At 50.5% G+C, this 57,671-nt stretch carries 39 protein-coding genes and 1 tRNA gene (2 of these 40 running past the window's edge); 15 read left to right on the top strand and 25 right to left on the bottom strand.

Going from position 1 to position 57,671, the window contains the following annotated elements; genetic code table 11:
* The 7 genes from M3090_RS02320 to M3090_RS02290 all read right to left on the bottom strand — a co-directional run.
* A protein-coding gene (locus tag M3090_RS02320) for an alpha-amylase family glycosyl hydrolase (protein WP_249053789.1) crosses the window boundary here: on the bottom strand, positions 1–357 show its 5' portion. The gene continues 1,719 nt to the left of window position 1, outside the view; the window shows 357 of its 2,076 coding nt (coding positions 1–357); the start codon lies at positions 355–357; its stop codon lies beyond the left edge, outside the window.
* 304 nt (positions 358–661) lie between these two features.
* Positions 662–1,480: a DNA-binding domain-containing protein gene (locus M3090_RS02315; RefSeq protein WP_249053788.1), complete on the bottom strand. Its 819-nt coding sequence runs from the start codon at positions 1,478–1,480 to the stop codon at positions 662–664.
* A gap of 96 nt (positions 1,481–1,576) precedes the next feature.
* Positions 1,577–2,722 carry a SusE domain-containing protein gene (locus M3090_RS02310; protein WP_249053787.1) on the bottom strand — a complete coding sequence of 382 codons (1,146 nt, stop codon included), beginning with the start codon at positions 2,720–2,722 and terminating at the stop codon, positions 1,577–1,579.
* 37 nt (positions 2,723–2,759) lie between these two features.
* Entirely contained in the window at positions 2,760–4,397 is a 1,638-nt protein-coding gene (locus M3090_RS02305) for a RagB/SusD family nutrient uptake outer membrane protein (RefSeq protein WP_249053786.1), read from the bottom strand.
* A gap of 16 nt (positions 4,398–4,413) precedes the next feature.
* On the bottom strand, positions 4,414–7,521 hold the full coding sequence (locus M3090_RS02300; RefSeq protein WP_249053785.1) for a SusC/RagA family TonB-linked outer membrane protein: 3,108 nt from the start codon (positions 7,519–7,521) through the stop codon (positions 4,414–4,416).
* Between the two features lie 246 nt (positions 7,522–7,767).
* Positions 7,768–9,957 carry a glycoside hydrolase family 97 protein gene (locus tag M3090_RS02295; protein ID WP_249053784.1) on the bottom strand — a complete coding sequence of 730 codons (2,190 nt, stop codon included), beginning with the start codon at positions 9,955–9,957 and terminating at the stop codon, positions 7,768–7,770.
* A gap of 184 nt (positions 9,958–10,141) precedes the next feature.
* Complete coding sequence (locus M3090_RS02290) at positions 10,142–11,995, bottom strand: glycoside hydrolase family 13 protein (protein WP_249053783.1); 1,854 nt, start codon at positions 11,993–11,995, stop codon at positions 10,142–10,144.
* Positions 11,996–12,526: 531 nt separating this feature from the next.
* Here M3090_RS02290 and M3090_RS02285 point away from each other — a divergent pair.
* On the top strand, positions 12,527–14,140 hold the full coding sequence (locus M3090_RS02285; RefSeq protein ID WP_249053782.1) for a DUF6377 domain-containing protein: 1,614 nt from the start codon (positions 12,527–12,529) through the stop codon (positions 14,138–14,140).
* 102 nt (positions 14,141–14,242) lie between these two features.
* Here M3090_RS02285 and M3090_RS02280 read toward each other — a convergent pair whose 3' ends face one another.
* Together M3090_RS02280 and M3090_RS02275 are read right to left on the bottom strand one after the other, a co-directional pair.
* Positions 14,243–15,604 carry an MFS transporter gene (locus tag M3090_RS02280; RefSeq protein ID WP_249053781.1) on the bottom strand — a complete coding sequence of 454 codons (1,362 nt, stop codon included), beginning with the start codon at positions 15,602–15,604 and terminating at the stop codon, positions 14,243–14,245.
* A 183-nt stretch (positions 15,605–15,787) separates the two neighbouring features.
* Positions 15,788–18,460, bottom strand: a complete 2,673-nt coding sequence (locus tag M3090_RS02275) for a 4-alpha-glucanotransferase (RefSeq protein WP_249053780.1) — start codon at positions 18,458–18,460, stop codon at positions 15,788–15,790.
* Between the two features lie 379 nt (positions 18,461–18,839).
* On the opposite strand from M3090_RS02275, the gene pulA reads away from it, so the two are divergent.
* From pulA to coaW, 3 genes are all read left to right on the top strand, one after another.
* The gene (pulA, locus tag M3090_RS02270) at positions 18,840–20,837 is read left to right on the top strand and encodes a type I pullulanase (RefSeq protein ID WP_249053779.1); all 1,998 of its coding nucleotides are present in this window, start codon (positions 18,840–18,842) and stop codon (positions 20,835–20,837) included.
* A 332-nt stretch (positions 20,838–21,169) separates the two neighbouring features.
* Complete coding sequence (locus tag M3090_RS02265; RefSeq protein WP_410553162.1) at positions 21,170–23,440, top strand: DUF5686 family protein; 2,271 nt, start codon at positions 21,170–21,172, stop codon at positions 23,438–23,440.
* A gap of 84 nt (positions 23,441–23,524) precedes the next feature.
* On the top strand, positions 23,525–24,349 hold the full coding sequence (gene coaW, locus M3090_RS02260; protein WP_249053778.1) for a type II pantothenate kinase: 825 nt from the start codon (positions 23,525–23,527) through the stop codon (positions 24,347–24,349).
* Between the two features lie 89 nt (positions 24,350–24,438).
* On the opposite strand, the gene folB is transcribed toward coaW, so the two are convergent.
* Together folB and M3090_RS02250 are read right to left on the bottom strand one after the other, a co-directional pair.
* Positions 24,439–24,816, bottom strand: coding sequence for a dihydroneopterin aldolase (gene folB, locus M3090_RS02255; protein ID WP_249053777.1), 378 nt, complete (start codon positions 24,814–24,816; stop codon positions 24,439–24,441).
* Positions 24,807–27,344 (bottom strand): adenosylcobalamin-dependent ribonucleoside-diphosphate reductase, encoded by a 2,538-nt coding sequence (locus M3090_RS02250; RefSeq protein ID WP_249053776.1) that lies wholly within the window; start codon positions 27,342–27,344, stop codon positions 24,807–24,809. The genes folB and M3090_RS02250 overlap by 10 nt, the downstream gene beginning before the upstream one ends.
* Positions 27,345–27,690: 346 nt before the next feature.
* Between M3090_RS02250 and M3090_RS02245 the strand changes: the two genes are divergently transcribed.
* Positions 27,691–28,425 (top strand): NADPH-dependent oxidoreductase, encoded by a 735-nt coding sequence (locus tag M3090_RS02245; protein ID WP_249053820.1) that lies wholly within the window; start codon positions 27,691–27,693, stop codon positions 28,423–28,425.
* Positions 28,426–28,547: 122 nt separating this feature from the next.
* Here the strand turns inward: M3090_RS02245 and dnaA are convergent, their stop codons facing one another.
* From dnaA to M3090_RS02230, 3 genes are all read right to left on the bottom strand, one after another.
* Positions 28,548–29,933, bottom strand: a complete 1,386-nt coding sequence (gene dnaA / locus M3090_RS02240) for a chromosomal replication initiator protein DnaA (protein ID WP_249053775.1) — start codon at positions 29,931–29,933, stop codon at positions 28,548–28,550.
* Positions 29,934–30,283: 350 nt separating this feature from the next.
* Complete coding sequence (locus M3090_RS02235) at positions 30,284–31,180, bottom strand: MlaD family protein (RefSeq protein WP_249053774.1); 897 nt, start codon at positions 31,178–31,180, stop codon at positions 30,284–30,286.
* Between the two features lie 33 nt (positions 31,181–31,213).
* Positions 31,214–32,353, bottom strand: a complete 1,140-nt coding sequence (locus M3090_RS02230; RefSeq protein WP_249053773.1) for an N-acetylmuramoyl-L-alanine amidase — start codon at positions 32,351–32,353, stop codon at positions 31,214–31,216.
* A gap of 280 nt (positions 32,354–32,633) precedes the next feature.
* Between M3090_RS02230 and M3090_RS02225 the strand changes: the two genes are divergently transcribed.
* The 3 genes from M3090_RS02225 to M3090_RS02215 all read left to right on the top strand — a co-directional run bounded on the left by M3090_RS02225 (position 32,634) and on the right by M3090_RS02215 (position 37,088).
* Complete coding sequence (locus M3090_RS02225) at positions 32,634–33,599, top strand: transporter (RefSeq protein WP_249053772.1); 966 nt, start codon at positions 32,634–32,636, stop codon at positions 33,597–33,599.
* 112 nt (positions 33,600–33,711) lie between these two features.
* Positions 33,712–34,251, top strand: coding sequence for an HDIG domain-containing metalloprotein (locus M3090_RS02220; RefSeq protein WP_249053771.1), 540 nt, complete (start codon positions 33,712–33,714; stop codon positions 34,249–34,251).
* Between the two features lie 80 nt (positions 34,252–34,331).
* Positions 34,332–37,088 (top strand): putative LPS assembly protein LptD, encoded by a 2,757-nt coding sequence (locus tag M3090_RS02215; RefSeq protein ID WP_249053770.1) that lies wholly within the window; start codon positions 34,332–34,334, stop codon positions 37,086–37,088.
* A 319-nt stretch (positions 37,089–37,407) separates the two neighbouring features.
* Here the strand turns inward: M3090_RS02215 and ung are convergent, their stop codons facing one another.
* Together ung and asnA are read right to left on the bottom strand one after the other, a co-directional pair.
* Positions 37,408–38,070, bottom strand: a complete 663-nt coding sequence (gene ung, locus M3090_RS02210; protein WP_249053769.1) for a uracil-DNA glycosylase — start codon at positions 38,068–38,070, stop codon at positions 37,408–37,410.
* Between the two features lie 11 nt (positions 38,071–38,081).
* Positions 38,082–39,119, bottom strand: coding sequence for an aspartate--ammonia ligase (gene asnA, locus M3090_RS02205; protein ID WP_249053768.1), 1,038 nt, complete (start codon positions 39,117–39,119; stop codon positions 38,082–38,084).
* A 203-nt stretch (positions 39,120–39,322) separates the two neighbouring features.
* Here asnA and M3090_RS02200 point away from each other — a divergent pair.
* A tRNA-Arg gene (locus M3090_RS02200) sits at positions 39,323–39,395 on the top strand.
* A gap of 293 nt (positions 39,396–39,688) precedes the next feature.
* Here the strand turns inward: M3090_RS02200 and M3090_RS02195 are convergent.
* The 3 genes from M3090_RS02195 to M3090_RS02185 form a co-directional block, all read right to left on the bottom strand.
* Positions 39,689–40,450, bottom strand: coding sequence for a carboxymuconolactone decarboxylase family protein (locus tag M3090_RS02195; protein WP_410553161.1), 762 nt, complete (start codon positions 40,448–40,450; stop codon positions 39,689–39,691).
* 269 nt (positions 40,451–40,719) lie between these two features.
* Positions 40,720–41,601 carry an immunoglobulin-like domain-containing protein gene (locus M3090_RS02190; protein ID WP_249053766.1) on the bottom strand — a complete coding sequence of 294 codons (882 nt, stop codon included), beginning with the start codon at positions 41,599–41,601 and terminating at the stop codon, positions 40,720–40,722.
* A 9-nt stretch (positions 41,602–41,610) separates the two neighbouring features.
* Positions 41,611–43,230 carry an energy transducer TonB gene (locus tag M3090_RS02185; RefSeq protein ID WP_249053765.1) on the bottom strand — a complete coding sequence of 540 codons (1,620 nt, stop codon included), beginning with the start codon at positions 43,228–43,230 and terminating at the stop codon, positions 41,611–41,613.
* Positions 43,231–43,420: 190 nt separating this feature from the next.
* Here M3090_RS02185 and M3090_RS02180 point away from each other — a divergent pair, with 190 nt between their 5' ends.
* Entirely contained in the window at positions 43,421–43,663 is a 243-nt protein-coding gene (locus M3090_RS02180) for a hypothetical protein (protein WP_249053764.1), read from the top strand.
* A gap of 233 nt (positions 43,664–43,896) precedes the next feature.
* Here the strand turns inward: M3090_RS02180 and M3090_RS15970 are convergent, their stop codons facing one another.
* The gene (locus M3090_RS15970) at positions 43,897–44,034 is read right to left on the bottom strand and encodes a helix-turn-helix domain-containing protein (protein WP_410553160.1); all 138 of its coding nucleotides are present in this window, start codon (positions 44,032–44,034) and stop codon (positions 43,897–43,899) included.
* A 118-nt stretch (positions 44,035–44,152) separates the two neighbouring features.
* Positions 44,153–44,821 (bottom strand): DUF6624 domain-containing protein, encoded by a 669-nt coding sequence (locus tag M3090_RS02175; RefSeq protein WP_249053763.1) that lies wholly within the window; start codon positions 44,819–44,821, stop codon positions 44,153–44,155.
* Positions 44,822–45,636: 815 nt separating this feature from the next.
* Between M3090_RS02175 and M3090_RS02170 the strand changes: the two genes are divergently transcribed.
* From M3090_RS02170 to M3090_RS02150, 5 genes are all read left to right on the top strand, one after another.
* Positions 45,637–45,909, top strand: a complete 273-nt coding sequence (locus tag M3090_RS02170; protein WP_249053762.1) for a co-chaperone GroES — start codon at positions 45,637–45,639, stop codon at positions 45,907–45,909.
* Between the two features lie 48 nt (positions 45,910–45,957).
* Positions 45,958–47,592: a chaperonin GroEL gene (groL, locus tag M3090_RS02165; RefSeq protein ID WP_249053761.1), complete on the top strand. Its 1,635-nt coding sequence runs from the start codon at positions 45,958–45,960 to the stop codon at positions 47,590–47,592.
* Positions 47,593–47,864: 272 nt separating this feature from the next.
* Positions 47,865–48,884, top strand: coding sequence for a threonine aldolase family protein (locus M3090_RS02160; RefSeq protein WP_249053760.1), 1,020 nt, complete (start codon positions 47,865–47,867; stop codon positions 48,882–48,884).
* 79 nt (positions 48,885–48,963) lie between these two features.
* Entirely contained in the window at positions 48,964–49,920 is a 957-nt protein-coding gene (locus M3090_RS02155; RefSeq protein WP_249053759.1) for a DnaJ C-terminal domain-containing protein, read from the top strand.
* 16 nt (positions 49,921–49,936) lie between these two features.
* Positions 49,937–50,233 (top strand): chaperone modulator CbpM, encoded by a 297-nt coding sequence (locus M3090_RS02150; RefSeq protein WP_249053758.1) that lies wholly within the window; start codon positions 49,937–49,939, stop codon positions 50,231–50,233.
* 96 nt (positions 50,234–50,329) lie between these two features.
* Here M3090_RS02150 and M3090_RS02145 read toward each other — a convergent pair whose 3' ends face one another.
* The 4 genes from M3090_RS02145 to M3090_RS02130 form a co-directional block, all read right to left on the bottom strand.
* On the bottom strand, positions 50,330–52,540 hold the full coding sequence (locus tag M3090_RS02145) for a HEAT repeat domain-containing protein (protein ID WP_249053757.1): 2,211 nt from the start codon (positions 52,538–52,540) through the stop codon (positions 50,330–50,332).
* Between the two features lie 135 nt (positions 52,541–52,675).
* Positions 52,676–54,886, bottom strand: coding sequence for a HEAT repeat domain-containing protein (locus M3090_RS02140; RefSeq protein WP_249053756.1), 2,211 nt, complete (start codon positions 54,884–54,886; stop codon positions 52,676–52,678).
* Between the two features lie 2 nt (positions 54,887–54,888).
* Positions 54,889–57,072 (bottom strand): HEAT repeat domain-containing protein, encoded by a 2,184-nt coding sequence (locus tag M3090_RS02135; RefSeq protein WP_249053755.1) that lies wholly within the window; start codon positions 57,070–57,072, stop codon positions 54,889–54,891.
* Positions 57,073–57,251: 179 nt separating this feature from the next.
* A protein-coding gene (locus tag M3090_RS02130; protein ID WP_249053754.1) for a DUF6850 family outer membrane beta-barrel protein crosses the window boundary here: on the bottom strand, positions 57,252–57,671 show its 3' end. 1,137 nt of this gene lie beyond the right edge of the window; 420 of the gene's 1,557 nt are visible here — the last part of the coding sequence; its start codon lies beyond the right edge, outside the window — the gene reads right to left on this strand; the stop codon is at positions 57,252–57,254.

Here is a 57,671-nt window from a genome sequence, read left to right as displayed (position 1 = left end):
GTATCCGTGGTAGGACATGGCGGGGTGGATGGGGCTGAGCCACAGGGCGCTGATGCCCATCTGTTGCAGGTAGTCCAGCTTGTCGGTCACGCCCGCCAGGTCGCCCCAGCCGTCGCCGTTGCTGTCGGCGAAGGAGTAGACGAGGAGCTGGTAGGTCAGCCCGGCGCGTTTGTTGTTGTCCCACGTGTCGGGCGTGGGGCTGACGATGGTCCATTCGGTGGGGTCGTCGCCTCCGCCGCCGGGAGGATTGTCGGGCGGGGTTATGGGGTTGTCGTCGCTGCATGCGGCGAACACAGCGAGCATGGCCCAAACGGCGAGCCATGCCCGGGAAGAGAGGTGTTTGAAGATTTGTTTCATGATGTGTGATGAATGGTGTGTGATGAATGAATGTTGTCCTTTTGCTCTGTCATGTCGAGCGGAGGCGCAGCCGGAGTCGAGACACCTCACTATGCGCTTTCGTTGTGCGGGACATTGGGGATTCCGGGCTTTAGGGAGATCCTTCGACTTCGGCTTCGCCTTCGCTCAGGATGACAAGCGAGCCTCGTCGTTTGTGGCAAGCGAGCCTCGTCGTTTGTGGCAAGCGAGCCTCGTCGTTTGTGGCAAGCGAGCCTCGTCGCTTGCCGTAAGCGAGCCTCGTCGCTTGCCGTCGACGGAAAGTTTGTCAACCAAATGTGCCTTGGCCGCTGTCGTCATCGTCGCCTCCCGTTTGCTCGCCGGAGGGCGTGGTGGGAGCTTGGCCGACGTAGAGGTCTTGCTCGTAATCGATGACGCGAGAGCTTTTCAAGCGGGTGCTTGCGTTGCTGAAGTACGTCTCCACCCGCAGCCGGTACGTCCCCTGGGGCAGCGAGGCGGGGATGGCGAACATCAGGCGGCTGGGGTCGTTGATGGCCAGCGAGGTGATGTCCGTCTCGGCCTGCGTCTCGGTGTTGACCAGGACGACCTTGCCCATGGCCGTGCCGTCGGCATTGATGCTGCGGATTTTGTTGCCCGTCACCTCGACGATGCCGCCGGGCGACAGCGAGCCGTCCGTTCGGCCCGTCACCGTGTCCTTCACCAGCCCGATGCGTGCGCCGCCCAGGTCCTTGACGCGGCCCGTGAACTCGGGGCGAACCTTCTGCACCTCGTCGCGCAGTGCCTTCGACGGCACGATGTTCACGCCCAGGGCGTTGACTGCCGCGTCGAACGTGCCCGTATCGCCGGTGAACACGCCCGTGATGCTGGGCGAGTACTGTGCCGAGCCGGTCACCACGGTGTTGCCCTGGCAGACGAACTGCCGTATCTTCTCGTCGATGAGGTTGGCGATGCCGATGATGGTATCCAGTCGATACTCCGTGCGTTCGCGCACGATGTCGCGTGCAATGTCTTCGATGTTGACCGAGCGCAGCGTGCGCACCTTGGCCACCCGGTCCTCCTTCACGTCTTTCGTCATCGGATTGTCCTGAAGGTCGAACATCCATACGTATTCTTTCGTTTCAGCCATGATAATAGATGTTTTTAAAGGGTTAATATTGAAGAGAAAGGGCGCCACCCGGTGGCTAACCAAGGCGACGCCCTTGTCTAAATAATGGTTGAGTGATTAGTTGCGAGTGACAACGATGTACGGTTCTACTTTGTTGAAGTACCACTTGATGGTATACTCGCCGGTTTCGTCTGCACGGAAATTGCCGTCGCCGTTGTCGGCCACGTCGCCTTCGAACTTCAACTGGCTGGGGCCTTTGTCATTTTCCCACTTCTCGTCGGGACGAATCTTCCAAGTATTGCCTGCTTCCATGTGCAAAGTGGCGGTCAGGAAGTGCTGCATGGAGCCAGCTTCGTCGGTCTCCGATCCAAGGGTCATTGAGGTGTCAGGAGTTACGCTTCCGTCTTCGTTTGTATTACCCCAGTTGTTGTGATTGCCGACGATGCCCCAGGAGTCATAGGCCTGTGAAACCTTCAGTTCGCCGCTTGTGCTGTTGAACTCGATGTAGTAGCTGTTGTGCGAATAAGAAGTGATGTTGGCCCCTCCGCTTGTTACAAGTGTCTGCGTGGGAGCTTCTGCTTCAGGTGCTTCGCCCATGCCCCATTCACCGTTACTCCAGTCACCCGCAGGAGTAATCTTCCAGCCTTCCGTGTCGGCCAAGCCATTGAAGTAAATCATACCGGCATAGTTGTCGTCGAAGTTGACCGAGTAGAGGAACTGACTGTTAGCATGATTCCAGTCACAATATTTGCCTACAACCCACAGTTTCGGATACTGCACGTCCATGCTGTACGGCGTGATGTTCAGAGTAATTACATTGGAGTACAATGTATCAGCCGCCTGCGAGATGTGCGAAGCCAGGCGGATTTCATAATCACGCGGACTATAGTCTTCTTCAATGCCGTAATCGTTCAGCAAGTTAATGACAGCCGCGTTCAAGTCGTTCACGGTTATCGACTGTTCCGTGGCTGTAGTCACTGCTGCCAACTGGCGAGCATGGGCAAAGTTCTGGCCTGCCAGGTCGAAGTCGATGTTCGTAGTCGATATGGCACTATAGCCGAAGTCTGCCTTCGCCCAAGTCAGTGTCAGTGCCACGTCATTAGCATTGGCGGCGTTCAATACATAATCGGTTGTTGTTGGTGTATCCAGCACGGCAGCCTGCGCCGTCTCCGAATTGTAAGTTGCGCCGTCGAGGTCGCTCTCACAGGCCGCAAAGGCCATTGCAACCCCCAGTACAGGTATATAATTAAGTAGTTTCTTCATAACTCTATGTTCTTTTGTTGTCAGTTAAATGAATGATTTAATAACCCTCGTTCTGTTCCAGGCTGCCGTTCACGCCCAAGTCCGTCGTCGGGATGGGGTAGAGGTTGTAACGGTTGTCAACGCCTACGCCCGTCGGCGTGCCGCCCTTTTCCACCCACAGGTAGCTGCCCGTGGTGAACAGGCCGAAGCGAATCAGGTCCGTACGGCGTGTGCACTCGAAGTACATCTCGCGCTGGCGTTCGTTCAGCAGGTTGCCATATTGCACGCTGGTGGTCGTGCCGCCCACGGTGGCATTGGCCGTCAGCCAGGCACTGCCGATGTCGTGGCTGTGGTCACCGTAACCACGTGCGCGCAGCTCGTTGATGTAGCCCACGGCTGTCTCTATGCTGCCGCCCTGCCCGCCGCGAGCCACTGCCTCGGCATAATTCAGGTAGATTTCACCCAAGCGGAAGAAGGGATAGTCCATGTCGACAAACGTGGCGTTCTTGCCCACTGTGCCGTCACTGTTCCGGTTGACGAATTTCAGCACCGTCCAGCCCTGCGTGTCAAACGTGTTGTAAGACGTGGTGATGTCGATGGCTTTTCCGTCGCCGTAGAAAATGCCGCGCTTGTCCAAGATGTTGTCGTCCGTCCAAGAGCTTTCGTCGTCGCTCGGAAATTCAAAGGCGCGTGTCAGGTTGCCTGTGGCGCGGAAGCCTGCCCAACCGCTGCCGATGCCGCTTGCCGTACCGTCTTCCGGGCTGCTGGCACGCGTGGCCAGAATGAATACGCCCGGGCCGTAGGACTGAGCTGTTTCGCCGTCGGCGCAAACCGGGAAGATAATCTCCTTGTTGGCATTGGGGTTCTCGCCGTTGTCGGCCATGAACAGCTCGGCATAGTTGTCGGCCAAGTCGTAACCGGCCTTGAAGATATTGTTGCAGCGTGCGATGCAGTCGTCATAGCGCGGAGTGCCCGTGTAGACCTCTGCGTTGAGGTACATGCGCGACAGCAGGGCGTCTACGGCAGCCTGTCCGGCGCGTCCGTATTCAGCCTTGACGGGCAGGTCGTTGTAGATGGTCGTCAGTTCGCTTTCAATCCAGTTGAAGTAATCGGCGCGCGTAGCCAGTTGGCCGGGATTCAGCGAATAGTTCTCTTCCGTGATGAACGGCGGGCGTCCGAACAAGTCCATCAGCGAGTAGTAAGCCAATGCACGGCAGAAGCGTGCCTCGGCGGCATACTGGGCCTGCGGGATTTCGGCAGGCGCATTGCCGATGTTCTTCATAAAGTCGTTGACCAAGGCCACGATGTACATGGCGCGCTGGTAAGCACCCTCGATGGGTTCCACCTGTGCCGTAGTCCACGTCATCGTGTTCATGGAGCTTACCCATGCGTCGCCCCACGCGTTCTTAGCCTCGTCGGTGGGAGTGGTCTGCAAGGTGAACCAGCAGCGCAGCAACACCGTGTTGCCCGGGTCCAATCCGGCGATGTCGGAAGAAGAGTTGCCATCCTGTCCGGAAAGCGCCCATACGGAATAAATCTTGTTCAATGCCATCGTGTAGCTCTCAGGGCTGTCGTAAGCCACGTTGGAGGTCACTACGTCGGGATCCAACGGGAATACGTCGAGGTCGTTCACGCAGCCGCTGAAGGTAAACAGTCCGGCTGCCAGCAAAGATGCTGCAATATATTTCAGTTTCATAATAGTCTAATGTGTATTAAAAGTTAAGATTAAGTCCTAAAGTATATGTGCGGGGACGCGGCCACATGTTGGTATCGATGCCGTTTACACCCGGAATTTCGGGGTCGAGACCCGAATACTTCGTGATGGTGAACACGTTTTGCACGCTGAAGCTGATGCGGCCCGACAACTTTTCGGTGAAAAACTTGTCGAACGAGTAGCCCAGCGTGATGTTGTCCATCTTCAAGTAGGAAGCATCCTCCAGATAGAGGTCGGTCAACTGGCTTTCCACGCTGCTGTGGTTGTAGCGGAATCCGTCGGTCTGTGCCAGCGCGTCTTTATTGTGGTTGGACAGGAAGCCCAAGCCGCCGTAGTTGGCATACGTGCCGTGTTCGGCTGCCTGTGCGTTGAAGGCATAGTTGCCGATGCTGGCGCGGAGGTTGAAGCCCAAATCCCAGTTCTTCCACTGGAACTGCGAACTGAAGCCCATATACACGTCGGCCAGTGCACTTTTGCCGGTGAAGTAGCGGTCGCCGTCGTCCAATGTGCCGTTTCCGTTGCGGTCTACGATGGCTCCCTGTATGGGCTTGCCGTTTTCGTCATACACCTGCTCGAAGAGCCAGAAGGCGTAGGGAGCATGACCCACCTGGTGTCTGGCCACTACAGTGTTCGTGCCGAAAGGAGCGGTAGAAGCCACGATACCTTCATAGTCGGGGTTGAAGTTGGCGGTCAGCTTCGTAATCTTACTGTCGTTCCACGTGATGTTGTAACCAATCGTCCACGTGAAGTCTTTCGTCTGGATGGGCACGGCGTTGATGTTGAACTCGACGCCCTTGTTTTCCATTTCGCCCACGTTGGCCGTAACCTGGTTGGTGAAGTTCGTGCCGGCCGGTGCGTTGACCGTGTTCAGCAAGTCTTTCGTCTTCTTCACATAGAACTCCAAGCTACCATTGATGCGGTTGTTCAGGAAACCGTAGTCCACAGCCACGTTGTAGGTGTGCGTTTCTTCCCACTTCAGGTCGGGGCTGTAGCCGTCCGGTTTCAGCAGGTAACTGCCGTTGTACATCGTGTTGTTGTTGCTGCTGAACACGTATTTCGTCAGATACATGTAGTCGCCGATGTCTTGCTGACCCGTCACACCATAACCCAAGCGGAGTTTCAGGTTGGACAGCACGTTGCGCGTATTCTCCATGAACTTCTCGTTCACGATGCTCCAAGCCACGGCTACCGAGGGGAACATACCCCAGCGGTTGTTCTTGCTGAAGCGTGAAGAGCCGTCTCGACGGAGGGTAGCCGTCAGCAGGTAGCGGTCCATCAGGTTGTAGTTCAAACGTCCGAAGAAAGATACCAGGTAGTTCTCGTACGGCGTGCGCTTGCTGTCGTCGCGGAAATAGCGTTGCTCGCCTTCGTTCCAAGTCCAGCCTGCGGGAGCACCGATGCCGGCGAATTGCTCGGTGACCACATTGGATTTCTGTTGCGTGAAGTTGCTGTAGTAGAAGTGCTGCCAAGAATAACCCACCATCAAGTCCACGTTACTCTTGATAGGCTCGAAGTAGTGCACGTAGTTAGCGTAGAAGTCCAACAGGTGGTTACGGCGCAGGTTGCTCCACGAACCGCCCTGACCCAAGTTGGTGAAGTCTTTGTCCAGTGCTGCCTGATAGGAGTTGGGATTCACATAGTTGTCGCCCGTAGTTTTGGCCACGTCATAACCCAAGTTCAGGTTCAGGCGCAGGTCTTCAAAACCGTGAATTTTATAGTCCAACTGGAGGTTACCCAAGCTGCGTTTGGTCGTGCCTTGGTTGTTCACATCATACAGCAGGGACAAGGGATTGACAGCGGCATTGTCATCCGGAGTGTAGCTTATCGAACCGTCTGTGTTTTTAGTGGCGTTCGTGTGGCCGAAGAAGCCGTTGTAGCCATTCAAACCATCCAGATAGCTTCCGGTTGCGTAGACCGGCTTGGTGGGGTCGTAGTAAGCGGCTGCACCCACAGCACCGGAGTCGGCGAAACGGTTGTTGTTGATGGTACCCTTCACGTTGATGTCCACGCTCAGGTGATCGTTGAAGAACTTCGGGCTGAGGTTGATGGCACCCGTGTAACGCTCATAGTCAGAGGTCTTCAGCGTACCGCGTTCCTTGTTGTAACCAAAAGACACGCGGAAGGGCAGGAAGCCAGCCTTGCCCGATACGGCGATGTTCTGGTCGGTGCTCAGGCCGCCTTGGAAGATTTCATCCTGCCAGTCGGTGCAAACACCAGGATACATGTTCAATTGGCTTTCAATGGTGCTGTACACGTCCGTGCCTCTGTATTGGTCCAGCATGGTGCGGTAGAACTCGTTGCCGTCCATCACGTTGACGCGCTTGTAGGGGTCTTTGTAAGAATAAGTACTGTTGTAAGTCACTTTGATTTTGCCTTCAGCACCTTTCTTCGTGGTGATGATGATGACACCGTTTGATGCACGCGAACCATAGATGGCTGTGGCCGAGGCGTCTTTCAACACGGTGAACGTAGCAATGTCGTTCGGGTTGATGGTAGCCAAAGCGTTGGGCGTGCCGGGAGCTGCATCATTAGACACGGGCACCCCATCAATGACGATCAATGGGTCGTTGCTGGCGTTCAGCGAGGCACCGCTACGAATACGGATGGTAGACCCTGAACCCGGACCACCGTCACCACTGGTCACTGACAGTCCCGGCACCTTGCCTTGCATCAGCTCTTGCGGGGAAGTCACGGCACCTCGGTTGATTTCTTCCGCCTCGATGGCTACTACCGAACCGCTCAGGTCGCTCTTTTTCACCGAACCGTAACCGATAACCACCACTTCGTCCAGCATCTCCGTGTCTTCCTTCAGGATGACATTCATGCTGGCTTCGGCGGGCAACTCTTGTGTCTGGTAGCCGATGTAGCTGATGACGATGATGTCGCCCTGTTTGGCTTGCAAGGTAAAGTTACCGTCGAAGTCGGTAATCGCACCTGTAGTTGTTCCTTTGACAAGGACACTCGCACCGATGATACCAAGTCCGGTCTCATCTTTCACAATGCCTTTGACCGTCATAGTCTGGGCAAAGGCCTGCACAGATAGCAAGATACCTACCACCCATAAGAGTAGAAACTTGCATGAGCTTTTAAGATTTTTTACTTTCATAATAGTTAAATTGAAGTTTGTAATTATTAAGTATTAGGGTTATCTTGTTTATAATTTTCCCTCCTGCTCTGCCTCTCGAAGAAGAGGCAGAACAGGGGGATGGGATTATGGCCTATTGAAAACTGTTATCTTTTTACCTATATTCTTTTTTAGAGTTGACGAGGAATCAGTAAACGAGGCTACGAGGGGATGACTTGTTCTCTTGTCGACTTGTCCACTCGTAAACTTGTCAACTCATACATGTGTTTACTTGTCCAGTTCTTTGATGGAGATGGCATATCCGCCGCCCACGGCAGCCTTTAATTTTAGTTTGGTTTTGTTGGTTACCTTTTTCTTGGTAATAGTGTAGGCTTGCGGGTTTGTTTCCCAATGAGCATCTTTAGCATCGGCATAGATGGTTGCTTCGTATTTCTTGCCTGGAGTCAGGAAATCCAGACGTAAATCTGACTCATGGCCGTTATATCCGGCTGTACATCCAATGAACCAATCATCCGTTCCTTTGGCACGGCGGGCGATGGTGACGTATTCGCCCGGTTCGGCTTCCAGGTATTTGCTTTCATCCCAGTCGATGGCTACGTCTTTGATGAACTGGAAAGCATCCATGAAGCGCTCGTAGTTTTCGGGCACATCGGCTGCCATCTGCAACGGGCTGTACATGGTGACATAGAGTGCCAACTGGCGGGCTAAAGTAGAACGTACATGTGATGTGTTGCTGGGATTCATCTTGCTGCAATCCATCTCGAAAATGCCAGGAGTATAATCCATCGGGCCACCGATAAGACGTGTGAACGGCAGTATGGTGGTGTGGTACACTTTGTTTCCGCCAAATGACTCGTATTCGGTACCGCGAGCCGATTCGTTGCCAATCAGGTTGGGGTAGGTGCGGCACAACCCCGTCGGGCGTACTGCCTCGTGGGCATTGACCATCAGTTTGTAGTCGGCCGCCTTTGTAACTGCATGGAGGTAGTGGTTCACCATCCATTGGCTGTAGTGATGTTCGCCGCGGGGGATGATGTCGCCCACATAGCCGCTTTTCACCGAGTTATAGCCATTGTCCACCATAAACTGATAAGCCTTGTCCATGTGGCGTTCGTAATTGCGTACAGATGAAGAAGTCTCGTGGTGCATCATCATCTTGATGCCCTTGGATGCCGCATACCGGTGGATTTCCTTCACGTCGAAGTCGGGGTAGGGAGTCACGAAGTCGAACACGTAGTCCTTGCTCTTGCCAAACCAGTCTTCCCAGCCTTCGTTCCAACCTTCTACCAGCACGGCGTCAAAACCATGTTCGGCGGCAAAGTCGATGTAACGTTTTACGTTGGCTGTGTTGGCCGAGTGACGTCCGTTGGGCTTGGTCTTGCTGTAATCCGTCTCGCCCAGTTTCACACTATATACGTCGTCGGTATAGGCCCAGGTCCCCTTGTTGGTAATCATGTCCCACCACACGCCTACGTATTTCACGGGGTGAATCCACGACGTGTCGGCATACTTGCAAGGTTCGTTCAGGTTGAGGGTGATACGTGAGGCCAGAATGTCGCGTGCGTCATCGCTTACAATGACAGTACGCCAGGGCGAGTGGCACGGAGTCTGCATGTATCCCTTGTCTCCTTGGGCATCGGGCGTCAACCAAGACTCGAATACCATGTTCTTGTCGTCTAAGTTCAGACTCATGCATGAGTAATCTATCAGGGCTGCTTCGTGCAGGTTAATATACAGACCATCGTCTGTCTTTAGCATCAGAGCCGTCTGCACACCGGTAGGCGAGAAAGGTGTTTGCGAAGAATTAGGGGTAATGGCTTGCTTCATCAGCCCGCGGATTTCAGACAGGCGCGAGATGGTGTAATCATATTCTTGCGTGTCATAATCGCCCGGAATCCAGTAAGCCGTATGGTCGCCCGTCATGGCAAACTGGGTATGCTCTTCTTTGATGACGAAATAATTCAGGTTTTTCTGCTGTGGAAACTCATAACGGAATCCTAAACCGTCATTGAACAAGCGGAAGCGCAACACCATGCTGCGTTCATTGGCAGGTTGGTTTAGGGTTACAGCCAGTTCATTGTAGTGGTTGCGGATTTCGCTTTCTTCTCCCCAGACGGGTTTCCAAGTTTCGTCAAACGTAGCTGTTTCTGTCTTTTGGATTACAAAGCCTGTCATCAGATTGGTTTTGGCATCCAGCGCGCTTTTCTCTTTATCGCTGCGTTCAGTCCATTCGAAATCTGTTTTCTTGTCGGCATCTTCTTTTTTCAGTTCCAGACCCAATGTGCTGGGCTTGATGACCGTTTTGTCTTTGTAGAACAATTCATAGGTCGGAGCGCCTGCCTCGTTTAAGCTGAAGTTCATGACCAAGTTGCCATCCGGCGATGTCAGTTTCTGAGCTTGTGCGAGGAGGGCACTGCAACACAAGGCTGCGACGGTTAATTTTCTTTTGATATTCATAGCTCGTGGTATTAAGGATAAGGTATGATTTTCTGTCACGAATCTCTGAAGCAAAGATACGCTCTTGAAAATACAACTGATCTTTGTAGAATGAAAATATAAAATTATAAAGTAACAGTTTTTAGATAAGAGGTTGTTCGTCAGTTAGTTATTAAAATGCTTCCTTTTGAAAAATAGAAATTATTTAAAAGCAAAGCAGCAAAGATTCACGTTGTCCGAGTGACAGTTTTCCGCTCAGTTGGATAGTCCTTCCGCTCAACACGTCTGTTGCTTGCGCTTTAGGCAGAATCTCTTTATACGGTGTCAAGTCCAGCTCTTGGGCTTTATCCGTTCCGTTCATGATGACCACAACGGACTGGTTGCCATATTTGCGCTCATATACATACGTGCCGTAGGCAATGGAGAAATGTTTCATGCTGCCTTTGCCTATGGCGTCGTTGCCTTTGCGCCATTTCAGCAATTTGCGGGTATAGTCGAAAGCTTCGTTTTGCCATTCGTTGCGTCCGGCCTGGCTGAAGCAGTCAGTCTTGTCACCGCTCCATCCGCCCGGGAAGTCTTTGCGCAAGGTGCCGTCTCCGTTGCCCTTGTCGCCCGTCATCAGGATTTCCGTTCCGTAATAGATTTGCGGGATGCCACGCGTGGTCAGCAGGTAGAGCATGGCTTGTTTGTACCGGGTCAGGTTTTTTGCCTGTTCTTCCTTCACACAGAACCGTGAGGTGTCATGGTTATCCAGGAAAATCAGCAGGTTCATCGGATTGGCATATACCAAGTCTTGCGTGTTGTAGTCATAGAGGTTGTACAGACCACCTCCCCAGTCGCTCGTTTCCTCGTCGAAAGCCCGGTTCATCAATCCTTGTAATGGGAAATCCATTACCGTGGGCAGGTTGGAATTACGAGGAGCGGCCAATTTGCTGTCTTTTTGCCAGAACGATACCAATACATTGCTGTTCAGCCAAGTTTCGCCGACAATGTTGAAATGGGGATATTCCGTCAGCACTTCTTTACACCATTGAGACATGAAGTCGAAGTCGGCATACGGGTGCGTGTCCTGGCGGATGCCGTTGATACCTGCAAACTCTATCCACCAGATACTGCTCTGGATGAGGTAACGTGCCACGTGGCGGTTGCGTTGGTTCAGGTCAGGCATTGCCTGCGTAAACCAGCCGTCGGTCGCTATCTTGCGCTCATAGTCGGAGGCGTGGATGTCTTGCACGGAAGCCGTCTTGAAAGACGTCTGCACGTAGTTCGACTTGAAGTTGAACCAGTCGTCAGAAGGACGGTCCTTAAAGAGATAATTCTCGCTTCCGCAGTGGTTGAAAATCATGTCCATCACCACTTTCAGTCCTTTGGCGTGTGCCTGGTCTACCAACTGTTTGAACTCATCGTTGCTGCCAAAACGGCGGTCTATCTGGTAATAGTCTGTGATGGCATAGCCGTGATACGAACCTTCGGGCATGTCGTTTTCTTGCGTCGGGTTCAGCCAGATGGCTGTCACACCCAAATCTGCTATATAATCCAAGTGGTCTTCAATGCCTTTCAGGTCTCCGCCATGGCGTGCGTACTGCTCCGTGCGGTCCACCTTGTCTTCTGCCATGCCTTTTACGATGTCGTTCGACGGGTCACCGTTGGCAAACCGGTCCGGCATGATAAGGTAGAGCACGTCTTCGGCAGTGAATCCCTGGATGTCTTCGCCTTTGCGCGTGCGTTGTTTTAATTCATACGGCACGGTAGTTGTCTTTTTCCCTTTTTTCAGGATGATGTTGAAGGTCTGCGGAGTGGCTTCGGACAAGTCCACATACAGTAACAGGTAATTGGGGTTGGCTTGTTTTACTACATCTTTCAGCACCACATCCGGACTGGAAAGGGTAACTTCAGATGAAGCAATACCTTCGCCATACAAAAGGATTTGTAACTCGGGGTTCTTCATTCCCGTCCACCAGAAAGTGGGGGCTACTTTTTGGATACTTGCTGCTCGGGCGGCACTGTGCCATCCGAATAAACTGAATACAGCCATGATGATAAAGAATATCTGCTTCATGATACTTGAATTTGGTTTGCTGCAAATGTAGACGGTTTGTCTGAACGAAAAGTGTTTTGGAATGTTTTTATAAATGCTTTTTCTTATTAAACCGTTGAAAAACAGTGTTGTATTGTTCTTCCTGACGGTCGAAAATATAAAAGACCTTTAACTGCTATTGCGCTTTATTCCCTATAATTGAACCTTATGTTTTTTCTACAAATCCGTTTACGGAACCGACCGCTTTTGTAAATACATTAATTTTTACATATACTTTTTCTGGCTATCCGTTGGCATGAGGTTCGGCCTGACGTTTTTTTGCCTTATTTTTTCAAGGAAACAGGTTCGTACCAAAGTCGTACCAAAGTCGTACCAAATTCGTATTTTGTTTTGTCCTTCTACCTACCTCTGATGAGCAGGGCGGGGCAAATTCGAAGATGGTTCGTATTTGGAGTGAATTTGGTACGATTTTGGGACATTTTTTGTTGCATTTGCTTGCGGTTGATTCTTTTTTTTCTCTACATTTGTGTGATTAATGAAACCTTTATCAGCATGAAACTGTTTGTTACCACCTTTGTCGCGATATGTTTGTCCATAGTTTTCGCTCCTTGCCTGTCACCCGCATGGGGATATCAATCAGATGCCGTGCAGGCTGTGTTGAAAGATTTGGATGAGGCCATCGGACAAAAAGATGAATACTTGGTGCGCAAACATGCGCACATCCAAGAGTTGCAAAAAAGTCTGGAACGTGCAGTTGAGCCGATGGAACAATATGATCTGTATGAGGATTTGTTTGAGGAATATTTGCATTTCCAGGCCGATTCGGCCAGTTATTACTTGAATCAGTGTTCTAAACTGTTGCCCATAGAAGGCCGTGCGGATTTGGAGGAAGAAGTTAAAATCAACCGGGCGGCTGTCTTAGGGGTCATGGGGCTGTATGCCGATGCGTTGCATTGGCTGAAAGGGATAGATGCGTCTGCTTTAGGGGCAGACATGCGGATAGCTTACTATCACGCTTGCCGTACCTGTTACGGTTGGTTGGCCGATTATACGATAGAAAAACGTGAGAAACAGAAATACCTGGCCGATACAGACCTGTATCGCGATTCCATCATGCTGTTTGCCTCGAGGGAGCTGGACCGGGAGATTGTGCGGGCAGAGAAAGCGGCTTTGGGCGGACAGCCGGACGAGGCTATAAACATTCTGGAAAGACTGCTGAAAGAAACGGATGATATGGAAATCCTGTCGTATCTTAATTATACGATGTATGAAGCATACCTGGCCAAAGGTGATGTGTCCAAGCAGATTTATTACTTGGCACGTACCGCCTTGTGGGACATGAAACGTGTGGTGCGCGAATATGCTTCCTTGCACAAACTGGCGCGTTTGCTGTATGAGCAGGGTGACATAGACCGGGCGTACAAGTATCTGAACTGTTCGATGGAAGATGCGGTGGCTTGCCACGCGCGTTTGCGTTCGCTGGAAGTGACAGAGATTTACCCCATCATAGACCGGGCGTATCAGGAGAAGGTGGCACATGAGCGGACTGTGGTGGGTGGACTGTTGCTGGGTATCAGCGTACTGGTCCTGTTGCTGATTGCGGCTGTCGGCTATCTGTATTACTGGATGAAGAAACTGGCAACCATGCGGCGCAGCCTGTATGATGCCAACAAGCAGTTGCAGGCTGTCAATCAAAGCCTGGAGCAGACGGGGAAAATCAAGGAAGTGTATATTGCGCGTTATTTGGATCGTTGTGTCAGTTATCTGGATAAGCTGGAGCAATATCGTCGTTCGTTGGAGAAACTGGCTATGGCTTCGAAAACGGATGCTTTGTTTAAGGTTATTCGCTCTGACCAGTTCTTGCGGGACGAACGTAAGGCGTTTTACCGCGATTTCGATAAGTCATTTTTGGAACTGTTCCCTCATTTCATAGAAGACTTCAACCGTCTGCTTGTCGAAGACGGGCGTATAGAGGTCAAGCCAGGGGAACTGCTGAACACGGAATTGCGTATCTTTGCTCTTATCCGGCTGGGGGTGACGGATACCAACCGGATTGCACATTTCCTGGGCTATTCGTTGGCTACGGTCTATAATTATCGTAGCAAGATTCGCAACAAGGCTGTGGGGGATAAGGACCGGTTCGAGCAGGAAGTGATGAAGGTGTGAGCGAGGTCGTTGGTTACGAGTTACAAGCTACAAGCTACGAGTTGACAAAGGGACGAGTGTGTGCAGTGACTCGTAGCTCGTAACTCGTAGCTTGCAATTGCATCAGTTTTTTCCTTCTTTAATGAAGTTTACGCAGCAGGCGCCGACAATCAGCAGGATGCCTGCCAGTACCAGCATGTTGACTTCGGGAGGTACGCTGCCTTCGCGGGTGAAGAGGTGCAGAATCTGTCCGCCCGTGGCAGCGGCTACGATTTGTGGAACGCAGATGGTGCCGTTGAACAGTCCCAGATAGGTGCCCATGTGGCCTCCGCTTAACGAGTTGGTCAGGATGGTGAAGGGGAGGGCCAGCATGGCTGCCCAGGCGCATCCGATGAGCAGGAAGGATACAAACAGCAGGTATTGGTCATGGACGAAATACGTGGAGATGAAGCCTATGCCTCCCAGCACCAGGCTGAGTGAATAGGACAGCTTGCGGTTTTTGAATATAGGCAATGCCATGGCCCAGAGGACAGAACCGATGGCCTGCACGGCAAAGAGGATGCCCACCCAGTCGCCGGCGTCTTGGTATTGCTGCGATTGGGTGTCCAGTACCAGGGTTGTCACGCCGTCTTTGAGCAGTTTGGCGGAAGGGGTGTCGAACACGTTGGCGGCCACGGTGCCGTTGGTGTAGGTCCACATGAACATGAAGGCTGCCCAGCAGAAGAATTGCACCAGTCCTACGGTCCAGAATGCTTTGGGGGCTTTGACCAGCAGTTTGAACACGTTTACTTTTTCTTCTTTCTCCTGATTGTCGATGCCGTGGTATTCGGCATACAATTGTGGCGGGTATTCCTTGACCTTCAGCGTGGTGTAGATAACGCACAGGATGAGGATGGCGGCGCCGATGTAGAAGGAGTAGATGACTGAGTTCGGAATCACTCCCTTGGGCGCCACGTTGCTGATGCCGATGGCTGCGAAGACGAACGGGAAGAGGTATCCGGCCAGACTGCCGGCATTGCACAGGAAGCTTTGGATGGCATAGGCCAGTCCTTTTTGTTTTTCGTTCACCATGTCGCCCACCATCATCTTGAAGGGTTGCATGGCAATGTTGATGGAGGTGTCGAGCAGCATCAGCGAGAACAGGCCGAACACCATGGCCGCCGAGACTCCCATGCCGAAACTGCCGGCATTGGGCAGCAGACACATGACCATCACGGCAATGATGGCTCCTACGAACAGGTAGGGGATGCGCCGTCCGAAGCGGCACCAGGTGCGGTCGCTGAACATGCCGATGAGCGGTTGCACGATGATGCCCATCAGCGGGGGCAGAATCCAAAAATAACTCAGGCTGTGCGGGTCGGCGCCCAGTGTGGCAAAGATACGGCTGATGTTGGCGCTCTGCAAGGCATAGGCGATTTGTACGCCGAAGAAGCCGAAACTGATGTTCCAGAGTTTCCAGAAACTTAAATTGGGAATTTCTTTCATGATTTTAGTTTGTTAGATGGGAAGTTAGTTGACGAGGGGACGAGTTAACAAGACTACAAGGACAGAACTTATTCCTTGTTAACTCGTCCCTCGTCTTCTTGTTAACTTGTCAACTCGTTAACCACAACAAAAACTTGTTCCCTTGTCAACTTGTTCCCTTGTCAACTATGAATAAATTATCATTTACCGTCCACTCTCGTCAATCATGCGGCGGATTTTGTCATTGAAGTCGTGTTGTTGCATCAGGTTTTCCAGTGTGAGGTGCATGCGCCAGCGCCAGTAGTGGTGTGGATTGGCAGGGACATTGATACGCTCGATGTCGATGTCCGGGTTGCGTAGGGCTTCGTCCATCGAAGTCCAATCTTGCCACGTCAGTATGCACAGCATGGAAGGACTGTACAGGTGTCTTCGGATGACATCTTCGCAGAGCCACCCCGGTGCATGCTGGGGCAGCTCTCCCCAATGCTTCAGTTCGTGGTAGAAGAAGCGTGCCGACACGTTGCGGTCTTCTTCCCACCAGCCCCGGAAGGTGCTCATGTCGTGCGTCCCGATGGTGCAGACGGAGCGGAATGGATAAGATTCGACGTGCCCGAATTCATCTTCCGGGCGTTTGGGCATCCGTTGGATTTCGAGCGACAGGATTTGCAGTTGCTCCATGACCCAAGGCACGCATTCGGGCACCATGCCCAAGTCCTCGCCGCACACCAGCATAGAGGTCGATTGGGTCAGGATGGGCAGTTTCTTCATGGCCTCCTGGTACCAGAACTGGTTATGGCGGCGGTAATAATAGTCGTTGTACAGGCGGTTGAAGGCATCCTTCTCCTGCGGATTGAGCTGGCGGTAGATATAGTCGTTTTGCACGGCGATGCGCGGATGGTACATCTCCGGATTGTCCCGGTCGGGGATAAACAGCACATCGCTGACCAAGGCATAAAGGCCCTCTCGCAAGTTGACGCTGTCCGTATCGTCCTTTCCGGCAAAGTAGCTTTCTATCTTTCTTTGCGTGTCAAATTCCGGACGCATGGCATAGATGTCGTCGTGCAGGTGTTGTACGAAAGTATCCCGGACCTCTTGGGCACGAGGGCCGAACATCTGGTTGAGCATGAAATCGTTGATGAACGGGCGTGTCATGAAGTCCTTCTGGAAATATAGCCCATAGCTTTGGATTTCGTTCACGCTCATCGGCAAGGCAGGGACAAACTGCCCCAACAGCCCGTGTACGGAGTGGGTAGGTATCTCCCAGATTCGGAAAAATCCCAGGATGTGGTCGATGCGGTAGGCCGTGAAGTAGTTGGCCATCTTGCGGAAGCGGCGTTGCCACCACAGGTAGCCGTCTTTCTCCATCACCTTCCAGTTATAGGTGGGCAATCCCCAGTTCTGTCCTTTGGTCGAGAATGCATCGGGAGGAGCACCGGCTTGTCCGTTCATGTTGAAGTAATAAGGCTCTACCCATGCTTCTACACTGGTGCGGCTGATGCCGATGGGGATGTCTCCTTTTACAATAACGCCCCGTTGGCGACCATAGTCGCAAGCTGCCAATAATTGTATGTGCAGCAGATATTGCACGAAGCAATGGAAAGAGGTTTCCGTGTAGGCTTCGCTTTCAGGCGAGCAGAACTCTTCCGAAATCTCAGAGCGATAGGTGCTGTACTCTTGCCACTGGTTGAAGTCTGCCGTATGGAACCGGTCGCGTAAGTAGCAGAAAGTAGCATATGGGCGCAGCCATTCGGCATTGTCATGGTAAAAATCCTGGTAACCTTCAGAAGCAAGAATGGTTTCTTTCTCTTGCAGGAATATGGCTTTCAGATAATCCCTTTTCCAACGGTTCACAGCTTCGTAATCCACTTGCGGCAGCCCGTTCAGTTCTTTCCTTTTTTGTTCGAAGGTGATGGCCGCTTCGCTGTCATGCAGAGAGGGAAGTTGCCGTAAATCGACATACATGGGGTGGAAAGCATAAATGGAGATGCTGCTGTATGGATAAGAGTCGGTCCAAGTCTCTGTCATTGTTGTGTCATTGATGGGGAGAATCTGCACGGCCCGCTGGTGTGTATCTGCTGCCCAACCTATGAATGTTTTCAGGTCTCCGAAGTCTCCTACGCCAAAACTCCCTTCTGAGCGAAGAGAAAATACAGGTATGGCACAACCTGCTATCTTATAGTTTTCTCCGGCGAAGAAAGCCTCTTCTTCTGGAGCTGCATAAACCTCGCCCGGTTGCAGTGCCGGCACTGTGGATGTGCGGTTATCATGGGTTTCCCATTCGATTACACTGTCATTGTCCGGGCATAAGCTTACATATTTATATTCAAAAGTGGGAGGCAGGGAAGCTGCGTCCAAAGCCACCTGCCATACATTAGGACGCACTTCGCTAAGACGGACGGGAGCGGATGCCGCCCAATTGCTTAATGCCTTGCAGTTGCCTACCAGGCCTAATGTCCGTTTGTGGGTGTTACCCGAAGGGCAGAGTACACGGAAGATGACCTGCGTGTTGCTTTCAACGGGGAGAGGCATTTGGGGGCGGCTGTCATTCTCTGTGGTGCTGAATGCTGAGCTGAACCGATAGGAGGCAAGAGGCAGGTCGCGCCATGTGTCTTGCAATAGATAATGTACATCTTTGTTCCCAGAGGGGCAAAACAGATGGGGAATAGCACCAAACTCTTGGCGGATGCAACGGTTGTCGCGGTAGACTGCATACCGGTAAGAAACCGGGGCTTCGGTTGAAGCGGGCTGATAGTTGCTTTGGCCTTGCCATAGGATGCCGTTCACAGTGGACAGTTCTACTTCAAAACCGTCGTCAATAAGAACACGGAGGCTTTCACCCCATGTGGTGTGATACTGAATTCGAAAGGTAATAGTCATATTATGTTTCGGTATTAGTAATTTGAATGTACAAATATAGTGAGAGAACCTGAAAGCATCTTCTCAAAGAATGAAAATATAAATCAATGTAGGCTAAAATCGACTTTCTAGATACTTCTGGCGTAGGTTGGGGTATATGAAAATATAAATGTATTGGAGAAGGCTTTCCGGGCTCTTGCCCGTCAGGAAGTCTTTTGCGGATGAGATGGGAGATTTCCATTCTTGTTCCTTGAATCAGTAGGAGAATACAGCTTTTCTTATTGATAATCATAATTATAGTAATGGGGTTGTCTCTATTTTATTTCTATTCGATTGATTTGTCGGGAAAACGGTGTATCTTTGACAAAAATCTTACTATTTACATCTAAAAAGTTACTCCATGAAGTTGAAACACTTATTGATTTTGCCGGTATTGACCGCAGTGGGCTGCCAACAGGTGCAGCGGAATTCTTATGATGCGTATGATGAGTATCCTGTGCCGGAAGGTGATTGGGAAGAGATGGTTTATGCTCCTGAAGCTACTAAATTTGCACTGTGGGCTCCTACCGCTGACGAGGTGAGCCTGAAGCTGTATGCCGAGGGACAAGGGGGCGAGCCTGTCCGGACTTTGTCCATGAAAGAGGATGATGGGGGACTGTGGCGGGCAACCGTAGAAGGAGACCTGAACGGGCAGTTTTATACGTTCGATGTGAAGGTGGACGGTGCATGGCTGGGAGATACTCCGGGCGTATGGGCAAAGGCGGTTGGCGTGAATGGCGACCGGGCTGCCGTGATTGATTTGGATGATACGGACCCGCAAGGGTGGGACAAGGATGTACGGCCGGAATTGAAAAGCTTTGCCGACATTATTATATATGAGATGCATCATCGTGATTTCTCGATTGATTCGTTATCGGGGATTGTGCATGGTGGTAAATTCTTGGCTCTGACAGAGGCCGGAACGAGGTCTGCCCGGGGACAAAAGACGGGGATTGACCATTTGAAGGAGTTGGGCGTGACGCATGTACATATCTTGCCTTCGTTCGATTATTCGTCGGTGGATGAGACGAGGCTGGATGTGCCTCAATATAACTGGGGGTATGATCCGAAGAATTATAATGTGCCCGAAGGGTCGTATGCTACGGACCCTTATGACCCGGAAGTCCGTATCCGTGAGTTTAAGCAGATGGTGATGGCTTTGCATCAGGCTGGTATCCGCGTGGTGATGGATGTGGTGTATAATCATACGGCTGTGACCGAGGGCAGCAACTTTGAGCGCACGGTGCCGGGCTATTTCTATCGGCAGAATCCGGAGGGGGGCTGGGCCAATGCTTCGGGGTGTGGCAATGAGACGGCTTCGGAGCGCGAGATGATGCGCCGCTATATGGTGGAGAGTGTGAAGTATTGGGTGGAAGAATATCATGTGGATGGTTTCCGCTTTGACTTGATGGGGATACATGACTTGACAACGATGCGTGCCATCCGGAAGGCGTTGGACGAGATTGACCCTTCTATCTATGTGTATGGCGAAGGATGGGCTGCCGGCTCTCCGCAATGGCCTGCCGATTCGTTGGCGATGAAGAACAACATCGACCGTCTGGCGGGTGTGGCGGCTTTCAGCGATGAGTTCCGCGACAGCTTGCGCGGGCCTTTCGGCAATGATGGCCTGGGTGCTTTCCTGGCCGGGCTGGAGGGGCATGAGGCTGGCATCCGCTTCGGTCTGGCCGGGGGTGTGGAGCATCCTCAGGTCAATGCCGGGGCGGCGCACAAGGTGCCTAAGTTCTGGGCGTTGCAGCCTACGCAGTTTATCAGCTACGTCAGTTGCCACGACGATATGTGCCTGGCCGACCGTTTGAAGGCTACGATGCCCGATGCTTCTCCGGCTGTGAGGACGGCATTGCATAAGTTGGCGGAGACGGCTGTGCTGACGTCGCAGGGTGTGCCTTTCATCTTTGCGGGCGACGAGGTGATGCGCGACAAGAGCGGGGTGCATAATTCTTATAACAGCCCGGACAGCATTAATGCCATCCGGTGGGAACTGAAGGCGAAGAACCGCGAGGTGTTCGACTATGTTTGTGGCCTGATTGACATGCGCCGCCATCATCCTGCCTTCCGCTTGGGTGATGCCGATAGGGTGCGGGAATGTCTGGAGTTCCTTCCGGTCAAGGAGGCCAATGTCGTTGCTTTCCGTCTGAAGGGCGCTCCGGCCGGCGACACGTGGCAGGACATCACGGTCATATTGAACGCCCGCTCCCGTTCTACGGCCATCGACTTGCCTGAAGGTACGTGGCAAGTGGTGGCGCGCGACGGCCGGATTGATGCCCGCCGTGGGTTGGGCACGATGCCGGGCGGGCAGGTCAGTGTAGGGCCGCGTTCGGCACTCATCCTGCACCGTTGACAGATGGCCCCCAGACCCTTCCTGGAGAGGTTTGGAGGGGTGCGGAGAAAGGTAATATACCTTTGCCCGAAAGGTAATATACCTTTGGCAGAAGGGTAATATACCTTTCCCCCAAAGGTAATATACCTTTCCGGACCTCTTGTGGGAAGGCATCGCCGGAAGCTCTCAGAGCGGGGGGAGATGACTATAATACTCATCCCGGATGACTATAATACTCATCTCTCCCTTATGACAGGAGCTTCTCCCCATATCTTGCCAAATGTGGTTAAAATCTGCGCTTTTCCACGGATAATCCTTATATTTGCCGCCATAGTCCCTAAAGAAGAAGAAAAGTGACAAGACGCGTCTTCTACATATGCTTGTGCCTGTGGCTGTGCATCCCTCTTGGTCTTTCGGCCAAGAAGCGCGCCTCGCTGCCGCCGCCCGACCCGCAGGAAACAGTGGCCGACTCGCTGATGTCACGCGTGATACTCTGTGCCCCTACCTATGCCAAGGCCGTGGCGGCATACAAATCGAACATCTACATCAAGGGCTACCTCCACGTGCCCAAGCGCAATTTCCTGCTGCGCTTCTGGCCCTCCATCTTCCGCCTCAGCAAAGGGGTGCGCGAGTACATGATGGAAGCCTACGGCGATTTGCGCTACACGGCCCCGGGACAGTACGACCATAAAGTGACGGCAGTCAGCGGAACTACGTCCGATTTCTGGTGGATGGACCACCGCCTGCCGGAATATTTCCATATCAACATCTATGCCCCCACGTTGCTCCGCGACAAGCTCCTCTCGCCCCTGTCGCCCGATGCCGCCAAGTATTACCGCTACCGCCTCGACTCGGTATGGGGCCCCACACACGAACGGACGTATAAGATACGCTTTATGCCCCGCAACAAAAGCTTCCAGTTGGTAGACGGCTACCTGATTGTCACCGACAACGTCTGGAGCATCCGCCAGATGTCCTTCTCAGGACGTAGCGAGTGGTTTGCCTTCCAAGCACAGTTGCAGATGGGCGACGTGGGCGTTCCGGATGAATTTCTCCCCCTCAGTTGCATCGTCGATGGCCGCTTCGCCTTGTTGGGCAACCGCATCGAAGGCCGTTATACCGCTACGCTGGATTACCACGAGATTACCCCCCGCGGCACACAGCCGGCGCCTGCCCAGCCACGCCGCAGCCCTTATGATTTGAGCGAATACTACACGCTGCGTTGCGACACGAACGCCTATGTACGCGATACCGCCACCTTCAACGCCTTGCGTCCCATACCCCTTTCGACCCACGAACAGCAACTGTATGCCGACTATTTCGCTTCGCGCGACACCCTGGGCCGCCGCCATCGCTGGCGCAACAACAAACACCTGGCCTTCTGGGGCCAACTGGGCGATGTCTTGTTGCGTGACTATACGCTGAACATCGCCCACATAGGCAGCGTCAACTGCTCGCCCCTCATCAACCCCCTGCTGTTCAGTTATAGCGGTTCCAACGGCCTGTCCTACCGGCAACAGTTCAAATACAACCGCCTTTTCACCGGCGACAGGCTCTTGCGTGTCGTTCCCCAGATAGGCTACAACTTCACGCGCAAGGAGTTCTACTGGTCAGTGGCGACCGACTTCGACTACCTGCCCCAGCACCGCGCAGCCTTGCATCTGGAGATAGGCAACGGCAACCGCATATACAGCAGCGATGTCCTGGAAGACTTGAAAGCCATCCCGGACAGCGTTTTCGACTTTAACCAGATACACTTGGATTACTTCAAAGACCTCTACCTGCGGGTGAGGCATACGTGGGAAATCATAAACGGCCTGACGCTCGACGTAGGGCTCTCCATACACCGCCGTACCGAAGCAGAGCCTTCGCGCTTTGAGTTCATCTATCCCCAGACACCGCCGGTGCGTTCGCTGACAGACCCTTCGCAGGAGGGGCAGCCGGTCACCCCCATCCTTCCGGCCTATGACCCCTCCATACTCAACCGTTTCCGCCACGCTTATAATAGCTTCGCCCCCCGCGTGGTTCTTACCTGGACTCCCGGACAATACTATTATATGGATGGGCTGCGCAAAGTGAATCTGTTTTCCCGTTATCCCACCGTCTCGGTCGATTGGGAGCGGGGCATTGCGGGTATCCTGCCGAACTCCGGGGCTTATGAACGTGTTGAACTGGATTATCAGCATAGCATCCGTTTAGGTTTGATGCGTGATTTGTATTACCGTTTAGGGTGGGGGATGTTTACCAATCAGAAAGAACTCTATTTCGTTGACTTTGCCAATTTCTCCCGGCACAACCTGCCTGTGGGTTGGAACGATGAAATAGGTGGCGTCTTTCAGTTGCTGGACGGCCCTTGGTACAACTCCTCGCGCAGCTATTTCCGGGCTCATCTGACTTACGAGGCACCTTTCCTGCTGATGCGGCATTTGATGAAATACACGCAGTATGTCTTGAACGAGCGCCTTTACTTCAATGCTCTTGCCGTCCCTCATCTGAAACCTTACATCGAAGTGGGTTATGGAATCGGCACGCATGTTTTCGACTTCGGTCTGTTTGCCAGCTTTGCCAACTGGGAATACCAGCAGGTAGGTTGCAAGTTTACCTTCGAGCTGTTTAACCGTTAGCAGAGACCGGCTATTTTTTCCCGGAAACATACGCATATATAGATACGAAATGCCTACCTTTGCCGCAAATAATAAGAGAATACTATGGGAATGGTAATTGGTATAGACGTAGGAGGAAGCACGACCAAGATTGTTGGCATTGATAAGGGGCATATCCATTCGCCCATGTTCATTACGGCCGCCGACCCGGTAACTTCCTTGTTTGGTGCTTTCGGAAAGTATATATATGATAATGGCATCCAGTTGGCCGACGTCGAGCAGGTGATGTTGACAGGAGTTGGGAGCGCCTTTGTCGACAGTCCGCTGTATGGTTTGCCCACTCGTAAGACTGATGAGTTCCTGGCCAACGGCTTGGCTGCACGTCACGCGCTGGACAATGACCAACTGATAGTGGTTAGCATGGGGACAGGGACTTCGCTCGTCCGCATAGACGGTGACCATATCAAGCACATTGGCGGGGTAAGCATCGGGGGCGGTACGCTGCAAGGGTTGTCGCGCTTGCTGTTGAAGACGGATAATATCCGTCAAGTGGCCGAATTGGCTGGCAAAGGCGACAGTACCCGGGTCAATCTGTTGATAGGAGATATCTGTAACAAAGCATTGCCCGATTTGCCAGTAGATGCTACAGCTTCTCTTTTAGGCAAAGTGGATAGCAATGCTTCTGAAACGGACATTGCTTGCGGCATCATTTGGATGGTGCTTCAGACCATCGGGCAGGCAGCCGTTCTGGCTTCCATCAACAGCAACATAAAGGATTTTGTGCTTATCGGCAACCTGACGCAGTTGCCGCAATGCCGCGAGGTATTCTCCAAGATTGAGCGCTTCTATGGCGTCCACTTTCATGTTCCTCCCTATGCCGAGTATCGGACAGCCATTGGGGCAGCGTTGGCATATATCAGCGAATCTTAAGGGAAAGCCTATAATCCGATAGAAGATAGCCCGCAGTGCACAAGAGACATCGCTCTTGCGCACTGCGGGCTATCTTGTAATTCCGTTGTTCAGAAAGGGAGGCGTTGGCACTTCATTTCTACGCCGGCTTCTCGAATATCTGCCCCCATTGGCGGGTTGCGCTTCATCAGTTTCAATTCGATTTCAGCGACGAGGGGGAAATCTTGGAAAAGCCGCTCGCAGATGCGTCCGGCTACATGTTCCAACAATCGGGAAGGGTGCTTCATTTCATCTTCTACGGCCTGAAACACCTCGGCGTAACTGACTGTGTCTTCCAACCGGTCGTTTTCTGCCGCAGCCGTCAAGTCTACTTTCAGCCGGAGGTCTATGGTGAACTCGTTGCCTACAATGGTTTCCTGCGTTCCTACGCCATGGTAGGCGTAGAAGCGCAGACCTTTTAATAGTATATAGCTATGTGTTATCCGCATCGCGAAGCTCCGCAGGTTTTGCAGATGAGGCAGCCTTCTTGGTACACCAAAGTCTCATTGCCGCAATTCGGGCATTTTCTTCCTTTGACTTCTGTGCCGTCGGATACGTATTTCTTGAGAGCACGTTCGACACCGTTCTTCCAGGTGTTGATACTTTCGTTGTCCAATTGAAGCGAGCTGACCAGTTTTATCACTTGTTCAATAGGCATGCGATAGCGCAATACTCCGGAGATAAGTTTGGCGTAATTCCAATATTCTTTGTTGAACTTTTCTGATAAGCCTTCGATGGTTACTTTATAACCACGCTTGTTCTCAAACTGGAAATCATAGTGCTTGCGGCCGTTGTCATCGTAGTTTTTGATGATGTGGCCAGAAACAACGCTCTTCGGAAGGACAATGCCTTCGTCATCGTCCAGCACACCGGTAAATATTTCGTAAGGATGTCCGTTCATCAGTCCGACAAATGCCACCCATTTTTCTTTATTGTTCTGGAAACGTACGACATCGGCCTCCAATACTTTAGGTCTCGTCTCTACAATCGTAGGCGGTTTGCACGGAGGCAATTCATCTTTCTTGTCTTTCTTGGTCGAAATGAGCACACCCGAGCGAGAGCCTTCGCGGTATACCGTACAACCTTTGCAGCCCGATTTCCAAGCCTCTATGTAAAGGCGGTTCACCAAATCTTCGCTTACATCTTGAGGCAGATTGATGGTCACGCTGATGGAGTGGTCCACCCATTTCTGGATACGTCCTTGCATTTTGACTTTCATCAGCCAATCCACGTCATTGGATGTCGCTTTGTAATAGGGTGAGCGCTCGACCAGCGAATCGATTTCTTCTTGTGTGTATTTCTTGGCAGGATCATACCCTTGTGCTTCCATCCATGTAACAAACTTAGGATGAAAGACAATATACTCTTCGAAGGCATCGCCTGTCTCGTCTATGAAATCAATATGTACGTTTGTATCGTTGGGATTTACCTTGCGGCGACGTTTATATACGGGGAGGAATACAGGCTCGATGCCAGACGTGGTTTGCGTCATCAGGCTTGTGGTTCCGGTCGGAGCGATGGTCAGGCAAGCAATGTTGCGCCGTCCGTAAGCTTTCATTTCTTTGTATAATTCCGGATCGACTTCGCGCAAACGGTTGATGAAAGGATTGTTCTTTTCACGCTCTGTGTCATAAATCTCGAAAGCACCGCGTTCTTTAGCCATCTGTACCGATGCGCGGTAAGCTTGGAGGGCGATGGTGCGATGAACCTTCTCAGAGAAATCTGTGGCCTCCTCTGTGCCGTAGCGCAATCCTAAGGCTGCCAACATGTCACCTTCGGCTGTAATACCTACACCGGTGCGTCTTCCTTGTCCGCTCTTTTTGTAGATTTTCTCCCATAGGGTCTTCTCCGTGTGTTTGACGTCTTCACTTTCCGGGTCGGAGTTGATCTTTTCCAGAATCTTTTCAATCTTCTCCAATTCAAGGTCGATGATGTCATCCATGATGCGCTGAGCCAATGTCACGTGTTTCTTAAACAAATCGAAGTCAAAATAGGCATCAGGCTTGAATGGATTGACCACGTAAGAATAGAGATTAATGGCCAGTAAACGGCATGAATCGTAAGGGCACAAAGGAATTTCCCCACAGGGATTCGTAGACACGGTACGATAGCCCAAGTCTGCATAACAATCCGGTACAGATTCCTTTAAAATAGTGTCCCAAAACAGTACGCCCGGTTCGGCAGATTTCCAAGCATTGTGGATGATTTTCTTCCAAAGTTCTACGGCGTTGATTTCTTTTTTTACAATTGGATTTTCTGCATCAATTGGATATTGTTGAACGTATGGCTTGTCCTCAGTGACAGCTTCCATGAATGCATTATCCAATTTTACAGAAACATTGGCACCAGTAACTTTACCTTCGGTCATCTTGGCATCAATAAAGGCTTCGGCATCGGGATGCTTGATGGACACGCTTAGCATCAGAGCTCCACGGCGTCCGTCTTGGGCAACTTCTCGGGTAGAATTGGAATAACGTTCCATGAAAGGAACAAGGCCGGTAGATGTCAGGGCGGAGTTCTTGACCGGGGAACCTTTAGGACGGATGTGTGAGAGGTCATGGCCTACACCGCCACGACGTTTCATCAGTTGTACCTGCTCTTCGTCTATTTTGAAGATAGCGCCATAAGAGTCGGCTTTCCCGTCGATACCAATCACGAAGCAGTTGGACAAAGACGCAACCTGATAATTGTTTCCAATTCCCGTCATCGGGCTGCCTTGCGGAATGATGTATTTGAAGTGGTCCAGCAGGTTGAATAATTCTTCTGCTGTCAAGGCATTAGGGTATTTGGCCTCGATGCGAGCCACTTCATTGGCTATTCTCCAATGCATGTCTTCCGGTGACTTTTCGTAAATATTACCGAAAGAATCTTTCACCGCATATTTGTTTACCCAAACCCTTGCGGCTAGTTCATCTCCTTGGAAGTAATGTAAAGATTCTTCAAAGGCTTCTTCATAAGAGTAAATTTTCTTTTCCACGATGTTTTGCTCCTTAGATGTTTGCTGTTTTTGATTAATTCTGTAAGAAGTGTCGTTTAATGCAGATAAATGTTTTTGCAAAGCTATGAATGTTTTTCTTTTTATCCAAGAAAAGCAACTCCTTTTTATTATCCATTTTATAAGTTTTCTGTTTTTGATTTGCACACACTTGATTATTATGCTGTTGGCTGTTTGTGCATATGGGGAAAGTTTTCCGAAATAGGAAACTTCTTACTCTTATTTAAATAAATTATTTATGTAAATGGAAAAATACTTTGCTTTTTTCTCTGCATTAATCAAGTATATATCTGTTTCTTTTTTTATTTTTGCAGAAAATAGAAAAGAGATGGAAAGTTTGAAACAAAGAAGGACGATTAGAAAATATCAGCAAAAGGATATTTCGGATGATTTGTTAAATGATTTGCTAAGTGATGCGTTTCGCGCTTCTACGGTGGGAAATATGCAAGCATACAGTGTCATTGTGACGCGCGATGCAAGCCGTAAGGCCCAATTGGCTCCGGCTCATTTTTCTCAACCTATGGTGCAGTCGGCGCCTGTGCTGCTGACGTTCTGCATTGATCTGCACCGATTCAGTCGCTGGTGTGAGTGTCGGAAAGCTGAGCCAGGTTATAATAATTTCGAGTGGTTCGTGACGGGAGCAATAGATGCGCTCTTGGTGGCGCAGACATTCTGTGTGGCAGCCGAGGAACAAGGATTGGGTATTTGCTATTTAGGTACTACTACATATAACCCCCAGCAAATTATAGATATTTTGGAATTGCCTGAATTGGTTTTCCCAATAGCAACGGTTACAGTAGGCTGGCCGGCTGAATGTCCAGCACAAGTGGACCGTTTGCCTTTAGAGGCTATTATTCATGAAGAAACTTATCATGATTATACTTCGGAGGACATTGACCGTTTGTATGCTTACAAAGAGTCACTTCCAGAAAATAAACAATTCGTATGGGAGAATGCTAAAGAAACCCTTGCACAAGTCTTTACGGAGGTGCGTTATACAAAACGAGATGCGGAAGCCATGTCGGAAGCGTTGTGGAAGGCAATGAAGGGACAGGGATTCTAAAGAAATACAAAAAAAGAATATCGGGCACGTTGGCGGTTTAACGTCGTCTTCGTGCCCGATTGTTTATGGTCTGACCTTGTCGGTAAATGATTAAATTGGAGGATTATTATACAGATCCTTGCTTAAATTTTCTTGAGTTCCCGCTGAATTTCGTCTATTTCAGCCAAGAAAGCCTTGTCTACTTCACGTAGTTCCTTGACATTTTTGCAGGCATATAAGACCGTTGCATGGTCTTTGTTACCGATCAGGTGACCTATTTTCGAGGCCGACAGGTCTGTGTAGTTTTTTGCCAAGTACATGGCGATTTGACGGGCCTGCACAACTTCGCGTTTTCTGGATTTGGTGTGGATGGCTGATGTGTCCAGACCGTAATGCTTGCATACGGTCTGAATGATGTCATCGATGGTGACTGCTTTGTTTTCGTTGTGTGTGACCTTTTTTACGATGCGTTGTGCCAGCTCCAAGTCTATATCCTTATTATAAACGGTTGAGTGGGCCATGATGGAGATGATGATACCTTCTAGGTCTCGTACGCTATCGCTTACATTTTCAGCAATGTAATCAATAACTTCTGGAGGGAATTGCAGACCATCTCTCCGTATTTTGTTGCGTAGAATATTCCGCCGCAATTCGACGGTTGGCTTTTCCAGTTCTGCCACCATACCCCATTTGAAGCGTGTGATCAGTCTTTCTTCCATACCTTGCAGCAATACAGGTGAGCGGTCAGAAGTTAAGATGAGTTGTTTGCCGTTCTGGTGCAAGTGATTGAAGATGTGGAAGAAGGTATTCTGCGTCTTGGTAACGCCAGCAAATTCTTGTATATCGTCAATGATTAGTACATCAATGGTTTGGTAGAAGTTGATGAAATCGTTGACAGTATTGTTGCGCACAGAGTCCGTGTATTGTACCTGAAACAAGTGCGCAGAGACGTATAATACTCTTTTTTCAGGATACAATTCTTTAATCTTTGTTCCGATGGCGTTAATTAGATGGGTTTTTCCAACACCTGATGCACCATAGAAGAACAAGGGATTGAATATCGTTTTGGCTGGATTGAGCGCTACGGCTTCCGCTACACTTCGTGAGAGTTTGTTGCTTTCGCCTTCGATGAAAGTATCAAAATTGTAGTCCCCTTTCAAGTGAGAGTCCAGTTCAGTTATCAGTGGCTGGGGGGGGACATTCTTGGTTTCTTGTTTAGTTGGAGTTGCTGTGCCGGTATGGGGGGGCAGGGATACACCCGTCGGCGGATTGTTTACCACCATGACGTTGTACATCAGTTTGCTTCCTTCGCCAAATACTTTATATATGGTTTGCCGCAACAAGTCTATAAACTGCTCTTCCAAAAACTCATAGAAGAATTGGCTCGGTACTTGCAGTACCAAGGTCTTGTCTTCATATTTCAGTGGTTTGATTGGAAGAAACCAAGTCTTATATGTCTGCTCCGGCACGTTGTCTCGAATAATCGTAAGACAACGATTCCAAAGCCCCACATGATCTATATCATTCATAGCGGCAACAAAACATTTATTGATTAAGCATAACTTCTACGTTTGCAAAAGTCGCAATCTTATTTGAGAAAAACAAATGGCTTTTTTCTTGTATTTTTTGGGAAAAGAATAAGCTGTTTAAATTCAATTACTTATCTTTTAAGGTAGCAATAGCCCCTCAAAAGGGGCTATTGCTATTTTGTAATGTCTTGTATATATATGAATTAGGAATTTTCAAGGAGACCTTTTGTGAGTTTTTGAATGTGGTATCTTGATATCCTTTCTTTCTGTATATGGTATCGTTGTGATTCTTTGAATCCAAATGAAGAGTTCGGTTGTTATTTAGACGAAATCTATATAGTGCTCGTGGCTCACTTGTCTTTTCTTCCAAATAAAGAGAAGTGGACGTAACGTTTGGGGTGCAGTCTCAGGTCTTCCAGAAGACTCGCGGCATTGGCTGTGGTCGTACTTAAGTTGTTGTACAAGGTTGGGTCGTTGAGTAAAAGACCTACGGTATTGTCTTTGCGGCCCAATTTGTCTGTAATCATTTTTACGTTGGCCAGTGTCGAGTCTACTTTTTGCATGGCGGCTGCGTAGTCAATTTCTTTCAGGTTGCCGGAGATGGTGGCAAAGTTGTCACTGATGGTGTTCAGCTTTCCGGTCAGTTCAGGAATGTCGGTAGACATCAGTGTTTGCAGTTGTTGGCTGCTTACGGCTAAGCTGGCTGTCAGGTTTTCTACGTTATGCAGTGTAGCCGGGATGGCCGGGTCTGCTAACAGGGTATTTAATGAAGCCATGATAGAGTCCAGTTTGGGGAGCATTTTCTCCAGTTGTGGAACCAGATTGCCTACTTGTCCCATCATTCCGTTGTTCAGATTGCCGGGAATCGTATCGCCTGCCTGGTATTTTTCGCGTGGATTGTTGGCCAGCAGGAGGTTCATGCGTACGCCTCCCAGCATTTCGGCTGCCAGTTCAGCAGAGCTACCTTTGGGTATGCGTAGGTCGGGAGCTACGTCAATTTCTGCGATTACATTGCCCGGGTGTTCGTAGTCATAATACAACTCTCGTACAATGCCTACCCTGAAGCCGTCGGCAAAGACTGGGCTGGACTTTGTCAGGCCATTTACGTTTTGGAATTTGACGTAGAAATAGCTGGTGGGTTTGAACAGGTGGATGCCTTGCAGGTAGTTGATGCCGTATATCAATACACAGAGGGCGATGATGCCTGCAATTCCTATTTTAACTTCTTTGGTGAAAAACTTTTTCATGACGTATCTTTTTTGTATGATTCTTATTAGAGTTTATTTATGTTCGTTGTATTCTTGTATGGCTTGGTGGATGTCCATTTTCTCTCCTTTTTTGAACGCGATGATAAAAGCGTCTTTAAATTTGGAAGCGATGGATTGCTTGAGGCGCAGTATCTGTTCGTAATCGTTGGAGGAACCGTAGGTGTATTTATATAGGCCTTTTTCTTTATAATGTTTTACATCTTTCAGTCCTTTCAGCCTTTTGTCATTGCTGCGGAGAAGCTCGGAAGAAGTCAGAATCTGTATTTTGAACACAGGCAGACTGACGGATGCCGTGGCTCGGGCTGCTTTGGGTGGTTCACTGTTTGTGGCTGTTGTTGCGGGGGCCGACGTCGACGTTCGTGCTTGCTGTTCTTGCTTGTAGGCCAGGAAGGCACGGAAGATGCCTTTAGACAGTGTGTTGATGCCTTCTTTCGAGTTTAGGTAGCGTTCTTCTTCGGGGGTGGAGATGAAGCCCAGTTCTATGAGGATGCTGGGCATGGCACTGGCTTTCAGGACCAGGAAGCCTGCCTGATGCACGCCTCTGTCTATTCTTCTGCAAGTGTGGTGCAGTTGTTGTTGCACCAGTGAGGCCAGATGCACGCTTTGTGACATGTATTTGTCTTGCATGAACTCGAAGATGATGTATGATTCTGATGAGTTGGGGTCGAAGCCTGCATAGCGGGTCTTGTAGTCGTCTTCATACAAGATGACTGCATTTTCGCGTTTGGCTACTTCCAGGTTGGCTTGCGACTTGGCTAATCCCAAAGTCCATGTCGAAGCACCTTTGGCCGTGTGGTTTTTAGCCAGCGAGTTGGTGTGGATGGAGATGAACAGGTCGGCTTTGGCGTCGTTGGCTATCTGGGCACGGCGGTTCAGAGGGATAAAGACATCGCGTTTGCGCGTGTAGATGACTTTCACGTCGGGGCACTCTGTTTCTATCAGTTCGCCCAGTTGCCGGGCTACTTTCAGGTTGATGTCTTTTTCTTTCGAAATCCGGCCTACGGCTCCCGGGTCATGCCCTCCGTGGCCGGCGTCGATGACGAGTATAAAGTCTTTGGCTTCGCTGTTCCCGTAACAAGGGGGCGAAGCAAGCAAACAGAGCAGGCCGATGCAGGCGCTCATATATAATATGTATAACCCATTCCGTTGCATATCAGAAAGCCGTTGCAAATTTAATGCAATTTTGTAGAAAACTCGTGTGCATGATTTAAGTTTTATGCTTTTTGTACGTATTTGCAGCAGTTTTTAGGCGTCGAAGGCCATATTTCCGGAAGAAGAACGTATTTTTGCGCGCTGAAAACTGTTGGGGCTGATGGTGGCTTTCCTTTTTGTTCGGAATGACTGCGGCTTTGGTTCGGCATGGCCGTGGCTTTTGTTCGGAATGGCTGCCTTCCTTTTGCGTCCCTGTTTTGGGTTTAAATAAAAGAGAAATATGTTTGTTCGTTTTCTGAAAAATTGGACGCTGCCTGTGGCCATGGTGACGGGTACGTTGGTGTATTTCTTGTTTGCCAGAACTCCGTTTCTGGCTCCGGCGAAGCCTTTGGTCAATAGCGTGGTGTCGGTGCTGACTCCGTTACTGATTTTTGCCCAGCTTTTGCTGACTTTCTGTAAAGTAGAAGTGCGCGACTTGAAGCCGAAGCGTTGGCACGGCTGGCTTATCTTGTTTCAGTTGCTGGCCTGCCTTCTGATGGCCTTGCTGTTGGTCTATTGCCCCATGAACCAGGTTTACCACGAGGTTTTCGAGGCTGCCATGGTATGTTTGATTTGTCCTACGGCCACCGCGGCGGCTGTCATTACGGGCAAGTTGGGCGGAAGTGCTTCCAGTCTGACCACTTATACGTTGCTATCCAACCTTCTGGCAGCCGTGACGGTTCCTCTGGTGTTTCCCTGGGTGGAGCCTCATGCCGATGTCTCGTTTCTGACCGCTTTTCTCAAGATTCTGAGTAAAGTGTTCCCCTTGTTGCTGTGTCCCTTTTTGCTGGCCTGGTTCTTGCGTGTTTTCGTGCCTCGTCTTCATGCTTGGCTGCTTGGTTTTCACGATGCGGCCTTCTATTTATGGGGAGTAGCATTGGCCATCGTGTCGGGACAGACAGTCCGTTCGTTAGTCAACAGTACGGCGCCGGTTTCGGTCGAATGGCTCATCGCTTTGGCTGGATTGGTCACTTGTTGCTTGCAGTTCTATCTGGGCAAGCGCATCGGCGGACATTATAAGGAACGCATCAGCGGTGGGCAGGCTTTGGGGCAGAAAAACACTGTGCTGGCCATCTGGATGGCTTACACCTATTTGAATCCCCTGGCTTCTGTCGGGCCAGGTTCGTATGTCCTGTGGCAAAACATCATTAATTCATGGCAATTGTGGAAGAAGCGCAAGCGCGAAGAAGCCCGTCCGCTTGAGTAAAATTGAAACAGGCAAGTCTTGTTACGCCGCTTCCGTGCGTTAATGTGCAGGCAATAGGCAAGATTGTTGGAGAATAATTTGTACTTTTGCACCCCGTAAAGTAAAGAAGCTGATGAATCATCCTATCGACATTATAAATAAGTATTATCCGGGAGAGAGCGAGCTAAAGCACATCTTGTTGATGCATAGCCGTTCGGTTGCCGATAAGGCGTTGCAGCTTGCAGACCGCCATCCTGAATTAGCTTTGGACAAAGACTTCCTTTATGAAGGAGCCATGCTGCATGATATCGGTATCTTTCTGACAGATGCCGCCTCCATCTTTTGCTTTGGTGACAAACCATACATTTGCCACGGCTATCTGGGAGCTGATTTAATGCGTGCCGAAGGCTTGCCGCGTCATGCCTTGGTGTGCGAACGTCATACAGGGGCAGGGCTTTCGTTGGCTCAGATTATCGCACAGAATCTGCCCGTCCCGCATCGCGACATGCTGCCCGTCTCGTTGGAAGAACAGTTAATTTGCTTCTCAGACAAATTCTTTTCCAAAACTCATCTGGAAGATGAAAGAAGTGTCGAAAAAGCCCGGAAAAGTCTGGAGAAATACGGCGAAGACGGTGTGAGACGTTTCGACAATTGGTGCAAGATGTTTTTATAGGATTTAAATTTCTGTAAAAACCAGGAGAATCCATATTATTTTCTGTACTTTTGCCCCGCCGAGTGCAACTAACTTACTAAGTGACTTCATTGAAAGCGAATATATTCATATCGATCATCATTTTGTTTCTGTTGCTTCTGATTTCTTCCGAAGCAGACTCTCAGCGTCGAGGCAGAGAACGCAGAATACGGGAAGACCGTGTGCAGCCTTCTTTGCAGGTGGGCGATTCGCTGTCTGCCGACTCGTTGATGCTCGATTCCTTGCAGGCAGATTCCGTGCCCAAGAAGAAAGAAGGGCTGGATGCGCCTGTCACCTACGAGGCCAGCGACTCCATCGTCTTTACCCAAGACGGCTATGCCCATTTGTATGGCGAGGGAAAGGTGAACTATCCTCATCAGAACATTGAACTGACCGCAGAAGTCATCACTATGAACATGGACAGTAGCACGGTCTATGCGCATGGCGTGGAAGATTCGCTGGGTGTGATGCAGGGATTGCCCGTGTTCAAAGATGGGGAGACGCCCTACGAGACCAACACCATCCGCTATAATTTCAAGAGTAAGAAAGGCCTTATCAGTAACGTGGTGAGCCAGCAAGGAGAGGGTTACGTCACCGGCAACAACGCCAAGAAAGGCGCGGGCGACGAACTCTACATGAAGAAAGGCCGCTACACCACTTGCGACAACCACGAGCACCCGCACTTCTACATGCAGATGACCTACGCCAAGGTTCGCCCCAAGAAGAACGTGGTGACCGGTCCTGCCTATCTGGTTGTGGAAGACGTGCCGTTGCCTCTGGCCGTGCCCTTCTTCTTCTTCCCCTTCTCCAGCAGCTATCAGTCGGGCTTCCTGATGCCGACCTACATGGATGACTCGAGCCGCGGCTTCGGATTGACGGACGGCGGATATTACTTCGCCATCAGCGACCAGATGGACCTGAAGTTGCGCGGGGATATCTTTACCAAGGGCTCGTGGGCCATTAATGCGGAAAGCAACTACGTGAAACGTTATAAGTTCTCGGGCATGTTCCAGCTCAACTATCAGGTGACAAAGACGGGCGACAAGGGATTGAGCGACTATTCCGTGGCCAAGGACTTTAAGATTGTCTGGTCGCACAGGCAGGATGCCAAGGCCAATCCTAATTCCACGTTCTCGGCCAGCGTGAACTTCTCGACCAGCAGCTACGAACGCACCAACATTAATAACCTTTATAACTCTCAACTGATGTCGCAGAACACGAAGACGTCCAGCGTGAGCTATTCGCGCAACTTCTTCGACAATCTGCTCAGCATATCGGCCACGGCCAACATTGCGCAGACCATGCGCGACTCGTCTATCTCGGTGACTTTGCCAGACTTGAACATTTCGCTCAGTACGGTATATCCTTTCCGCCGCAAGCATCGGGTGGGGGACGAGAAGTGGTACGAGAAAATCAACCTGCGCTATACGGGCCGTCTGACCAACAGCATCCAGACGAAGGACAACCTGCTGTTCAAGTCGAGCCTGATACGTGACTGGGAGAACGCCATGCAGCACAACATTCCCATCAGCGCCACGTTTACGGTGTTCAATTACTTCAACATCACGCCGTCTTTCAACTACACGGAGCGGTGGTACACGCGCAAGATTTCGCGGGATTGGGACCAGCAAGAGCAGGAGGTGGTGAACACGGACACGGTGTTCGGCTTCCACCGTGTGTATGATTACAGTGCCAGCGTGGGCATCAACACGAAGATTTATGGCATGTACAAGCCGTTATTCTTCCCCAAGAAAGAGATTCAGATTCGCCATGTCATCACGCCGTCCATCAGCATCAGCGGTTCGCCGGACTTCGGTTCGTCGCGCTATGGTTACTATGACTCGTATGTCCGCACGGACCGTAACGGGTTGCCGATGGATACCGTGCGTTATTCGTATTACGCCGACCAGCCGTTCAGCCCGCCGGGTACGGGTAAGTCGGGGATTATCTCGTTCGACCTTTCGAACAACATCGAGATGAAGTACCGGGACAAGAATGACTCGATACGCAAAATCAGCCTGATTGACGAATTGGGGGTGGGCATATCTTATAATTTTGCCGCCAAGGAGAAGCCGTGGAGCGACCTGGACTTCAACCTGCGCCTGAAGCTGACGAAGAACTATACGCTGAGCATGTCGTCGCGTTTCGCCACCTATGCTTATGAGTTCGACGAGAACGGCAATGTGTACGTGGGCAACCGCACGGAGTGGTCGTACGGGCGCTTCGGCCGTTGGTCGGGCTACGGGACATCGTTCAGTTGGACGCTGAACAACGACAGTTGGAAGAAGCTGGTCAAGCTGTTCACCGGCAAGGGGGATGACGAGGAGGATAAACCGAAGTCGGATGACCCCGACGCGGAGGGGGATGGCACGGAAAGCTCGTCGGGCAGGCCGAACGAGAAGAAGACGCGGCAGGCCGAGGTGGATGACGACGGCTATCAGGTGTTTAAGATGCCGTGGTCCATCAACTTCAGCACGGGCTTCAACATCTCCGAGGACCGCACGAAGCCTATCAACCGCGAGCGGATGCGTTATCCGTATAAGTTCAGCCTGAATGCGTTGAACATCAACGGGAATATCAAGATTTCGAACAAGTGGTCTATCAACTTCAACTCGGGCTATGACTTCGAGTCGAAGGAAATCACGCAGACCACGTTCAACATTACGCGCGACCTGCACTGCTTCAGCATGTCGGCCAGCGTCGCGCCCTTTGGCCGCTGGAAGTACTACAACTTCACCATCCGCGCCAATGCCAGCATCCTTCAGGACTTGAAGTACGAGCAGCGCAGCCAGACGCAGAGCAACATCCAGTGGTATTGATTCAATTTTCCAAATGACTTTTCGCTAACGCCGGTGTGACATAAGTTTGTCTGCCCCGGTGGAAATGTTGTGTCGCCCGCGTCGAAACATCCTTTCGCGCCGCTCAGTTCTTTATATCACCTTATGCTATATTCATATCACCTTATGATATATTCATCGCACCTTATGCTATATTCGTCGCACCTTATGCTATGAATTTCTTCAGCCCTCGGCGCATAAAATTTCCCCCGTCCGGATGAGAAATTCTCACGCGGGCGGGGGAGAATTGTGCTTGGCAGGGTGTGCCGATGGCCGGCGTCGGGGCGTCAGCCGTGCCGGGTTACCACTGGATGGGTGTTTCGCCGTGCGCCGTCAGATACTCGTTGGTACGGCTGAAGTGTCGGTTGCCGAAGAATCCGTTGTAGGCCGACAGGGGCGAGGGGTGGGCAGATGCCAGCACCAGGTGGCGGTTGCGGTCGATGAAGGCGCCCTTGCGCTGGGCGTACGTTCCCCAGAGGATGAACACCAGGTGTTCCCGCTCCTCGGCCAGCAGGCGTATGGCAGCATCGGTGAAGGTCTCCCACCCGTGTCCCTGGTGCGACCCGGCCTGGTGGGCGCGTACGGTCAGCGTGGCGTTCAGCAGCAGCACGCCCTGCCGGGCCCAGCGGGTCAGGTTGCCGCTGGCGGGCATCTCGGTGCCCATGTCGGCCTTTATCTCCTTGAATATATTTTGCAGCGAGGGCGGGAAGGCCACCCCGTCGTTCACCGAAAAGCATAGCCCGTGCGCCTGCCCCGGCCCGTGGTATGGGTCCTGGCCGATGATGACCACCTTCACCCGGTCGAACGGGCACAGGTTGAAGGCGTTGAAAATCAGCTTTCCCGGCGGATATACGGTGCCCGTCCGGTATTCTTCCCGCACGAAGTCGGTCAGTGTCTTGAAATACGCCTTGTCAAACTCCGGCTGCAATCGCCGTTTCCAACTGTCTTCTATCTGTACGTCCATGGCGCTGTGGGTTAAATCAGATGAATGTGATGCTCCTTGCAAGTGCGGCGCATCTCCTCGGGCCAGATGCTTGCCTGTATCTCTCCGATATGCGCTTTCCGCAAGTAGAACATGCACAGGCGCGACTGTCCGATGCCTCCTCCGATGGACAGGGGCAGCGTGTCGTCCATCAGCCGCTTGTGGAAATACAGCTCCAGCCGCCTTTCCTCGCCCTCCAGGCGGAGCTGGCGCACCAGCGCCTCCTTGTCCACGCGGATACCCATGGAAGACAGTTCGATGCTGCGCTGCAATACCTCGTCCCACAATACCAAGTCGCCATTCAGTCCCGGCAGCCCGTTCAGCCCCGGCGTGGTATAATCATCATAGTCCGGCGCGCGCCCGTCGTGCTTCTTCCCGTCGCCCAGCCGGCAGCCGATGCCGATGATGAACACCGCCCCATACTTCTGCGTGATGGCATGTTCCCGGCACTTGGGCTCCAGGTGCGGATACAACTGACGCAACTCTTCCGCGTGGATGAAGTGCAACTTCTGCGGCAGGCAAGGCTTGATTTGCGGATACATCTCGTAGACCATATACTCCGTGCGCACCATGGCGGCATAAATCCTCGTCACAATCTCCTTCAGGAACTCCACATTCCTGTCCTCTTGCTTGATAACCCGTTCCCAGTCCCACTGGTCTACATACAGCGAGTGCAGGTTACCCAGCTCCTCGTCAGCCCGTATGGCATTCATGTCCGTATAAATGCCGTATCCCGGTTCTATGCCATATTCGGCCAGCGTCAGCCGCTTCCATTTGGCCAGCGAATGTACTACTTCGGCCTGCGCGTCTCCCAGGTCTTTGATGGGGAAGGTCACAGGGCGCTCCACCCCGTTCAGGTCATCGTTGATTCCCATCCCTTTCAACACAAACAAAGGAGCCGTGACACGCCGCAAGCGTAGTTCGGAAGAAAGATTCAGTTGGAAAAACTCTTTTATCTGTTTGATTCCCAACTCAGTTTGTTTCAAATCCAGCAAAGGTTCATATCCCTCGGGAGTTATCAGATAGCTCATAAAATATACACATTTTGTTAATTTGTCCGGCAAATATAGGAATAATATTAATATCTGCTATGCTTTTGCTGGAATAAATAGCAAAATGTTTGTGTTTTTCTTTGCCTCTGCTCTTTTAAGACTAATTAGACATCCGGTTCAATAAAAAACGGAGAAATATTAGGATTATGCCATCCTTTTTTATACTTTTGCACCCGCAATCAGGCTCCGTAGCTTAGTGAATAGAGCGTCAGATTCCGGTTCTGAAGGTCCTGGGTTTGAGTCCCAGCGGGGTCACATAAAAGTCCTTGATAGTCAATAACGATTATCAAGGACTTATTGTATATGAGCGGTAGATTATTATAAAATGAGGGTGTGCCGGAATGATAGGTAATCCCTATTTTGACACATCCTCCTCTTTAAGATGATAAGAGCCTGTCGTTTAAATTTTCATTTGCCCTGCCATTCTGAACGAAGTGAAGAATCTTCCTGTGTGATAAAGGTATTCAGGAGATGTTTCGACTCCGCTTTGCTCTGCTCAATATGACAGAGGGAATGATATTTAAACAGGGGACTAAATACAGTTGCTTTTATTTCAACCGACCATATTCTTCATCTGTTACCGGCTCTAACCATTCATTGGACGTATTTTCGCCGGGTATTCCAAATGCCAAGTGCGCAAACCAACTGTCTGCGGCTGCTCCGTGCCAATGTTTTACGTTGGCAGGGATATGGATGACATCTCCTGGAAGCATCTCTACGGCAGGTTTCCCTTCTTCCTGATACCAACCGCGTCCGGCCACGCAAACCAGCATTTGTCCGCCGCCTTTGGTGGCATGATGGATGTGCCAGTTGTTGCGGCAGCCGGGTTCAAAGGTCACGTTGCTGAAGGCGACCTGTTCGGTAGAGATTGGAGCCAGATAACTGTTGCCAATGAAATATTGAGCATAAGCTGTGTTGGGCTCGCCGATGGGGAAAATCATTTCGCGTTGGAAAGCTGCTTTGCCATTGTCGGCTGTGGCATCTTCTGCCCAGACGTCTTTGGCCAGGCGGAATGCGCCCCAGGCATTGGGCCATCCGGCATAGAAGGCGATATGGGTCAACATCTCGGAGATTTCGGTGCGAGTCACGCCGTTTTGTTTGGCAAATTGCAGATGGTGTGTCAGCGAGGAATCGATGATGCCTTTGCCAATCAGGGTGGCAATGGTTATCATACTGCGGTCGTGGGGGCTGAGTCCCGGGCGATTCCATACCTGTCCAAACAAGACATCGTCATTCAATTCTGCAAATTTAGGAGCAAACTCGCCCAACTGTACGTGGCCGGCTGTTTGCGTAATTTTTTCTTGTGACATAATAAATAAGCTATTAACAGTTAATAGAATCAGTGATAAAATACAAATCTTCTTCATAAGGCAGAATACTTTTAGGGGTTACAACTCATTACGCAGCAAAGTTACCCGTTATTTAGCAGACAGAAGCTATCAAAATCTTGGATGCTTGTATCAATTTTACCGATTTTTTGAGGGACTTGTTTGGCTGGGATTATATCAAGTTCTGTATTGCGTATGCAGCCGTTGAAAGATGCTGCCGGCTGCATACCGTCTGCCAAGTTGCGTCTGGTTCAGGGCGCCGACATCTCAAACTCTGCCACCAGCATTTCCTTTTGCCCTTTGATACTGATTTCTTTGAAGAAACGATAATGCCCCGGTCGGTTCCGGTTCACTTCCGGATAGAGGTTGGCGCTGAAAATAGTTTGGCCATCCGGCAACATTTCTATGAGCTCTAGCGTAAAGAGCCTGTCTGTGGGCAGGTAATACCATTGTCCATTCTGTTCATACGCCAAATCGTAGGCAGAGCCATAACCGATGGTGTCATTGCTTCCGTTGTGCAAAACAAAGCTGACTTCGTGTGCGGTGGCAGGGATGACGGCCTGTTCCGCCTCCAGACTCACGCCGAATACTTCGCTTACTCCCTTCAGGGCGCATACCTCCCGACCGTCAGGCCCGTCGAACTCCAGTGCCGGTGAATCCATGATTTCTTTGCGGAAGCGTTCGCGCCACTCTGCTGTGTTGCGCAACAGGTCTACTCTTATCTTGTGGCCTCCGCGGCCGTTGCCAAAGGCATTGGTGCGTAAGGCCGTGTCCGTGGTCGTATCCAGCCGTCTGCGCATCTCTGTCAACAAGCTGTCCAGTTCTTTTTGCGAATAGACTCCGTTGCCCACCTGTTCCAACCGGAAGTTGTTGCTTCCGGCAGCTTGAGCCAATTCCTTCCTTGCCTGCAAGGTGTCGCCTCGTATTTGCAACACCGGCGTACCGCGGTTGTCGAAATACCGGCCCTCTACGTAGGACGGATAATCATTGCCATAAGCCTTGTCCAGATTGCCAAGCACTTCCCATCCGGCCAGTTCCTTATGTTCCTGATTCGTTTTCCGGAGATTGCAACCATTTAATGCCAATAGGCAACCGGCCAGTGCCGTCCAAAACATGCCCTTTTTCATACGCATGGATTTTATTTATTGTGTTACACCTGTTTTGTCGATATAAAACCATTCACTGCTGTCCCAATAGCGGTGCTCACCCTCCTGTTTCCAGCTTCCTGAGAAGGTGACTTTGGCTTTCCCATTCCTGAAAGGGGTGGCAAACCTATATTGCGGCCTGATAAGCACTGTGCCCAACGTATCGGCAAAACCTATCCGTCCCTCTTCATCGGTGATGCGGAAAACGCCTTCCTGCACGTAATCGGGCCCATTGTCACAGGGGAAGACGTAGAACAGTTTCTTTCCTTCGGTGTCCAGACAGATAATGCGCGGTCGGAAAACCTTGTTTTCATATACGAAGCCGATGCGGCGTATCGTGTCTGTCTGGCAGAACCGGTATTTCCCGTAAGGCACGACGGTGTCGCCCCGTTCATTCAGGTAACAGACCGGAACGCCTGCTTCCAACTGTTTTTCCGCCGTATGGGCTATCAGTCTCTTGTCATTCCTGAAGATAAAGGGCAGGGCAAAATAGTGGTCCTGATATTCTCCTTTCCCATGCCTGTTGGTGGCCGGAATCCATCGCGGCATGCCCCGGATGATTTCCACCACCTGTTTGTCCCACGCCTCGATGCCGCAACTCCGTATCACCTTGGCTTCTTTCACTTCTCCGTAAGAGTCGATGCTGATGGAATAGACGCCTCGTGTCTGCGTTTTTTCGCCCAATAGGCTCGGCTCATACTTCAGTCGCCGGGCGATGTAGTTCCGGATGGCCAAGGGATTTTTGTCCGGGAAGCGGGCAGGGGCATCCCAGGTGATGAACATCTGTTTATGCTCCTCTTCGCGGATGCTGTCCGCCTTCAGCCGGTCGCGGTAATGTTGGGGCAGGAAGGGAACATACACCGCATACAGACATTCCATCCGTCGTCCTGTCGCATCCCTGCACGGTTGTCCGTGGGGCAGCTCTTTCAGCAGCCGGACAACTTCGCGCCCGAACTCCTCCCGGGTGCTTGTCAGGCAGTTGATGCCTCGCGGCAATCCCAAAGTGTCTACGGTGAACATCACTACGGAATAGCCCGCCCGGTTTTGTTTCAACAACGCTTCGGGATATGTCATCTGCGAGACGCAGTACCGTTCCAAATCTTCCCCCCAGTTGACCCATCGCGGACGTTCGATGGCCGACGTGTCTTTCATCGGCTTTCCCGACTGGTCCAACACGCCCAGGTTCCAGATAAGTTCCCGCCGCCAGATGCTGTCCAGGCGATGTTCGTTGGCTCGTTGTCCGGCTGCGCTGTTGTCTGTTGTAAATACCACCGGGCCTCCGCCTATGATTAGCTGGGTGGGCAGGTATTGGAAAACGAGGGTGCTGTCCGTCAGTTTTCGGACTTTGAATTTTTCCCCGGAATCAGATTCTACGATGGTATCTCCCAGCAGAAAATAAGAACGGTTCATCTCGTACCTTTTGCCTTGATATAGGAGGGCAGATATCCATTGCCCACCGCGAAATTCCGTTTCATAAGCAGTTTGGATGCTTTCCGGAAGTTGCGCTTTCCACACCTTGTTTTCCAGCAGGGCGAGCGAGTCGCTGCCATCTTTCGCTTGTGCCGCAAGTAAAATGGCGGCTGCAAGCAGAAATAAAAATACGGAAAGTCTCTTCATATCGGACATTTTTTCTAATTCCGCCTCCAAGGTACGAAAAAAAAGTCATCCGGCCTGCCATTGTCGTACCAAATTCGTTTCTCCTCCCTACCTTCTCCCTACCTGGTCCTTGTTATAGGATAAGGACGAGGTAGGGAGGAGGTGCGGATAAAGGAGGGATTTGTAGGTTTGTTGAACCTTTTTTGAGCCCGTGTCAGATGCGGTGTGTGGCTGCGATGAAAAACATGTTCTGCATGAAGTCATCAACTATTGTGCCCTCTTAACAAAATATATTTATTCGTTTGGCGCTGTAAATAATCGTTCAACAATAGATGGACAAGAGTATAAATATGAGAGATTTTTTATTGCTGAATATCAGCAACATAAGAAAATAAAGGTACAAAAATCAGGCTATGGAGAAACGGGGTATAAAAGCTGTTTTTTGAGGGAGTGAGCGGATAGGAGGAAGAAGCGTGTTAAGATGAAGATTTAACAAAAAACTTAACAATCGGTAGGTATTTTTATCCTTTGCCGCAGGTCGGTCGGAACAAGGATAAAACAGCAGAGGACTTGTCGGGGAATTATTAACTATTACTGAACCCCACTGTTTTATATATTTTATGGAGCAATAGAGGTACAAATGAATAGAAATGGCGGCTAAGAAATTAGCCGCCGACATAGAAAATTCTATATTATTTGTCCTTTCTTTCTGTATTCAGCAGGTGATACCCCCAATACCCGTTTGGCATAACGACTGAAATGCGACAAGTTATAGAAACACATCCGGTCGACAATGTCAGTCAGCGTAAGGGCAGGGTCATTCACCAACTTTTTGATTTCATACAGCGCAGGTGACAATCACCATTTGAATACCGTTTGTCATCACCAAAAAACAGTCGCTTCGTTCTAAAAACGCAATCGGGCGGATTTGCGGATTATACTTTTAGTGTTGTTTGAATGATTGATACCATGAATTAAAAATTGATTCATGCAGTTTTATATTGCTTTTGTAAAACTCTTTGCTCCATCCGTTTTTTAGTCCACAATCGTTCATATATTCATTCAAAGGCTCAAGTCCCATTTCCTTTCGGAGTGAATCAACTTTGTCAATATCTTGTAAAGGGACTAAATAATCTATCCCATCTTTGGTTATTCTTTGCGTACCATAAATTTGTTTTTGTGCTTGATTCATAAGGCATCTGTCTGTTAAAAAAGCATATTGCCATCCTTGAGCCGCACCTTTTAGGACTGCTTCTTTCAATATAGGTAAATACTTATTCTGAATTATAGAGTCTTGCGAATGCTGTATACAAAGGAAAAGAGCTTCATTTGCTTTATAGCCAATTTCATCGGGTGCAAGCCAGCCATATTGGTCAATAATTTCAGTAACTCTGATAGCATTTTTACTATCTATGTCATGCATTATTTTTTGTATTTTATCGACATCTTGATTCTTCTTTCGAGCGTCAATCAACAACAGACGTATACTCTGGTCCTTGATTCTCATTTCTTCTAATTCATTTTCAATAGAATATAGTTCTGCATTGTATTCTTTTTCGTATGCATCAAGAAGTTCAATATAGGTATTGTTAAATGATGTAGTATCTTGCATATCAAGATAATAATAACAGCTATCAATTATGTTTGACAAATTTTGACCCTCCAATTTATTGCAAAACAGTAAAAACAAGCAAACATGAAACAAATTCCTTAGCATAAATCTAATATTTATTTTTATTGCAAAATAACGCAAAAACTTTTATCCGCTATCAAAATTGAGTAGTTTTTTATTCCAAAATGAAAACCATCTGATAAGGTAATAAACATAGGTAAAAATAGTTTTTTTGTATAGGATAGAAAGCATTTCCGTTTTTCACATTGATATTTCTTGTTCATGTCCTCTCTCAATCTTCCAATCATACCGACCTTCCGCGACATCGCCAACCTCTTTGAGTGTATGGCGATGTTTTATTTCGTCAAATGGCTGTCGGTTCTCTGCATAGTCATCTCGTTAACGCTCCCTCCGATGATGTACAGTTGTGGTGCAAATTTACTCCAATAAGGACTAAACGTAATAGTCTATTTCTTCGTTTGTTTAAGTATATTATTTGAAAATCAGGTACTTGTGATTGCCAATTTGCGACTGCTTGCCGCTGTTTTGCCCTGTTTTTCTCCATGTGGACTTAATATGGAATTTTGTCGGGCTGGGGCTTTAAGCATGGAAAAATAAAATAGTTTTTAGGGATAGTACCGCTTCAAAACGTCATATTCTTCTGCCTTTTTGTCACTTCTCATCCTGACAAATATGTCGCTTACTCGTTTGGCACGCTTTTCGTAGTATGTTTACCGCTTGCGTTTGGCACGCAAGATATGAATACATCATTATTCATAGAACAAATATGTATAACAATATAAAAATGTAAAATTATGAACATTAAACCATTGGCAGACAGAGTGCTGATACTCCCTGCACCTGCAGAAGAAAAGACAATCGGTGGCATTATCATTCCTGACACCGCTAAAGAAAAACCGTTGAGAGGTGAAGTCGTAGCAGCCGGTACGGGAACGAAAGACGAAGAAATGGTATTGAAAGTCGGTGACCAAGTGTTGTATGGCAAGTATGCCGGTACGGAACTGGAGCTGGACGGAACAAAATACCTTATCATGCGTCAGAGCGATGTGCTTGCTGTATTGGGATAATCTGCAATTCATTTAATAACTTAACGAACTTAAAAAAACTGAGAAATCATGGCAAAAGAGATTTTGTTTAATATAGATGCCCGTGACCAACTGAAGAAGGGTATCGATACATTGGCAAATGCAGTAAAAGTAACGCTGGGTCCGAAAGGCCGTAATGTTATCATCGAGAAGAAATTCGGTGCTCCCCACATCACGAAAGACGGTGTGACGGTGGCTAAGGAAGTAGAACTGGCTGATGCTTATCAGAATACGGGTGCCCAACTGGTGAAGGAAGTTGCCAGCAAGACGGGTGATGATGCCGGTGATGGTACGACAACCGCTACTGTGCTGGCTCAGGCTATCGTGACGGAAGGTTTGAAGAACGTGGCTGCCGGTGCTGCTCCCATGGATTTGAAGCGCGGTATTGACAAGGCCGTGGCTAAGGTGGTGGAATCCATCAAGAACCAGGCCGAGATGGTGGGCGACAACTATGATAAGATTGAGCAGGTAGGTACGGTTTCTGCCAACAATGACCCGCAGATTGGTAAACTGATTGCCGACGCTATGCGCAAGGTTTCTAAGGATGGTGTCATCACTATCGAAGAGGCCAAGGGTACGGATACGACCATCGGTGTAGTGGAAGGCATGCAGTTCGACCGCGGTTATTTGTCTGCCTATTTCGTAACCAATACGGAGAAGATGGAGTGCGTGATGGAAAATCCGTACATCCTGATTTACGATAAGAAGATTTCCAACCTGAAGGATTTCTTGCCTATTTTGGAACCTGCCGTGCAAACCGGCCGTCCTCTGTTGGTTATCGCAGAAGATGTAGACAGCGAGGCTTTGACTACGTTGGTTGTCAACCGTCTGCGCAGCCAGTTGAAGATTTGTGCCGTGAAGGCTCCGGGCTTCGGCGACCGTCGTAAGGAAATGCTGGAAGATATCGCCGTTTTGACAGGTGGTGTAGTCATCAGCGAAGAGAAGGGCTTGAAACTGGAACAGGCTACTATCGAAATGTTGGGTAGCGCCGAGAAGGTGACTATTACGAAGGACAACACGACCATCGTAAACGGTAATGGTGACAAGGAGAATATCCACGAGCGTTGCGAGCAGATTAAGAATCAGATTGCTGCCACGAAGTCTGATTATGACCGTGAGAAATTGCAAGAGCGTCTGGCTAAGTTGTCCGGCGGTGTAGCAGTCCTCTATGTAGGTGCCGCTTCCGAGGTTGAGATGAAGGAGAAGAAAGACCGTGTTGACGATGCCCTGCGTGCTACGCGTGCCGCTATTGAAGAAGGTATCGTACCGGGCGGTGGTGTGGCTTACATCCGTGCATTGGAATCTTTGGAAGGTCTGAAGGGTGAAAACGCCGATGAGACGACCGGTATTGAAATCATCAAGCGTGCCATCGAAGAGCCTCTGCGTCAGATTGTGGCTAATGCCGGTAAGGAAGGTGCAGTGGTAGTACAGAAAGTTCGTGAGGGCAAGGGTGACTTTGGTTACAATGCTCGTACAGACGTATATGAGAACCTGCACGCTGCCGGTGTGGTTGACCCTGCTAAGGTTACACGTGTGGCTTTGGAGAACGCCGCTTCTATTGCCGGCATGTTCTTGACCACAGAATGTGTGATTGTTGAGAAAAAGGAAGAAAAGCCTGAGATGCCGATGAACCCCGGTATGGGCGGCATGGGTGGAATGATGTAATGACGGATTTCCCTTAGGTCTTCATATTTATAAGAACCGCGGTTTCTTTTAGAGGAGCCGCGGTTTTTTGTACCATTTGTTCTGTATGTGTGGGAATATTGTTTTCTTTGCAGGGAAATGGGAATTTATGTGCGCGGAGCACACAATGGTCAATGGTTAATGATAAGTGGTTAATAGTCTGTACATGAGCCATTTTGTCACGTATTAACCATTAACCATTTATCATTAACCACTGCGGGCAAAGCCCGCCAAATTATCATTTAAGAACAACTATGAGAAGTTTTGCATCAGACAATAATTCGGGAGTTCACCCTTTGGTCATGGAGGCTTTGAACAGGGCCAATCAGAATCATGCCGTTGGTTATGGTGACGACCCTTGGACGGAAGAGGCAGTACAGAAAATCCGGGAAGCCTTTACACCGGATTGTGAGCCTTTGTTTGTGTTTAACGGTACAGGCAGCAATGTCGTGGCTTTGCAATTGTGTACGTCGCCTTACAACTCTATTCTTTGCGCGGAGACTGCCCATATCTATGTAGATGAGTGTGGAGCGCCGGTTCGCATGACAGGATGTCAGATTCGTCCAATCTTGACTCCGGATGGTAAGCTGACTCCTGAATTGCTTCGTCCTTATCTTTGCAATTTTGGCGAACAGCATCATTCGCAACCGGGAGTTGTCTATATTTCGCAGTGCACCGAGCTGGGTACTGTTTATAAGCCGGAGGAAATCCGTGCTTTGGCGGATATGATTCATCCGTATGGCATGTTTCTGCATATGGATGGAGCCCGTTTGGCCAATGCCTGTGTTGCCCTGGAGAAGAGCTTTAGAGAAATGACGGTGGATTGCGGAGTGGATGTGTTGAGTTTTGGCGGTACGAAAAATGGCTTGATGATGGGTGAGTGTGCGGTTATTTTTAACCCTGCATTAAAAGACAAAGCTCGCTTTGTGCGTAAGCAGTCGGCACAATTGGCATCGAAACTCCGTTTTCTGTCATGTCAGTTTACGGCGTATCTGACCGATGAGCTATGGCGGAAGAATGCCACTCATGCCAACAGGATGGCTCAAAAGCTGTATGTTGCTTTGAAAGATTTGCCAGAGGTGCATTTCACACAGCCGGTGGAGAGTAATCAGCTTTTTCTGACGTTGCCCCGTCCTGTTATTGACCGGTTGTTGCAGAAATATTTCTTTTATTTCTGGAACGAGGCTGCCAACGAAATCCGTCTGGTTACTTCATTTGATACGACAGATGAAGACATTGCGACATTCGTGCGTGATGTGAAGTCTTGTTTCTGAATTTGACTATTTTAACGATTAAAAAGGCAGGTTGGTGCATATTTTGCATTTAACCTTGCGTTAGCTAAAACTATGAACTATGGCATATATTGATTATTATAAAGTACTTGGAGTGGACAAAACGGCATCTCAGGATGATATTAAGAAGGCTTTTCGTAAGTTGGCCCGCAAGTATCATCCAGATTTGAATCCGAATGATCCTACGGCCAAGGAGAAGTTTCAAGCGATTAATGAGGCCAACGAAGTGCTGAGTGATCCGGAGAAGCGTAAGAAGTATGACGAATATGGTGAGAACTGGAAGCATGCTGAAGAGTTTGAAGCCCAAAGAAAGGCTCAGCAAGCCCGAGGGGGATTCGGTGGCTTTGGTTCGGGTAATCAGGGATTCCATACGGATGGGAACGGCACTTATTGGTATTCATCGGATGGACAAGAGTTTTCGGGTCATGGTGCAGACGGTTTCTCGGATTTCTTCGAAGAACTGTTTGGACACAGGACGGGACGGAGAAGTGCCGGCTCACAGCGAGGTTTCCGTGGGCAGGACTATCAGTCGGAGTTGCATTTGACTTTGCGTGATGCGGCGCATACGCACAAAGAGGTGCTGAACATCAACGGTAAACAGGTGCGAATTACTATTCCGGCGGGTGTGGCCGATGGTCAAGTCATTAAACTGAAAGGCTATGGCGCAGAGGGTATGAACGGGGGCCCGGCAGGGGACTTGTATATCACTTTCGTCATTGAGGATGACCCGGTATTCCGACGTCAAGGAGATGATTTGTATGAGAATGTCACTATTGACCTCTACACGGCTTTGCTGGGTGGAGAGCAGTTGGTGAACACGTTGGATGGTCAGGTGAAGCTGATAGTTAAGCCGGGTACGCAGCCAGGCAGTAAAGTCCGCTTGAAGGGTAAAGGCTTCCCGATGTATAAGCAAGAAGGGCAAGCGGGTGATTTGATTGTCACTTATCAGGTTCATCTGCCTGAGCATTTGAGTGAACGTCAGCGCGACTTGTTGCAACAGATTAAGAACTTGAATTGATAGGAGGAATGACACCATGCGAAACGATATGATTATAGTAACGGATTATTGTGATAAATGTCACATAGAACCTTCATTCATAGATCTTCTGGAAAGCTGGGATCTGATTGGTACCCAAATGGCAGATGGGGAGCGTTGTTTGCCGTTTTCTCAGTTGCCGGACGTAGAGCGTTATAGCCGTATGTATTATGACTTGGATATCAATATTGAAGGCATCGATGCCATTCACCATTTGTTGGAGCAGATGAGAGAGATGCAATGTGAAATAGATAATCTGCGCAGTAGGTTGCGGTTCTTTGGCGAGGACTTTTGAGTGCGGATATAGAATAGATAAGGAGTGATGATAATAGCGGGCTATCTTCGGTGAGGAAGGTAGCCCGCTATTTTTGTTGATATCAGTCGGGCTGCTTTATTCGTGGGTGTTTCCGTCCGGGCTGAGGCGGCGTATAGTTTTCTTTATTTCGTTCTGCAAGTCCGGGTCGTCGGTTGAGATGTTTTGCAGGCCACTGATGATTTCCTGGCGGCGATAGTTTTCGTTAAACCATCCAAGTGTTTCGATGGCACTGAGGCGGAGTTGTTTGTCTCGTGTGTCATCAGCAATGAACTTCAGGAGAGGGTCGATGGCCGATGCGCTGGGGTGGTTGCGGAAGACCACGATGTCCAGGCGTTGGCGGCTGGGCTTGGCTGTCGGGTCTGCCAGTTCATCCAAGTCTCTTTGTTTGCCTTTGGCAGAATTGGTGATTTGTTTTTTCAGTTGTTCGACATAAGCGGCGTTGTAAAAGATTTTGTCTTTGATTTGCCGGTCTATTTCTGCCAGCAGGACTTCGGGTTCGAAAGCTGAGAGTCCTGATTGGATTTTGAACATCAGGCGTGTTTCGTGGTTGCGGCTGATGTAGGCTTGGATGAAAGCGGGTACCAGTTGTGGGTCGGCATTTTTTTCGATGTATTCGGCTGCAAAACGGCGGATTAGTTCATAGCTGTCGTTGATAGCGGCTTGCAAGACTTTTATGGCTTGCTCGGGATAGTTGAGGGCGAGCAGGCGCATGGCTTCGAGGCGTACAACAAAGTTGCCGGAGTGAAAATAGGTGTGTTCCAACAGCGATGGCATGTCCTTTTGTCCGCCTTTGGCCAGTTCGCGCAGGGCAAGGGCCTGCATGTCGGGCAGGGGATTCTTCGCCAGTTGTTTCTTCCAGAACTTCAGGTCGCCTTCTTTCAGGACGAGGGCTTGGTTTACGTCGAAGCCTGGCAAGGAGTTGTTGGCGAAGTGGAATGTCGGGTCTCCCATGATGTGGTTTTCGAGGAAGCACACGAGGCGGTTGAACTGTCCGATGCGCATGCCTGCTGCCAGCAGTCCCAGAAATTCGTCGGGCCACTTGTCTTGGATGGTGTTGACGGTGCCTCCTTGGGTGGCGATGGTTTTTCCGGAGTTGAAGAGGTAGGCCCCGGCTATGTAGTCTTTCTCGTAGAATGAGCCGTTGAAGCAGGCGTCAAACATGATGAAGCGTGCTTGTGGTTTCAGAGGGTGGATGTCTGTGGTATAGATGTCGAGCGTAAGGTTGAACAGCGAGTCTTCTTCTTGTTTGGCAGGGTCGAAGGCTTCTTCGCACCATTCGCGGGGCACTCCATAGGATTTCATATAGTAGTCGATGGCTGCTTCTTTTCCTTTCTTACGGGCCATGGAAGGTACTTTGCTGCGCAGGAAACGCTTGACATTCTCAATGCTGGGCTGGGCGGCGCTGACGTTCTCATATCCGTTGAGGTATTGGGTGTCGGGGGCGCCGTGGTGGTGGAAAAGCATGATGTCGAGACCTTTGCTTTGTACTTCGTTCAGATAGGTGTTCTTGATGGGAAATTCGGAATCGAATTCGAAGAACTTGACAGTACCTCCTGGTTGGAAGAGTTTGGGAAACTGTTCGCGCAGGGCTATTTGTTCGCCGGACCAGGCTAATGGGTCTTCCGAATTGTAGCCGTGGCCGCGTCCCATGCTAAGGTTGTCTACCACGTTAGAGGCATTGTCTCTTTTTTCTGCAACCACTTTTTGCAAGTAGTCGCGCAGGAGCTGGTATTTGTCTGTGCCTTCCAGCTCGAGGGGTTTGATGCGTGCCGAGTAGATGTCGGGAGAGAGGTATTGTTTGGAGTCGGCGCGCAGGGAGTAGTAGAAGTACAGTGGCTGGTCGGCGTCTTGTTTGAGGAAATCGAACTTCAGCCCGAAGTCGTCATAGTAGCGGTCGGAGGGGACACTCGATTCTTTCCAGTCGCGCTTTTGGTCCATCTTGAAGGCCGAGGTCAGGTGTTGCGCGTCGCGCAGCATGGGTATGGGTATGTCGCCCACCAGCACGCAGCCTTCCAGGGGCGTTTTGTCGGCATGGAGCTTCACCAGCCATTGCCGGATGTCTTCGGGCGATGCCCAGTTGTCTATCAGCAGGTAGGTGCCCAGCCCGTCGGCTTCGATGCTTTGTTTGTAGGCCGTCAGGGCGTCTTTGGCTTGTTCGTAACTGGTGGAATCCACTACGATGGCGAAGGTGGTAGGGGTCTTCACCACGGGGCGGATGACTTGTTGAGCTTGTGCTTGAAGGCTGATGCCTAAGGCAAGTAGTAGAATGGATAATGGTTGTTTCATATTCAATAGGTTATTTTTAGTGAGATTATTTTATGTCTTTCTTGTTCGATTGGTTCGAAAGGCTCGGTTCGATTGAGTCGAAAGGCTCGGTTCGATTGGCTCGAAAGGCTCGGTTCGGTTGAACCGAACAAAGTGTTACGGTTGTTCCAGTCGTCCGAGCGTCTGTATCAGTTCCTGTCGCAGTGCTTCGGGCTGCTGCGTTTGGAGCAGGGTGCGGCAGGTCTTTGCGATGTCTGTCCGGCGGACGGAGTGGATGAACCAACCCAACGCTTCGGCCAGGGCGACGCGTACTTCGGTGGGTGTGGCTTCATCTTGCAGCACCTGCAGGTATTGCTCTACGTAGGGGTGATACGGATTGTTGCGCAGCAGGCGGATGGCCGAGATACGCTTGTTCGGAGACAAGGACGGGTCGGAAATGCGTTGGTTGTTGCGCTTTACGCGGGCAAACTGGGCGGCGACACCTTTCAGGACGGCGGCCTTTTCTTCTGGTGCATCCAGCCGGTAGGTGGAGGCATAGTAGTTTTCTATGGCTTCCTGTACGGCACTTTGTGGGAAGAGGGGCAGCCCCGTGCTCAGCAGGTAGTTCACCCGTTGACGTTCGGTATCTTCGATGCATGCACGTATGTAGGGTTTCAGCAGCCGGCCGGTATCGCCAATCTCTCCGGCATAGTTGGCACTCTGCCGGGCCACCAGTTCGTAGGCATCTTCCAGACCTTCTGCCACCGCTTCTGTGAAGTCAGCGTTGTTGTATCGGCTTAGGAGTTTCAGCGCCTCCATGCGTACGGTGTTGAAAGGCGTGTGGCGAAATATGTGCAGCAACTGCTTGGAAAACTGACGGTCGGGGTCGGCATCGGCTATCATGCGCAAAGCCAGGCTCTGCACATCGGCATACGGAGCCTCAAGCAAGGTCTGCCAATAAGCAATGTCATCCTGGCGCAGCGTGATGTCTGTGCTCAGCGTACAGTCTTTTTCCAACGGAGAAAAACGTACCGTAGGATCACCCAGCAGGTGCCCTTCCAGCGTGGCTATCAGGCGGTTGTATTGCCCTACGCGTACGCCGTGCGACAGCAGTCCTATCATTTCGATGGTCCATCGGTCTTGCAGCACGTTGCGTGTATTGCCCTGGGTCACGGCGGTCGTGCCGTTGTTGAACAGATAGTAGGCTGCCAGGTAATCCGATTCGTGGAAAGAACCATTGTAGCAGGCGTCGAACATGACGAAGGTCGGCCGGGTTTCTTTCCCTCGCAAGTCGGCTGGGTTGATGTACATGTCGGCATAGCTTGTCGAGTCAGTTTGCCAGAAGGCATCGTCGTGCAGCTCTTTCCAGAATGGGGCAGTCAGGTGGTACTTATGGGTGAAGGCCAGAATCAGCGAGTCTTCGTTTTCACCTTCTTCCACGGCTTCGCGCACTTGGTGGTAGAGGGCGTTTTTGAACAAGGCATGACGCGAGCCGAACGAGTCTCCTACGGGTTCGTTGTTGATGAGCTGCTGAGTAGGCAGTCCGTGTTCGTGGAACATAAAGAGGTCTGCCTCCGGGCGTTGCAGTTCGTCGAAAAGGCTGTACTTCATGGCGTTGTCCATGCGGAAGTTCCAGTGCTTGAACGACGTGCTGTTGCGGAAGGCTAAGGGGAAGTTTTCGCGGTAAGCTTTTTCTTCGTCCATCCAGGCAACGAGGCAGTCGGAGTTGTAGGAACCTCCGTTGAAGGACACTACTTCATCCAGGCGGTTGGTCTTCTGTTGCTGCTTGAGGCGGGCGGCTTTCTCCAAGAAATCTGCAATGGCCTGGTATTTGTCTCCGCCCCAGGCTTCAGGATACTTGATTCGCGCTGAGTAGAACGTGGGATTCAATGTCTGCGGACTGTCTTCTGCCAGTTCGTAATAAAACAGGTGCGGAGCTACACTGTCCTGCCGGATGAACTTGAACTTCAGGTGCAGGTCATCGTAGAACCGGTCGCTGGGTACGGACGATTGCGGAAAGGGGAACGTCGTTTCGTTCATTTTGAAAGCGGTGGTCATGTGTTGTGCGTTGCGAATCATGGCCACGGGGATGTCTCCCACCAGCACAATGCCTTCCAAGGCAGGGGCCTGCCGATAGACTTTGGCAATGTCTGTTTTTACTTCATCCGGGTTCTTCCAGTCGCCTCGGACGATGTAGGCAGCCAAACCATCTTGTTGCACGGCATCTCTGTACTGCATGACGGCATTGCGCGTTGCACGGTATGTGGCGTTGTCTATGACGATGGCAAAAGCGGTTGGCTGTGTCTGCGTAGGTGTTTCTATGACTGTCTGTGCCTGGCTTCCTACGGACAGCAGCAGACACAGGGCAAGGAAAGCTATTTTCATCATGTTTATTCGTTTATCAGTCTGTAATAAGTTCGTTCTGCTTCCGTACGTACGGCAGGAGAAGCGTGTTTGTCTCGTTGTAGCCGACGGCATGCTTGGGCTATGTTTTGTCTTTTCCGCGACAGCCTGTACCATGCCAGTGCTTGCAGCATGGCTATTTTCAGCTCTTCTGATTCCTTCGGGTCTTGCAGGATGCGCAAGTAGTCTCCGACAGACCCGTGGATGGGATAGTTGCGCAGGGAACTGATGTAGAGTATCCGCCAGCGTTCTTTTTCTTGTTTGCCTATGATGGCATTGTCCGACGAGGTCCTTTGTTTATAGGCTGACAGCAGTTCTTGGCGGAATTTTTCTTTGTCTATGACGTAGGAGTGCTGCAAGACACTGTCGATGGCTTGTCGTACGGGTTGTTCGTCGAATACATAAAGAGCCAACTGTATGTTGAAGGCCAGGCGTACGGAGTGATGGTCTTCGATGTAGGCTTTTATGAGATGGGGGACGTAGTCGTTGCGGCCTACGGCTGCCATTTTGCGCACGGCGGTGCGGCGGATAAATTCGTTGGCGTCTGTGAGGGCGGGGATGAGTATGTCGCAGAAGTTTTCATCACCCAGTTTTTCCAGCAGTGCTAGACAGGTGTAACGGACCGTGGCCTGGGGAGAGGTCTGGAACTTCTGGCGCAAGAGCTGTGAGATGCCTGGGTATCCATGTCTGTACAGGCGATGTAGGGCCAGGTTTTGTACGTCGGCGTAGGGAGATGCCAGGAGGTCGAGCATTTCTTGTTCCTTGTAGGGGCGGTTGCACAGGTCGGTGCCGTCCACGTCAGGGGTGAAGGAGGTGAAGCGCAGGGTGGGGTCGCCGATGACGTGTGATTCCAGTATGTTGGTCAGTTGTGCCCACTGGCCCACGCGGGCTCCCATGCCGAGCAGTCCCAGCAGTTCGTTGGCTTGCTTGTCTTGCAAGACGTTGACGCTGTTGGCAAATGCCACGACGCTGCGGCCTTGTGAGAAGATGTATCGTCCGGCGATGTAGTCGTCTTCACGGAAATCTCCGTTGTAGCAGGCGTCGAAGATGACCATGCGCACGTTGGGGGCTATGCGGCTGATGTCTGTCAGTACGAGGCCTGTGCGGAGGTCGTCCAATGAGTCTTGGGCTGTTTGGGTTGGGTCGTTGTAGCGGGCGAACCAGGTGGAGTCCAGGCCATAGTCGGTGTCCAGTTGGCGGTAGGCTTTCCGGAGGCTTTCGGTGTCTTTCGTCCAGGTGCGGGCGTAGTATCGGCGGTCGGCCTGCATGGCGCGAATGTGTCCCTCTGTGTCGTGGGTGGATGGATTGCCGGACAGGTATTGGCGGTCGGGCGTGCCGTGTTCGTGGAAGATGGCCAGGTCGAGGTCTTCGCGCCGCAGCATGTGGCTTACTTCGTCTTTGGGATAGTCGTACATGTTGAAGCGCATGAAGCGGGCGCGGCCGTTGCGATCGAATATGCCCGGCATCTGCTCGCGTAGGGTGAAGGGCTCCATGATCCAGGCGGTCAGTGAGTTGGAGTAGGAGCCGTGGCCGGTGTAGGAGAAGAACTGGTCGAGGGCATTGGGCGTGCGGTGCTCGTGTACGGCTTTACGCAGGTAGCGGCTGATTTGCTCGTAGGGGTCTGTGCCGTCGGCCACGGGTTTGATGCGCCCTGTGTAGATGTCGCAACGGATGTGTTGGGGCGAGTGCACGTCGAGGTTGTAGTAGAAGAACTGCGGGTTGAGCGAGTCTTGCCCCAAGGGTTCGAACTCGAGGTGCAGGTCGTCGTAGAAACGGTCGCTGGGCACGGATGATTCGCGGCGGTCGACGGTTTCGTCCATCTTGAACGCCGAGGTCAGGTGTTGCGCCTTGCGTATCATAGGGATGGGGATGTCGCCCACGAAGACGGCTCCTTCCAGCCTGTTGCGGCGGTGCAGCTTGCAGATGAGGTTTTTCACTTCCTCCGGGCGTTGCCAGTTGTTGTAGATGATGTAGGTCGGCAGTTGTTCTTCGCCCAGCACGTCGCGATAGGCTTCCAGCTCTTCGCGGCAGTGTTGCCAGGTCTGCTCGTCGGTGAAGATGGCGAAGGTAGGGCTTTTGCCCTGGTTTTCCGGCCGGATGATGGTTTGTGCCGTGACGCCTAAGGCGAAGCATAGCAGGCCGACCGTTGTGATGGTTTTTACTACTTTCATGAAGATTGTTTGTATAATAAGTTATGGCTGTTGTAGCTTAGTATCTACAAATGTTGTAGCTTAGTATCTACGAATGTTGTAGATTAGTATCTACAAGTGTTGTAGATTACTATCTACGATTGTTGCAGATGGGTATCCGAGATTGTTTCGGAATCTCGGATACCCAAAAACTTGGTTCTTTAGAAGTTGCATCCCAGGCTGACGGACAGCACGCTGCGGTGGCTGAACCGGTCTTCCTGCGCATGGGTGTAGTCGAAGGCAGCCTTGGCGAAGAGATGCGTGTGGCTGTGTTCCTTGAGCTGCTGCGAATAGGTGGCACTCAGTCCCAGGCGGTAGTAGTCCGAGGTGAGGTAGAGCGCGTCGAGCGTCTCCATCTCCGTCACCGTCACGTAGTCGGCGTTCGAGCCTCCGTAGTGGTAGCCTCCGTTCAGGTTTTTGTTATACGCGGCATGGGCCTCCACCAGCAGGCGGCGGGTCAGCTTTTGCCCCAGCACGAAGTTCTTCTTGCCACAGGCTTCGACATACAGGTTCTCGTGGTTCTTGGTCGAGCGGGGCATCAGGTACGTGTCGTTTTGCTTCTCATAACGTCCTGCCAGGTC

Origin of the sequence: Bacteroides sp. ET71, from assembly GCF_023336905.1 — a bacterium.
Lineage (GTDB): Bacteria > Bacteroidota > Bacteroidia > Bacteroidales > Bacteroidaceae > Bacteroides.
Note: the sequence above shows the minus strand (reverse complement) of the source record. Positions and strands in the feature narration are given on the sequence as shown.

Bases quoted from the DNA above. Each gene is read 5' to 3' on its own strand.
- M3090_RS02315 (WP_249053788.1), bottom strand. From the start codon at position 1,480: ATGGCTGAAACGAAAGAATACGTATGGATGTTCGACCTTCAGGACAAT.
- M3090_RS02310 (WP_249053787.1), bottom strand. From the start codon at position 2,722: ATGAAGAAACTACTTAATTATATACCTGTACTGGGGGTTGCAATGGCC.
- M3090_RS02305 (WP_249053786.1), bottom strand. From the start codon at position 4,397: ATGAAACTGAAATATATTGCAGCATCTTTGCTGGCAGCCGGACTGTTT.
- M3090_RS02300 (WP_249053785.1), bottom strand. From the start codon at position 7,521: ATGAAAGTAAAAAATCTTAAAAGCTCATGCAAGTTTCTACTCTTATGG.
- M3090_RS02295 (WP_249053784.1), bottom strand. From the start codon at position 9,957: ATGAATATCAAAAGAAAATTAACCGTCGCAGCCTTGTGTTGCAGTGCC.
- M3090_RS02290 (WP_249053783.1), bottom strand. From the start codon at position 11,995: ATGAAGCAGATATTCTTTATCATCATGGCTGTATTCAGTTTATTCGGA.
- M3090_RS02285 (WP_249053782.1), top strand. From the start codon at position 12,527: ATGAAACTGTTTGTTACCACCTTTGTCGCGATATGTTTGTCCATAGTT.
- M3090_RS02280 (WP_249053781.1), bottom strand. From the start codon at position 15,604: ATGAAAGAAATTCCCAATTTAAGTTTCTGGAAACTCTGGAACATCAGT.
- M3090_RS02275 (WP_249053780.1), bottom strand. From the start codon at position 18,460: ATGACTATTACCTTTCGAATTCAGTATCACACCACATGGGGTGAAAGC.
- pulA (WP_249053779.1), top strand. From the start codon at position 18,840: ATGAAGTTGAAACACTTATTGATTTTGCCGGTATTGACCGCAGTGGGC.
- coaW (WP_249053778.1), top strand. From the start codon at position 23,525: ATGGGAATGGTAATTGGTATAGACGTAGGAGGAAGCACGACCAAGATT.
- folB (WP_249053777.1), bottom strand. From the start codon at position 24,816: ATGCGGATAACACATAGCTATATACTATTAAAAGGTCTGCGCTTCTAC.
- M3090_RS02245 (WP_249053820.1), top strand. From the start codon at position 27,691: ATGGAAAGTTTGAAACAAAGAAGGACGATTAGAAAATATCAGCAAAAG.
- dnaA (WP_249053775.1), bottom strand. From the start codon at position 29,933: ATGAATGATATAGATCATGTGGGGCTTTGGAATCGTTGTCTTACGATT.
- M3090_RS02235 (WP_249053774.1), bottom strand. From the start codon at position 31,180: ATGAAAAAGTTTTTCACCAAAGAAGTTAAAATAGGAATTGCAGGCATC.
- M3090_RS02230 (WP_249053773.1), bottom strand. From the start codon at position 32,353: ATGCAACGGAATGGGTTATACATATTATATATGAGCGCCTGCATCGGC.
- M3090_RS02225 (WP_249053772.1), top strand. From the start codon at position 32,634: ATGTTTGTTCGTTTTCTGAAAAATTGGACGCTGCCTGTGGCCATGGTG.
- M3090_RS02220 (WP_249053771.1), top strand. From the start codon at position 33,712: ATGAATCATCCTATCGACATTATAAATAAGTATTATCCGGGAGAGAGC.
- ung (WP_249053769.1), bottom strand. From the start codon at position 38,070: ATGGACGTACAGATAGAAGACAGTTGGAAACGGCGATTGCAGCCGGAG.
- asnA (WP_249053768.1), bottom strand. From the start codon at position 39,119: ATGAGCTATCTGATAACTCCCGAGGGATATGAACCTTTGCTGGATTTG.
- M3090_RS02195 (WP_410553161.1), bottom strand. From the start codon at position 40,450: ATGTCACAAGAAAAAATTACGCAAACAGCCGGCCACGTACAGTTGGGC.
- M3090_RS02190 (WP_249053766.1), bottom strand. From the start codon at position 41,601: ATGCGTATGAAAAAGGGCATGTTTTGGACGGCACTGGCCGGTTGCCTA.
- M3090_RS02185 (WP_249053765.1), bottom strand. From the start codon at position 43,230: ATGAAGAGACTTTCCGTATTTTTATTTCTGCTTGCAGCCGCCATTTTA.
- M3090_RS02175 (WP_249053763.1), bottom strand. From the start codon at position 44,821: ATGCAAGATACTACATCATTTAACAATACCTATATTGAACTTCTTGAT.
- M3090_RS02170 (WP_249053762.1), top strand. From the start codon at position 45,637: ATGAACATTAAACCATTGGCAGACAGAGTGCTGATACTCCCTGCACCT.
- groL (WP_249053761.1), top strand. From the start codon at position 45,958: ATGGCAAAAGAGATTTTGTTTAATATAGATGCCCGTGACCAACTGAAG.
- M3090_RS02160 (WP_249053760.1), top strand. From the start codon at position 47,865: ATGAGAAGTTTTGCATCAGACAATAATTCGGGAGTTCACCCTTTGGTC.
- M3090_RS02155 (WP_249053759.1), top strand. From the start codon at position 48,964: ATGGCATATATTGATTATTATAAAGTACTTGGAGTGGACAAAACGGCA.
- M3090_RS02150 (WP_249053758.1), top strand. From the start codon at position 49,937: ATGCGAAACGATATGATTATAGTAACGGATTATTGTGATAAATGTCAC.
- M3090_RS02145 (WP_249053757.1), bottom strand. From the start codon at position 52,540: ATGAAACAACCATTATCCATTCTACTACTTGCCTTAGGCATCAGCCTT.
- M3090_RS02140 (WP_249053756.1), bottom strand. From the start codon at position 54,886: ATGATGAAAATAGCTTTCCTTGCCCTGTGTCTGCTGCTGTCCGTAGGA.
- M3090_RS02135 (WP_249053755.1), bottom strand. From the start codon at position 57,072: ATGAAAGTAGTAAAAACCATCACAACGGTCGGCCTGCTATGCTTCGCC.